This is a genomic window from Halococcus sp. AFM35, assembly GCF_051195015.1.
Classification (GTDB): domain Archaea; phylum Halobacteriota; class Halobacteria; order Halobacteriales; family Halococcaceae; genus Halococcus.
Genome location: NZ_JBNTJU010000024.1, coordinates 1 through 42587, shown reverse-complemented (window position 1 = coordinate 42587; position 42587 = coordinate 1). Strand labels below are relative to the sequence as shown.

The following is a 42587-nucleotide window of genomic DNA, read 5'->3' as shown; positions in this document are numbered from 1 at the left end:
CCGGGATCAACGGCCTCCTCATTAGCCTCCTCGCCGAGCGCCTCGACAAGGCGCTCGGCGAGAATCTCTTCGGCATTCTCCGGTCGAGACGGCGTTTCTGGCCGTGGAATCGCGTACGACATACCGTATACTGTGCGGCAGATACGCCCAACGTGGCCAGGATGGTAGCTGATACCGAATTCGTCTTCGATCAACCGCGTGATTTCACCGGTCGTCCACGGTTGGCCTTCTTCGAGGAGTCGCTGGAGATCGCGCGACTGCTGATGGGAGAGCTTCGGGGGCCTGCCGCCCCCGAAGCGCGGAATCAAGCCACTCGGTCCGGTCTCATTCCAGCGTTCGAGCCACTGACTCCCGATGCTACGACTCGCACCGACCCGTGTAGTGGCTTCTTTGATCGTATCGCCAGCATAGAGATTGTTGACAAAACAGAGTCGGCGGACGACTTTCGGGTCGTCCGCCTTCTTGATTTCCAGTCTCAGTTCTTCGTCTGAGAGGTGTCGTTCAACGACAGCTCGTCGCGCTCCCATTCAGAGAGATACGCGTCCAAAGGTCAAGAACTTGCGCTAGACCCTAACGGCGGACAAGGAGCGGAGTGGGGAGAGGATACAGCGTCCCCAGAACGCTTCGCGTTCTGGTGTGCAAACGAGACGCTTCGCGTCTCGTCAACGCCGTCAGCATCTGTTCTTTGTCTGATTCGCCATGCTTCGGAAGATTCATGCATTAGGGTAGCATACATATGAACGAACCCAATGCCCGACGACCTCGATTCAGATTCACACTCGGTCTATTCTCTCCACTATCACCTGATACTCGTTACGAAGTATCGGCGTGGAGTGCTTACCGAGGACCGAACCAACTTCATCCACGGGGTCATTGGCGGGTTCGCGGACAACTACGGTGTCGAGGTCTCGCACCTCGACGGCGAAGACGACCATATACACGTCCTATTCAAGGCGAAACCCACGACGGATCTCGTGAAGTTCGTCAATACGCTCAAAGGCGCAACCGCGCGGAGGATTCGCAATGAGTTTCCCGAACTCAAGGACGAACAGGGAGATTCGTTCTGGAACGATTCGTACTGTCTCGTCTCGACGGGACAAGTTTCACTCGACGTGCTCACCGAGTACGTCGAGAATCAACGTCAATGAACTGTACCTACCGGTTCCGGCTCAATCCTACGCTCGAACAGAAAGAGCGGTTGGCGTGGACGTTGGATACCTGCCGGCAGGTGCGAAACCACTTCCTGCATCGGATGAATCGGCTGGCAGACACGTCATACACACCCGAACAGAACCAACTTCCGAAGCTCAAACAGTGGTGGACCGACCTTCAGTCGATCCACTCGAAAGTGCTTCAGATGGTCGTTCGCCGCCTCTACAAGGACCGTTCAAACCTCGCGAAGAAGGCGAAGAAGGGCTACAACGTCGGCAAGCTCAAGTGGAAAGGTGTAGGCGACTACTATTCGTTCACGTACAACCAGACCGGCTTCGAACTCAAGAAAACGAGTGGCCGCGACAGGTTGCACCTTTCGAAGATTGGCGACGTTCCCGTGGTTGCTCACCGAGACCTCCCCGACGACGCCACGATAACCGGCGTCGTGGTGAAACGCGAAGCCACCGGACGGTGGTACGCTTCGCTCCAAATCGACACCGACGCCAAAGCACCTCCGAAACCAGACGAACCGAAACGGTGTGTCGGTATCGACGTTGGAATACTCAAATACACCCACGACACCGACGGCCTTGCCGTTGGGTCGTTGGACCTCTCGACGGAGCAGGAACGGTTAGAACACGAACAGCGCGTTCTCTCCCGCAAAGAGCACGGGTCGAACAACTACCGCGAACAACAGCGGAAGGTTGCTCGTCGCCACGCCGACATCAAGCGGAAGCGTCGGGATTTCCTACATAAGCTCTCGACGTGGTACGCCGAGACCTACGATCTCGTGGCGGTCGAAAAGTTGGACGCAAAGAGCATGATGGAACTGCCGTCGAACTCACACAGCCGTGCGAGTGCGGCGTGGGCGACGTTCCGAACGCTTTTGAAATGGAAATGCAAGCGCGAAGGAACCCACTTCGCGGAGGTCGAACCAGCAGGAACGACCAAAGAGTGTGCTCGGTGTGGTGCCGAGACGGACAAGCCGTTGTGGGTCCGCGAACATTCCTGTCCTGCTTGCGGCTTCGAAGCGGACAGGGACACAAACGCCGCGTGGAACATCCTGCAACGCGGATTCGACAAATTAGGCATGGGCTGTGCCGAATCAACGCCCTTGGAGACTGCGGTCCCTACGGACACCTCCTTTCAGCAGGTGTCTGCAAACCGCGTCGTGGAACAGGGAAGCCCCGCCCTCAACGAGCGCGTCAGCGCGAAGTAGGGCGGGGAGCAGTCACTCTACCGGAGGCGAGCGTCCACTACACCGCGCCGTGGGGTGATTTTTTCACCACTCTCGTCGCAAAGCGATAGCCACCTTTCCGCTGACGACGGCTGGCCCGGTGTCGTGACTGTGAGGTGTGGCTCCCTACTGGCCGTCCCGGACGTCGGCGGCCGCCGCACGGATACTTTCGACTTCGTCCTCGCCGTAGCCGATGAGGCGCACGTCGGTCAACGATTCCGGCTCGTACGCCGCGAGTTCCGTACAGATGAGTCGCGCACCCTCTCGAAGGTCGAACCCGGCGACACCACAGCCGAGCGTGGGAAGGACGAGTGACTCACAGCCGAGGTCGTCGGCGCGTGCGAGGCTGTTCTGCGTCGCCGTGCGGATGCTCTCGGCGGTCGCTTGGCCATCCCCATAGTGAGGCATGGCGGCGGCGTGGATCACCCACTCGGCGTCGAGGTCGTAGGCGTCGGTGACCGCCACCGCCCCGAGGTCGATGGGTCCCTGCGAGACGGCCTCGTCGTTGATTCCGCCGCCCGCGCCGCGCCTGAGCGCTCCCGCGACGCCCGAGCCCATCTCCAGACTCGTGCCGGCGGCGTTCACGAGTACATCCGCTTGCTGGGCGGCGATGTCGCCCCGAATCACGGTGAACTCCATGTACGGAACCGCATCGCCAGCGCCAAAACCGCTCCGCCGAATCGTTCAGGTCCCGTCGTGCCATCGATAGGCGGCGTACCCCACCGTTCCGATGGGGAGACCGAAGACGAGGAGGTACGGCCCGAGATACGCGAGCGCGACCACGAGCGCCCGCAGCGCCGTGAGGACGCCGCCGACCGAGGAGAGAAAGGCCCCGAGCACGCCGACGTCGTACCACTGCTCGCTCGGCTGGTCGGCGACGGGTTCTTCGAGGTCCACAGTAATCGTCGAGTAGGCGACCTGTCCTCTGAGCGACTGCAACTGGCCTTCGAGCCGTTCGATTCGTGACTGCACGGCCGACAGTCGTTGCTGGACCGCGAGGGTGGCCTCGGTATCGCTGGCGTTCGCATAGAGGTTCCGAAGACGCTCGCGCTGTGCCCGCGAGTTGTTCAGGCGCGCGCGGAGGTCGACCAACTGCCCGCTGACGTCGGTCGTGTTGGTGTCTTCGTCACGCACCGTCCCGGCGGCCGTGACACGCCCGAAAAGCGCCGAGAAGTTTCTACGTGGGACTCTGAGCACCAGTTGCCCGGTCGTGCGGTTCTCCCCGTCGATGGTCTGCGTGCTCGCGCTCGATGCGCTGACGTAGCCACCCAGCCGCCGCGTGGCCCGCGTCAGGGTTTCGCTGGTACTGGTGACGTTCCCGACCGCCAACCGTGCACGCCCGGTCTTGATGCGTGCCTGTCCCGTTTGGAGCGCCTCCCCACCGCCTACCTGTGCGCTGGCCGCCGGCCCGCCGCCCGTCCCAGCGCCGCCACCGGGGCCGTTCCCGCCGCCCGCGCCGCCACCGCTGGACGCGACTTCGGCCCCACCGCCCGCCCCAGCGCCACCGCCACCATACAGCCGGCGAGCACGACGAGGGACACCAGCGCGAGCGCGGTCACGGTACGGGTATGGGAGAACATACCGCGATGTGTAGCCACCGCCAGCATATGTTTTGTGGGCGACTACTCCAACAGTGCGGCGAAGCGATTGATGTCCGCGTCGGTGCCGACGACGACGAGTTCGTCGCTCGCTCGCACCTCGAAGTCGGGACCCACATCCGTGATGGTCGTACCGTCACGCTCGACCGCGACGACGGTACAGCCGGTGCGTGCACGGACGTCCGCGTCCCGAAGGGTGCGCCCGGCGAGGCGCGGACAGCGTGTCTTGACCACCTCGATCTGTTTGTCGAAGCCCATCACCTCCTCGTCCAAAATCGTGGAGGCGAGCATCCGCCCGCTGACGACCGCGAGCGCAAGCACGTAGTCCGCACCGGCGCGGTAGAGTTTGCGGACGCTCGCGGTCTCCTTCGCGCGTGCGAGCACCTCCACGTCGGGTGCGAGTTCACGGATGACCAGCGTCGCGAAGATCGTCTGCGTGTCGTCCGGGAGCGCGAGAATCACGGCGCTGGCCCCGTCGATGCCCGCCGCCCGCAGGGTCGCCTCGTCGGTAACGTCGCCGACGACGTCGATGTCCGGGCCGTCCTCGATGTCGACGGCGACCGTATCGAGACCGTCGGTCTCGACGACCTCTCTGACCGTCGAGCCGACCTCGCCGAGACCGGCGACGATGACGCGACCGCGCCGGCGTGGCCGCGTCTCCAGCATCGTCATCTCCTTCAGCCGTTCGAGCTGTGACTGCCGACCGGCCACGAGCAGCAGCGAGTGCTCGTCGAGACGGGTGTCCGGTCCCGGAGGGCTGACGAACTCCCCGCGCAGCCACGCGCCGATGACGTTCGCGCCCGTCTGCTCGCCGATGGCGCTGTCGGCGATGGTGGCACCTGCGAGGTCGCTGCCGGGTTGGACCGGGAGTTCGGCGATCTCGAATTCGGGGTCAATCTCGATGACGTCGCCGAGTTCCGCCGAGACCGCCGTCGTGACCTTATCGGCGAGGCTCTCGCCGACGAGCCGGCGCGGCGAGAACACGTCGTCGGCCCCTGCATACCGGTGATAGTCGGCGACCGCGGTGTCCTCGACGAACGTTATCACGCGGGTGTCGCTGTCGGCGGCCGCGAGCGCGATGGAGGCGTTCACCTCGTCGCTGGCGTCGGCGACGAGCGCCCGCGCGGCCGCGAGGTTCACCCGTGCGAGCGCGTCGGGCGATTCCGGGTCGCCGTGCACTACTTGTAGGCCGTCCTCGTGGAGACCGTCGGCGCGGTCGCGGTCGGCTTCGAGGACGACGTAGGGTATCTCTCGACTGTCGAGCTCCTTGATGAGCGTCTCGCCGCGCGGTGTGTACGTACAGATGACCACGTGGGCGGTGAGGTCCGCACTCGTGGGAGCGCTCGTCGAGAAGCTCTCTTCGAGCAGTGGAAAGACGACCACCGGGAGCGCGAGGAAAACGAGCGCCACCCCCGTCAAATCCATTACGATGACGAGGACGTTCATCACCGGACTCGTCCACGGCGCATCGGAGCCAAAGCCCGTCGTGGTGAACGCCTCGACGACGACCTGCAGCGAGTGGAGGAACGTCTCCGGTTCGCCTTCGAAGGCGCTCATGCCGTAGTCGTAGACGACGGCGTAGGCGACCATCAGGGCCGTGAGTACGCCCATCGAGTAGGCCGTCCGACGCTGCCACGTGTTCATCGCGGCCGCTTTGCAGCCGGGCGGTCGGTGCGTGGGCTGCGAACGGTCATTATCGACTTTCGCTCCCGCTCGAACGAGCATGAGCGGTTCGGTTTCGTCGCCCACGCGGCCGCCCTCGGTGGGGAAGGGCAGTCGCCGAAGCTATTTGCTGTCACGGTGTCGTCTATTGAACGTTAATCGATACTTTTTTTTAGGAAGAGACTGCCTAATGCAGTGATGCAACGCAGCGATGGGAACCAGGGGAGTGTGGGGAGTGATACCACTAATCTGTCGGTCGACAGACGGTCGTATCTGAAGCTCGCGGGCGTCGCAGTGGGGTCGGTGCCGATGCTGTCGGGGGCGGCGAGCGCGGCGTTCACGCGGCGCGGTATTCAGTTCGAGCGCTCGGTCGATATGGTCGCGGAGGCTGGCTGTGACCCCACGGGCCAGGAGCCGTGTGACGAGCAGATACGGGACGCGGCCGACAGCTTCACGCTGTTGCGCTTCCCGCCCGGCGAGTACAAGGTCACCGAGAAGAACGTGATTCTCAACGAGACCAACGTCGGCTTCCTCGGCGAGGGCGACGTCCGGTTCGTCGTTCCCGAGCGGTTCAATGAGAAGTTGCTCGTCGTCGACAGCGGAACTGGCGTACTCTTCGAGAACATCGATATCGACCAGCGCGCCGACGGGGCCACGCCGGCACTGCACCTCGGCGGTGACGACGACGTTCAGGTCCACGACGTCGAACTCATCGGTCAGGGTATCCATCCCGATTCTCTTTCCCGCAGCGATCCTGGCTGGTCGCCGGGCGAGGGGGCAAGTAATGGTAACCCTGACGTGATGGACTTCTTCTATCCCATCGTTCGCTCGCCCGATGGCACAGGTCTAGTGAGGAACCTCGCAGCGAACAACCACGGGCTGATGGGGTCGTACAACGCTGGCGACGGTCGCAGTGGCATCTGGGTCGGCATCGAGACCCGCGGGACGGTGACCTTCCGCGACTGCCATATCGAAGAGTTCGGCAGCAATGGGACCTACACAAGCCGCACGAACGGCGTCGTCCAGTTCGAGGGTGGGGTCTATCGCAACAACGACAACAACCAAATCCGCATCGGCAGTTCCGGCAGCTATGTCGACGACGCAATACTCGACGTGGATGCCGACGCGAGCGACGCACCGAACCCATACGAGGCGCTCAACTACCGCGGCGTGCGCGTCGAGATGGGGCGCCAGAGCGACCGGACGGACGTCGACATCCGTAACTGTAACATCGCGATTCGCTCCGCGCCCCATTCCGGCGGTGGCGTCGTCGCCGAGGCGACCGCCAGCGAGTTCAGTGTTCACAACACTCGCATCGGCGTCGACGAAGACGGCGTTCGCGGTGTTCTCGGGAAGGAACCCGACGGCGGCGGGGCCTACGACCCGCCGGCAAAACCGCACGCTGCGACGCTCGAAAACGTGAGTATCACCGGGACTGCCGATGGGAATGCTGGGGTTACGCTGTTCAACCGTCCGGACTCGGTTGTCGATGGCTGCTGTATCCATCAGGAAGGTGCCAGCCGCGACGGCGTAGTGCTGGTCGATTCCGATGGGAGCCAGGTGACCAACAGCACCATCGACGTCACGGGTCGGCAGGTCGTCGAGGACGGCTCGTCGGTCTGGACGAACAACATCGATACGAGCGGCTCCTGTCCGGTGCCGAACTCAAGCGAGGACAGCGATCTCCCCCACGAGCTATCAATCGAAGGCACCAGCGGGCGGTTCTCCTACCAGTTTACCGTCAGCGGTGACATCGAAAAGTCGATTGCGAAGGGGGCAACCATCGACGACAACGACACCGTCTCGGGAAGTACGGCGACCGGTCAGGGCGGTGACGGTGGTGTGGATAGCTATCGCTTTTCGGGCGAACTCATCGCGTTCGGCCTCGACGGGGAGGCAAACGTCACCGTCGACAGTGAGCCGGCACATGTCGGCCAACTCCCCGACCACGTGTTGACAATCGACGGTGCTGGGTCATACACCGAATACTCCTTTTCGGTCTCCGGCGACCTCGACGGAAGGGGTCTCACCGGTGAGGACAGAATTACCGGGTCGAGCGCCACTGGTGCAGTCGGTGGCGGTGCCGACAATTACACGTTCTCCGGAGAACTCATCGCGTTCTCGCTTGAAGGCGAGGCAAACGTCACCGTCGACAGTGAGCCGGCACATGTCGGCCAACTCCCCGACCACGTGTTGACAATCGACGGTGCTGGGTCATACACCGAATACTCCTTTTCGGTCTCCGGCGATCTCGACGGAAGGGGCCTCACCAGCGAAGACAGTATTTCCGGGTCGACCGCCACTGGCGCGGTTGGTGGTGGTGCCGACAGCTACGTGTTTTCGGGCGAGTTGGTGACGTTCGCTCTCGACGGGGAGGCAAACGTGACCGTCGACGGCGAACCGGCACACGTGGGTCGGTTGCCCAACCACGTGTTGACAATCGACGGTGCTGGGTCATACACCGAATACTCCTTTTCGGTCTCCGGCGACCTCGACGGGAGGGGTCTCACCGGTGAGGATACGGTTTCCGGATCGACCGCCACTGGCGCGGTCGGTGGTGGTGTCGACAGCTACGTGTTTTCGGGCGAGTTGGTGACGTTCGCTCTCGACGGGGAGGCAAACGTGACCGTCGACGGCGAACCGGCACACGTGGGTCGGTTGCCCAGTCGCGTCTTGGCCATCGATGGTGCTGGGTCATATACTGGATACTCGTTTTCGGTCTCGGGGGATGTCGATGGGGATGGTCTCACCGGTGAGGATACGGTTTCCGGATCGACCGCCACTGGCGCGGTCGGCGGCGGTACCGACAATTACTCGTTCTCTGGCCTCATCAAACAGCTATCGGTTGACAGCCGAATTCACGTCGAACTCGACCGCTCGGCCGGCCTCATCAGCGTCACGGGGGCCGGCAAGTACGCGAGCTATCGGCTCGCTGTGACGGGTGATCTTGGGCCGACAGGTTCGCTCACAAGCGAGGATTCCATCTCCGGTAGCGAAGCCACGGGGGCTATCTTGTCCGGAACAGATCGATACCGATACACTGGCGAGCTCCGCGAACTGGCTATCGACGGGTACGTCTCCGTCAGTGTTTCGTAGCCGTCCGGAAGGTTGGTATCATCGTATCGGTACCGGCCCGTTAGGATCTGCCATATCTATTCAGATATCTGACTGCGGTTCGTTTGGCTTTCCGTCCGGCTTCGTATCCCGGCTCGCCGAGCGCCGCAGCCAACAGATAGAGGTAGAACTTCGGAACGAATGGCCACCGAATCACCGCCTTCGTCAGCAACTGGCGTGCTTCTTGGTAGTAGCCCTGCGACAGTGCGACGTACCCGAGCGTAAACGAGGAATATGCGGTCGCCTTCCGCTCGACGGCGTAGCCGTAATCGGCAGCGATCGGCCGCGCAGTCTCTAGAAATATCCGGTGGCTCAGGTCACGTCTCGTCTCGAAATCCGGCGTCAAGCTCTCATGGTCATCGTCCCGCCGTGTCGTCAACAGTGGGTCGGGTATCGATTCGAACTCACAGACCTCCGAGAGCCGAAGCATCCACTCGCGGTCCTCGTACACCCGGAGGCGTTCGTCGAACGATCCGGCTTCCTCGATGGCGCTCCGTCGAACGAGCAGGGTGGGTATCGAAACGACCGTATCGTACAGGAGTGCTTTCGTGATGTCGCCGGCGACATCGACGCTTCGGACGTTGATGAGATTGCCGTCCGCATCGACCGACCGGACGCCGGTGTAGACACCCCCGACCGCGGGTCCGGACCGACCTAGTAGCTCAACCTGCCGCGCGATCTTGTCCACGCTCCAGTAGTCGTCGTCGTCCAGAAACGCTATCAGTTGCCCGCTCGCGGTTTCGATTCCGGTGTTTCGTGCTCCGCTCAGCCCTTCGTTTTCGTCGTGACGGACGAAAACCACTGTTTCGAGCCCCTCATGGGGAGCGTTCTCGACGACCTCCCGCTGGGGGACGTTGGAGTGGTCGTCGACAACGATGAGTTCGATGCGGTCGTAGGTCTGTCCGGCGACCGATTCGATGGCTGTCCGGAGCGATGTCGGTCGGTTGTACGTCGGCAGGACAACACTCACGAGCGGAGCGGACGCCGATGTAGTCATCGTCGACGATATTCACTCGGCGGCATAATACAGTATCGGAGGACATGTCCCGTCACGAGAGTCGCCCCATGATGGTTCGCTATCAATTCATTGGCACTCCCGAAGTTCATTGTTAGCGATAGCCGAGCGCTTCAAGGCGCTGCTCGACGACTCGTTCGCTCGGGCCGGCCGTCTCGACCGGCGGTTCAGCGACGACCGACCGGCGGTCGGTTCCCTCAACGACGAGCCACGGGACGGTTCGAAGCGGGGTGGAATTGAGGCCGCGCGGATGGCCGTAACCACGCACTGGCAGTGGGGACGTGCGCTCGCCGAGGAGGTTTCCGTGGTCGGCGCTCACGACGGATTTCCCCGATAGCGATTCCAGCAGTGTCTCGACATGCGGGAGGACGATATTGAGATTTTCTCGGTAGGCGTCGGTGACATCCTCTTTTCGGGCGCGGCCGTGTCTGAGGCTGCCCCAGATGTGGCGTTTGTTGTCGGCGCGCTCGTCTCCGTCCGGCCGTGCGAGACCAGTGTGTTCAAGGCGGTCGCCGGCCGCTCCGATGAATGGATAATGTGGCTGCATGAAATGGATGATGAGTCGCTTGTCCGGGTAGTGTTCGAAGGCTTCCCGAGCCGCAGCGACCACCGTCTCCGGCAACACAGTTCGTTGCTCCGGGTCCCACTCGTCGTCAAGGAGATCAACGACGGCATGAAAAGTCCCCTCAGGAAGCCGCGTCGCGTACGGGTTCGCCGTGACGTAGACGGTGTTATGGAAGGTTCCTCCAGCGAAGTTCTTCTGCAGGAATTCCCAACTATCGCTTCCGAGCGATCGCCGTTGCTGAAGATTGCCTGGAATCGGATTTTGTTCGTCGAACATGTCGAAGCGACATGCATCCAAAATCACGAGATTATCCCAATCCTCCTTCATTACGTGAGTTCCACATCCGGAATCAACCAACCGGTGGTACGCGATATTGAGGTCAATACCGAAGCGGTTGACCTCGCCCAAGAAGATGCGAGGATTGCGAAGTCCAGCGACGAGGTTTTTGAACGTATATCGGCCGAGACTAGCCATTTGGGTGAACGAGATGGCAAGCAATCCTAAGCGTTGTGGATTCATCCGGCACGCCGGTACAATTGGCAAGCTTGTCCTCGGTCAAGAACTGGTCTTAGCTGCGAGATATCCTATGATACCGGCTTGTGGGTCATCAAATTCGATTCAGTAACTGAGCAAAGAAATCCATGTCGTTTTGTTCAAAACCGAGTGCGTAGAGGGCGCTCACGAATGTGAGACTCCCCAGTGAGCTACCGAGTATAAGGAGGGTGATGCTGGCAACGGCCTGTTCTACGGCGAGGAGGATGACGGCTGTCACGAGGCCAGCGAGAAGCGGCTTGTAGTAGCGTGACGAATACGGGGAGAGCCCCTCTAACTGCCGAAGCTCAACCCATCGAACGACGTTTAGGAAGCCTAGAACGCTTGCAGTGGCGAAGGCAGCCCCAATAAAGCCAAATTCAACGAGGAATACGTAGTTAAGCGCGACGTTCGCCACACCGAACACCCAATGATTGAGAAATGAAAGCCGCTCGTGATCGGTCATCATTAGAAGGTAATTTGCAGGGCCAACGGCGGCGTTCAAGAGCTGTCCGAGAGCGAACAGTTGGAGGACAGGCGCGCCACGAACGACGCTCGGACCGAACAGCATGAGGATTTCGTGTGCGTAAATGATAGCGATAAGCGCTGCCAGCAATGAGATGGTCAACGACCACCGGGTGACAGTCGCATAGAGCGCTTCCAGTTCGTCGTGTTCGTCGGCGTCGAACAATCTGGAGGCAATCGGAGTGAATATCTGGCTGAACCCGGTCAGTGGAAGCGTGACGATGCTAGAGACGAGAAACCCAATGTTATAGAACCCAACAGCCTCCGACGAGAGGAAAAACCCGACCATGAAGACATCGATGCGGTTGTAGAGTACCGTCCCCGCTTGTGAGAGCATTAAAGGTACTGAGTACTCGAAAAAATCGTAGGCTTCGGCGACTGAACGGGGCGCTGTGGGGCGAAGGGTCGTACGATAGATCAAGACGATACCGCCAAGGATGAAGACGCCGACGCTCGCAATCACGAGTACGCCGATCGTACCAAGTATGGATAGACCGATGAAGAGAGCCACTGCGATGGCTGTGAGTCGAAGGAGTGGGCGGAGGATTTTTGTGACGAATACCTGGTACTTTGGCAGTTCGAGACCTCGGAATGTCCCACTAATAATTTTTGCGAGCGTATCAAAGGGGAGAGCGAGCGCGAATACCCGAAGCACGTCCGTAAACACGGCTTGATCGAGCGTAAATTGATTGATTAACGGTGCGAGGGCGAACAAAACAGTGGCGATGAGGATGCTTCCGACGAACGAAGCGGCCGACGCCACACCTAGAATTTGGTTTTGTTGTGCTTTGTCCGATTCATATGCTGGAAGGAACCGTAATACCGCGATATCTGAACCGAGGGTCGAGACGGTATTCGAGAGATCAATGAACGATTTCGCGTAGGCGTAGACACCATACAGCTCTGGTCCAAGCCCGCGTACCAACAATGCATTGATCACAAAACCGGTGAGTTTGACGAACAACTGTCCGAAAACGTATACTGAAGCACCGCCGAAGATAGACTGTAGTGACTCAAAATACGTGTTTGAAGCAGACTCCTCCCTCATGTAGCAGATGTAGTTTGCGTGTGCTGCCCTACACGCTCGCTCGCCTCCCTCGCGCCGACCATTGCTCCGGCAAGCAACCAGAACGTCATGAAAGTGGGATCAGCCATGTGGCCCGATGTCCAGAAACCATATGCATAAAATCCGAATATTCCACAAGCAAGTAGTCCCCAGCGCAGTTGAGAACGACCTGCTTGCGTGGCTTCGACAACTGCAGCCAGCAGTACTGCGACAAGTGTAGCGACGAGCAGCAATGCACCAGGAATCCCGATGGCGGCGAGATAGAAGAAATAGAGGTTGTGTATTGAAACAGCAAATGGCATCCCATATGACTCCGCGACGAACAGGAAGTTACGGCCACCGAGACCAAATAGGGGGTAGGTGAGGCCGATCTCGATTGCCGCTGCATACTGCTTGAATCTTATCGATAGGTTTGCGGTATCGACAAGTGGGATTGCGCCCAGTATGTCGGCAGCGCGTTCTGATATCGACTGAGTCTCCGGTCGATTTGCAGCGGTGTTTCCTCCCGTTGCTCCGCCGGTCACATCGCCTTCGCCCCCTCCGTTGTTGCGCCCAGATTCGCGTTCGCGTGCAGCGATTCCACGGCCCGAATACAACACGAACGTGAGCAAGCCTACACCGATCGTACAGGCGTACGCATAGATATATCCTATTCGATTGGAGGCTGTAGTGATGGCGTCCGTCGTGAGAACAAGATATGTGAGAACGGCGACGATAGCGATAACGACGAGTAAGAACGCCCCCAGACTTGCATCAGATCCCGACGCCCGTATGATGAAGACAGCTCCGACGGCGTAGATGGCGGCAAGCAGTCGCTGCACGACTGACCCACGGACGATACGCTCTATAAGGAGTGGCAACAGGAGGATGATAAGCATCGTCAGTCCTCTCGAATTACCGACGAAGCCGCCAGCATACATTGAGGAGGCAAATGAAAACGGACCGATGAGAAAGTGGTCTATTGTGATGCCGGCTGCATCGCCGAGATAGCTAAGTCCGAACGAGCCACCGTTGAGCACTTCCGCAATAGCGTACGCGATGTGGCCGCCGAGAACGATGAGTAGAGAATTAATCACCGTCCGGAAGCCGATATAACGGATGATGGCGACACCGACGCTGAACAAGAGGAGATATCGGATGTGAGTGGTGACGAACACCATTGCCCCGAATTGTGAAGGGCCGTTGCTGACAACCGCCGAAAGGAGTGACCAGACAAGGACGCCAACGAGTCCGTAGCCGACAACCATATTGAGTTGGCGGTCGAAGGAAATTCGAATTCCGCCGTTCCAGACTATCAATAGTGCTGCAAGCGGGGCAGCGACAAAATCGACCAACAGTAGGTTTAATTGGATCGACGCACCCGCCATGGGTTGTTGGGCCGCCAGCGGGAGGTTCCCCGCAAAGGTACACAGCACCAAAACAGCTGCACATAGCCCTTCAAAAACAGAATTGGTGTAAATCAACCCAGCGCCATAGATACCGCCGGCAGCTATGACTACTACAAGAAGTGGGAGGCTGCTTACGAACGTGATAACGGGGACACTCACCACCAGCAACACTGTCAGCGCGAGTGCTGAGTAAACTACTATCCGCTGATCAACAGTCGTCGGCGGCGAACGGAGAGTAGTCAATGATTTGGTGATGGTTGAAACGTCTGTCACAGTCCTATCTTCCACAGGTAGAGTCGGTTATTTAGGTGTTATGGACCTGTCTTTACGATGGATATTGCTACGCTTACTCGACATATCCCAATTCTCGGAGCCGGTCTTTCACGACCTCTTCATCCGTTTCTGAACCAGCCGTCGCCGCTTCCGCTTCGATGGATCGCCGTGGACCGTTCTCGGCGACCAACCACGGCACGCGGACCAGTTGTTCAGTGTAGATTCCCCGTGGATGGCCCCATTCGGTGATCGGAATCGGAAACGACCGTTCACCGAGCATATTGCCGTGGTCGGCCGTAACGACCGTTCGACCTTCAATGGTCTCCAGCAGTTCTCGGATGTGCGGTAGGGTTCGTTCGAGGTTTGCCACGTACAACGGCCAAATATCTTCTGGAGAGGCATCAAGCGCTCCTGTCAGTAGCTGTCCCCAGATGTTTTCGCCAGTCTCAGTGGCGTCCGCTGCGAGATGATGCTTGTCGAAGTTAGTTCCGGAGCCGATGAACGGATAGTGTGGCTGAACGTAGTGGATGATCAGACGCTTGTGGGAGTAGTCGTTGGCGGCTTGCAGCGCGTATTCGGTCAGTGTTTCGGGAAGAACGGTCCCGTAGTCGTCGTCCCAGCCGTCCTCGCGCCAGAGGTCGACGATGCTGTGCAAGTGAGTATCGATTGCCTCCCGGTTGCGATAGAGCTGCGGGTTGGCGGTCACATAAACTGTATCCCGAAGGTCACGTCCACTGAAGTTGGCGTGAAGAAACTCTGTGGTGGCTGACCCACGCGAGATGCGCGATTCGAGACGTCCGGGCAGCTCGGCGTGACGCTCGAACATGTCGTATCGGCACGCGTCGAGGATAACGAGCGTATCCCAATCCTCGGCAAAGATATCGACCCCGTCGTGGTTATACTGCCGTCGGTTCAACCGCCGATAGTAGAGCCGGTTCGCTTGCCGGGCGAAAAGAACAGGGTTGCGAACAGCCCGGGCCAGCCGCGCGAACGTGTTCATAGCGACCGTTCTCCGATGAGCATCTAAAATCGTCCGATTTGTTACCGAGAGCCTCGTCATCACTGTCGGTAGTTCCCAACTGAAATCTCAACATCTCCTCTGAACCGGTGAGCTGTCGAGATAAACATCGCAGTGGATCGGTTGGCTGGAGGTCAGAAGCGCCGCTGCGTACTCAACGCTTCCCAGCACCGACTCCTCACGAACCCAGCCAACAGCTGGAGCTCACGAAGGGCACCCCCGAGGCCGCGGGCTGGCCTCAGCCCGCGGCCGCGGTGTACGCGTCCGGCACGTCGACACCATTCATCTCGATCTTCCACCGCCGCTCCAACTCTTCTTCCAACGCGTGTCGAATCCAATCACAGAACACCGAGAACGTGAACTTCTCAGGAAGGTCGCGCCCGCCCGACGTGGGCGGGCGACGACCGCCCATCGCAGCACCAGCCACAGGTTCTCCAACAGGAAGCTCACCACCACGAACGCAAACCGCACGATCGGATCTTGCGTCGACGTTACCGCTCGTGCGCTCCGAAACAGCCGATAGCTGGATTCGATCGCCGATCGCTTGCGGTAGCAGTGTTCGACCTGTGTAGGCGTGCGCTCACCCAGATCGCACGCCGCGTAACCCCCGGACCACTTCACCGTGCTTGCCACGATCGCCGTTTTGATACGAGACTGAAACCGCGAGCGGGAAACCAGTTCCCGCTCGCTGTCCTTGTACATCCGGTAGGTCGTCATGTACGATTTGTGCGTCTCGAGTTTCTCTTCGAGCCGGTCGCCTTTCTCGGCGACCGGCACGACTGTCGCAGCGATCTCTCGTGAGCGGCGGATGACGCGCTCGTTGTAGAAGCCGGAATCAGCCAGCAACAGCTCGATCTCGAAAGGATAGGCCTCGACGCGGTCGAGGACGCGCTCGACCGCGTCGGCTTGCTTCTCGTCGCTGCGGACGTAGGTCATCGCAAGCGTGATCGGTTTGCCGTTCGAGACGAGGTAGGCGGTGCAGTAGCGGTGACAGGTAGTGGTGCCGTCTTTGGGCTCATTCGACAGAGTTCGCCTTCCTCGTCGAGATGAACGCCGTGATAGGGGTTGTCGACAAAATCGATGGAGACGATCCTCGACCGCTCGGGGTCGAGGATCGTCATGGCCAACTGCATGAACAGGAGGTTAGCGGCGAACTCGAGCCAGCCTCGATCAAGGGTATGGAGCCAGTCGAAGACGGTATCGTCGCAGGGAGCCTCGTGATTCTCGGCGCAGACCTCTCGAACGGAGCTCTGATTGGTGCTGGCAAGGATAACGACGGACCAGATGTCGCCAGGATCGAGGGGCGAGCCCTCGATCCCTGGCAGGGGAAGCTCTCCGATCACATCTGCCGCCACTCCTTTGACATTCCACGCCGAAAGGAAGCCGTCTGGTTGAGGGAGCTCTAACACATTCACCCAACCAGACATCTTCTGCAATCAGACCGGCGCTTTAGCTCCGCTTCTCAACTCAATTGGGAACCACCGACTGTCACTATCCTGACCCTCGCTGCCATCGCCTGAGTGGTCAGCGTTCGCTGTCACCTCAACCGAGTAGTTGCCTCAATGTCGTGGTCGAGTGGTCGGAACTTGTATCGGATTTGACGGTCGTTCCGCCGTATGTCACCTCGTGGTCGTAGGAATTGTCGTCCTCGCCAGGTTCTTGTGGGAGTTATGGTGGAATCTGCGTCCTCTCCCGGGATAATCGTTGTCTGGAGGAAAGTTGCTTCAAGTTGTTCCCCTGCTCGTAGTTGGGTCGCGAGTGGTCGTCCCAGCTCGCGGCCAACCAGTAGGTTTTCCACAGCTGGTGGCCGAGACTTATTAACGAGCAATGCACGTCTGTTTTCTCATCAACCAGCTCGCTCCGGGTGGCGCGCCGACGCTGTTACTCGATATCGTCCAGCAGACGGATGCTGACGATATCGACTATACTGTCTGCTTCATCGAAGGTGACGACGATCTCGTGCCCGACTTCAGGCATGCCGGCGCGCGCGTTGTAGACTTTGGTGCGGCGTTCAAGTTCGACCCGCGTGCGCTCGCACGAATGGCTCGGTTTTTCGCTCAAGAGGAGTTCGATATTCTCCATACTAATCTTCCTTATGCACAGACACTCGGGCGCGTTTTCGGGCGGCTCGGCGGCCAGACGGTCATAAGCACCCAACACAGCGTTGCCGAACATTACCATCCGATAACTGGTCTACTCGAACGGCTCACCCGGCCACTCGACGCACGGACTGTCGCCATCTCCGCGGGCGTCGAGCGCTCTTTCACTGGCGCGGCGCACGGCTACGAGCCGGGCATGGACGGTAAGTGGTGTACCATCTATAATGGCATTGACGTGAGTGGGTTTAACGAACGGGTTCGCAACGCCGACATCACGGCACTCACAGCAAACTACGGCATCGACGACGGTCCGGTGTTCGTGAGTGTCGGGCGCTACGTGCCGGCGAAATCCCAGTACGACCTCATCATGGCGATGGAGTCCGTCCTCACCACCTATCCCGACGCACAACTGCTGCTTGTCGGTTGGGGCAAGTGTGAGGACGACCTCCGGGCAGCCGTTCACGAGCGCGGACTCGCCGCAAACGTCACACTCACCGGGCGCGTCCCGCCCGCCGACATCCACTGCCACTATGCCCTCGCCGACGCCTTCGTCATCGCCTCGCAGATGGAGGGGCTTGGCATCGCTGGGCTGGAGGCAATGGCGGCCGAACTCCCCGTTGTTGCCACCACAGTACCCGGTCTCCGTGAAATCGTCGGCGACGGTGAAACCGGGCTGTTGGTTCCACCGAATGATCCCGATGCGCTGGCCGACGCGATGGTCGCGGTCCTGCAGGCTGACGGGTACGGCCGACGTGGCTACGAGCGCGCCGCCGAAATCTTCGATATCCGTACGACTGCGGCCGCATATCGCAGCCTCTACAGTGAACTGACTGACTACCACGACTGAAAACGTATTTACGCCGGCGCGTTCGCCGTTCGATATTCGATGACAGCCTACCCGAACGTCGTGGTGGTCGTGATGGACACCGCCCGCGCCCGCGAGACCGTCGGCGAGCGTCACGATTTCCTCCCTGCACTCGACCGCCTCGCTACAGAGGGCACCGAATACACTGGGACTATCGCTAGCGCGCCATGGACGCTCCCCTCCCACGCCTCGCTGTTCACCGGCACCTATCCCTCGAAACACGGCGCACACGCGGACCACAAGCATCTCGACGAGAGACTCCCAACCCTCGCCGAAGCCTTCCAAGAGAGCGGGTACGAGACAGTCGCGGTCTCGAACAACACGTGGATTTCTGAAGAGTTCGGCTTCGCACGCGGGTTCGACACCCTCTACAAGACGTGGCAGTACGTCCAAACCGACACCGACCTCGGTGAGATCGCCCGCACGAAACAGGGAATAGAGATGATGCGCGCACTCGCCGCGCGCCTTACAGAGGGCAACCCAGCGGTCAACGTCGCCAACGCCGTCTACGGCCAGTTCTTCCGCAAGCGAACCGACGACGGAGCCAAGCGGACCAACGAGTGGGTTCGGGAGTGGCTCACCGAACGCGAGTGCGACGACCCGTTTTTCTGCTTCGTCAATTACCTCGAACCTCATCTCGAATACCGCCCGCCGAAAGCCGTTGCCGAGCGCTTCCTCCCGGATGGCGTCACCTACGAGGAGGCGATGGATGTACCACAGGACGCATGGGGATACATTGCTGGCGATGTCGACCTCACCGACCGAGAGTTCGACATCCTTCGTGCACTCTACCGGGCAGAGCTCGCCTACCTCGACCGCCGCATCGGCGAGCTCAGAAAGCACCTCGAAGCCGCCGGTGAGTTCGAGAACACCGTGTTCGTCGTAACGGGCGACCACGGCGAGAACATCGGTGACCACGGACTGATGGACCACCAGTACTGTCTCTACGACAGCCTGCTCCACGTACCGCTCGTCGTCCACGGACCAGGGTTCGAAACTGGACAGGTCGATGATCTCGTGCAGCTCACCGACCTCGCGCCGACGCTGCTCGACGCGGCCGACATCGACGCCCCCGAACTACGCGACGCCTCTCAGGGCCGGTCGTTCCATCCCGAAGTGGAGACTGCTCCTCGCGAGTACGCCATTGCCGAGTACATGGCCCCACAGCCGTCGATGGAGGCGCTCCGCGAACGGGTCGGGACGCTTACGGACGACGTCGAACGGTTCGACCGCTCGCTGCGGGCTATCCGCACCGACAACGAGAAACTGATTCGAGGCTCGGACGGCACGCGTGAGTTCTATGAGCTGGGAGAGGGCCCCGAGGAAGCAGCGGATCTCGCGACCGAACGTTCCGAACGGGTCGACGCGCTCGAAGCTGAACTCGACAGGTGGCTCGATACGTTCGACCACGCCGACACATCCGGAGCGGTCTCGATGACTGACGAGACGGAAGCCCGACTCGAAGACCTCGGCTACCTTCAGTAACGTCTGACTATCCGTTCGGCAACGCTTCCAAGCGAGGTAGGAACGCTTATGATTCGACCGTGGTGCTCAACGGGCAGGTGAGTGAAATGGGACTGTTTGAGGCGGCCAGACGAGCGGTAGGGGGGCATGACTATACCTTTGAGGACGTTCGGCGTGCCATCGCGGCCCCTCGGCGAGCGCTCTCAGAGTGCAACAAATTGTATACTCATGCCCGAGTCGGCATGGGATACAACCCGGCCGGCATCGACGTTTTCGCCGAAGACTGGGATGCGTTAGTGATTCTCGATGCCTGCCGGTACGACGAGTTCGTGCAGCGTTCGACGTTGCCCGGCCGGACTGAACACCGAATTTCGCGTGGCTCGACCAGCTCGGAGTTCATCCGCGGCAACTTCGCCGGCAAGACCCTTCACGACGTAGTGTATGTTTCAGCCAACGGCTGGTACGCGAAACTCGAAGACGATATTGGCGCGGCGGTCCATGCCTTCGAGTTCGTCGAACGCGATACGGCCGGCGGGCTGACTTCCCGTCCCGAAACTGTCGCCGCCGCTGCGCGCGAGGCCGCCGAGCGCTATCCGAACAAGCGCCTTGTCGTCCATTTCATGCAACCGCACCAGCCCTATCTCGGACCGCTCGGCAGCCGGTTCGATTTTAGCGGTGACATGATCGATACCATCCGCCACAGTAATGTAGGTCATGAAGAGGTCCTTCAAGCCTACCGCGAGAACCTCGACCTCGTGCTCAATGACGTCGAACCGTTGCTCGACGACCTCGCTGGCAAGATCGTCGTGACCGCCGACCATGGCGAACTTCTCGGCGAGCGCGAGCGTCCACTGCCGATACGGTCCTACGGCCATCCTGAGGGTGTTTACGTCAAGGAGCTGGTCTCGGTTCCGTGGCACATCTATCACAACGGTGACCGCCAAGAAATCGTCGCCGAGCAGCCGGTCCAGGGGACCGAAAAAATTGATTTCGAGCGGGTCGAACAGAACCTCCGCGACCTCGGCTACCGGACGTAGACCTGTGACTCTCTTGCAGCACACTGATTCATCGATCCGCTGATGTCCTGAATGCACCAGAAGATCACGTTTTGTGCCCGTTTGAGGGGAGCTATCTATCAAACACTCAACGTGCAAAGCGGAGTATACAGGGTGTAGAGTGTCATAGAACGGTTGGCATAGTTTCGGCTGTCGGTTGAGAAGTCTGCTGTCACCATCTCTAAATGGCAGCGATATTGACTGCTTCTTAGACACCGTTTCTCAGGGTGCTACTGGGGTGTGTGAAAAGTTCTATGACACCTTGAGAGCGGCTTGGCAGCTTACTGCCTGAAAATATAATGGGGCACGAGACTACCTCTACTCATACGACAGAGGTCATTTGACGTTACTGACTCCGCAGAGTTCCAACACTATCGATGAGCACGTCAGCAGAGCCGTCAAGATCGAATCGAGAGATACCACCAGTATAGGTGTAGCTATCGGCACCCGTTCCAACTTCCCCTCTCGCTCTGGTACCCGAGATGGTGTCGTTGGCGTTGATGTTAGCGCCATAAGCGGTCGTTTTTGCGAGGTTCCCGTCGACGGTGAAGTCGTACTGTGCTGGCTCGCCCGTGCCGCGGAAGGTGATGACGTGGTCAGGCCGTCGGCCGACATGAGCTGGGGCACCGTTGAGGAGAACCCGCATTACTCCACGAATATCGAATGCGTGAAGGGCACCGTCGAACGTGTAGGCGTCCGCTGCCGCGCCAACTTCCCCTCGCCCGCGCTGGTTTTCGATCTCGTCATTGGCATTGATGTTAGCGACGTGTCCGGTACTCTTTTCGAGATTGTCTTCGACGGCGAACGAATACCTCGCACGCTCGCCCGTACCTTGAATTTCGAGGAAATAGTCCGGACGACGGCCGACATGCGCTGCCTCGCCGTCAAGGAGCACGTTTGCTTCGCCGTCGAGCTTGAACGCAAGCAGGTCGCCGTCGAACGTGTAGGCGTCCGCCGCCCTGCCGACCTCCCCGCTCGCCCCGTTCTCAGAAATGATATCGTTACTATTGATGTTCGCGCCACCGCCACTGGTTTTCTCAAGATTACCATCAACGGCGAACGAATAGCCCGCTCGCTCGCCCATGCCTTGGATTTCAAGGAGGTGTTCACCCGGGTCGGCACTCGCAACACCCCCCATAGTGGCGACCGAGGCCGTACTGGCAAGACCTACTGCTCCTGTCGTTGCGAGAAATCGCCGTCGTGTCACCATAGAAAGCTCGGAGGAGCTTTCGTTTTCACTCAGCGAACGCTGCTCAGATTCCGCCTTCTGGTTTGGATTGTTGAATTTCATCAACAATGGTGATATTGCGGGCTTTACAATAAATCTTTGGGTATATTTCACACACTCATGAGTTACCGAGAGATTTCCATAATGAGCGTACCCGGCACTTGCGGGTGATCTGCCGACTCATCACATAGTAGTGGGTAGTCAACGAATACCCTGCAGTTCAGCTACTAACACTACGGACTGGAAAACATGATACAGTTGAATCCCCGTACGGTATTATATACTTATTCTAACTAATCTACCACCGGTCAGTGGTTTGTCCTACGTGCCGTGTCTTATAGTATCACTACTCCTCGGCGGTAATTTTATTAGGAGAGGGGGTATTGGGAGTGGTAGTGGAGGAAGGAGTGTGCTGCCAGTCCATCAATCGAGCCGCCAGAGAAATCCCATCCATCGGCGGATGGGTGGTGGTCGACAGTGGGTCGATGGCAGTGCTACCCCACTAAACAACATCAGATGACAAACACAAACGATATCGGACGGACGTATCGCACACGAACAACAGGAGCGCTCCTATGAGCGGACATGAGAAATCCCGCGCGGTCGTACTGACCGCGCTGATGGTGGTGTCGGTCTTCGCGACCGGCATCGCCTTTACGGCCGGGACCGTGGCCGCAGACGAGCGAACGGACGACCTCAACATCGATGTCCAGCCGGATACGGTCGTACCGGGAAGCAACACGGATACCGTCATCGTCGAGGTCACTAACGGTGACGCGGCCAACGAAACCTACCAGTACACGGTGACTGGTCCTGGTTCCAACGTGGTCACCAGCGGGAGCAGCGCGGATGACACGTTCTCGTTCAGCATCAATCCGCAGGCTGAGGGTGACTACACGGTTGAGGTGACGGCAACCGGACCTAACACTGAAAGTGACGACGGTGCCAGTGACACGGACACGGCAACCGTCACCTCGGCCTACGACCTGAGCATCCAGCCGTCGGAAGTGCCGGCCGGCGACGACACAGTGGTCATCAACGGCCAACTCACGAACGATCAGGGTGAGGGAATCCAGGGTCAAACCCTCGCGCTCCGTGACACTGAGGCTGGCGAAGATGACGACGATGATTCCAACAACGCGATACTGGACGCGAGCACCTCCGACGCGAACGGACAGGTCAGCTTCCAGTTCACGCCGGACCAGAGTGGTCGGTACCCGATCACAAACGCTGACGGTACCATCACCTACGAGAACGTCACGGCCACGCCGAACGAGCTCATGGTGACGGCCAACCGGACTCAGTTGTTGGTGTCGAAGACCGACACGACCGACTTCACCGTCTCCGCGAACGGCGAACAGCTGAACGGGTCGGAGCTGTCGAACCTCGACCCCAGCATCACCCAGAACGGTAGCGATGTGACCCCCAGCGACGGCGAGTACGTCGACACCAACGACGATGACAATGTCGACACGTACCGCGTGGACATTCAGCCCACTGCCAGTGCAAATGCGCCGGTGAACGCTACGTTCAGCAACAGCACCTTCACGGGTACCACGCAAATCGAGGTCGTGACGCCGAACGTGCAGGTGAACAAGACGAGTCCCTTCACGAAGGGCGTTCGGACGTCCGTCGAACTCAGTGCCACTGACCCGCGCGATGGGAGCACCATCAACGAGAGCAGTCAGTTCGGCATCGACATCGACGGCGGGACGTTCGAGGCCCGCAGTGACGAGGTGACCGTGGACGACACCAACGGCACCACGTCGGGCAACAACCTCGAACTCGGCGACGACGAGTTCGCTATTATTAGCGAACGGACCGGTGCTGACGACGACGATGTCGTGAACATCAACGCGACGGTGTTCGCGTATAACCAGAGCGCCGGTACCAGTGAAGGCACTGGTGACAGCACCGAAGAGAGGCGAGACGCGTTCAACCAGTCGGTCGTCACGCACATCGTGGCGGTCGCCGGGGACAGCGCCCAACCGCAACAGTCATCTGCAGCGGCTGCTACGCAGCCTGCGGAAACCGAGAGCCTGTTCAACTACGCTGGCCTCAACCCGACCGATTACACCTTCGAACCGCTCAACGCTGACGCGAGTCCCGACACGATTCCACTGAGCGGCGAGTCGGAGGTCACTGTCAGCACGTCGAACGCTCAGGACGACCCATTGCCGCGCGTGGTCGACTTGCACACCGAGAACTACCGATCTGGTAACACCGGTGAGGACGGGCAGATCACGTTCAGCGTGAACCCCGACCAGACCGGGACGATTACCCAGAACACGTTCTACGACGACGAATTCGTTGGCTCAGAGGCACCGTACGAAGTGCAGACCGACACCATCGAGGTCACCCGTGGCGGCGACGATGGCGGCGAGGGCGGCAACATCGAAGCACAGTCGAACCAAGACTTCGGCGACGTCACCGTCGGCGAGTCCTCGACCGAAACCGTGACCGTCGAAAACGAGGGCAACGGCCCCGTGACGGTCAACGAGACCTCGATCAGCGGCGCTGATGCCGACGAGTTCGAAGTCGTCGGCGGCGGTGCTGACTTCACGCTCCAGCCGCAGGAGACCCAGCAGATCGAAGTGCAGTTCACACCCGACTCGGCTGGTGAGAAGAGCGGCGACCTCACCATCGACACCGAGAACGACGGTACCGAGACGGTCTCGCTCTCGGGCAACGGTGTCGAAGAAGAACCCGGCAGCATCACCGCGCCTGACAGTCAGGCCTTCGGTGACGTCACTGTCGGCGAGAGTAGCGACGAGACCGTCACCGTCACCAACGATGGTGGCTCGCCCGTGACGGTCAGCGGCTTCGGCATCAACGTCAATCAGGGCAGTGCGTCCGAGTTCTCCGTCGTGAGCAGCCCGGGCGACGACCGGAGCTTCACGCTCGCACCCGGCGAGAGTGCGGACCTCGGCGTGCGCTTCACGCCCGACTCGACCGGTCCGAAGAGCGCGAACCTCTACGTCAACACCGAAAACGACGGTAGTACGACCACTTCCCTCACCGGCAGCGGCGTCGCCGAGACCAACACCCTCCGCGTCGAGGGTGGCGGCGAGTACGCGTTCTACTCGTTCCGTACCTCCGGCGACATTCAGGCTGACGACCCCAACCGTGAGGACCGCGTCCGCGGCATCACCGCCTCCGGTGCAGTCGGCGGCTCGGGCGAGGACACCTACACGTTCGAGGGCGACCTGCGCAACCTCTACGTCTTCGAGAGCGCAACCGTCTACGTCAACGGCGAAGAGGTCGACCCCAGCAACTACGAGTCGGTCGTCACCGTCCGCGGCAACGGCAACTACAGCTCGTACAACTTCGAGCTGCGCAACGGTGCGATCCAGAGCTCGTCCGGCCTCTCCAGTGAGGACGAGGTCAGCGACAACAACCAGAAGGCCTCCGGTGCGGTCGGCGGCACGGGCTTCGACCGCTACCGCTTCAACGGTGTGTTCGAGGGTCTCGACCGCGATGGTGACGCCCTGATCGTGCTGAACGGTCAGCCGGTCGACCCGTCGCTGTTCTACAACACCGTGCAGTTCTCCGGTGACGGGAGCTACTCGTTCACCACGAGCGGCGAAGTCAAAGACACCCGAGGTGTCACCCAGGAGGATTCGGTCGGTGTCAACACCGCCTCCGGTGCAGTCGGCGGTGGCTCGGACACCTACCGCTACTCCGGGTTCATCAATGACATCTCGACCGACGACGGTGTCACCGCCGACGGTACCGAAGAAGACTACGAATAGACAACCGGTCTACACTCCTTCCTCCGTTTATTTGTGGCCGATAGCCAGTGGCACGTCCGCCATCGAAGCGGGGAATGCAGGCTTCGAGCAGTCCGGCCGCTGGACGTGGACTCAGGCCGGCAATCAGTCTTCGGTTCGTCGGCACTGTCCGCGGCGGAGGTGTCCATGCACGGTCGTACGCGCTATCAGATAGCGTCGATTGGCCGCTGCGTACGCTTTCGATACGGCGACGCCATCTCGCTCGACTCGAAAATCTCGACGGCGGTCAGGCGGACGCCCGACCCGGCAAGCAGGCGGTCATCCACGAGATGAAGGGCGACTGGTATCCGGGGTCGCCGACGGTCGACGGCTTCACACCGGGAAGCTACGTCGGGACGTGGCGACACGTTCACGACCAATTCGAGCAGCGTGGTCTCGGCTAGGACGACCTCCAGTGGATGTGGTGTGTGAACCGAGGCGTCGGTCACGATTCTTGCCAATACCGGCTCGGTGTCCTATATATACCATCGTTCTATCACTGATTCAGAAATAAAAAACTTTATTGTGTATTGGTAGTGGTTTGAAACATGCCAAAGACATCTTCTTTCAGCAGGCGAGAATTCTTGAAGGTCGCCGGGACCATCGGCATCCTCTCCGGGGCGGCAGACACCGCGGTCGCTCAACAGTCAGATAGAAGGCGAAACGAACTGCTCGTCGGGGTTGATCCATCGACGAACGCTCGCCGAACCGCCCAGCGGGCGCTGCCATCCGAAGCACGCATTGTCAGCGAGAACGACACGCTCGGGTACGTCAGGGCCGAGTTACCCGAGCGTATCTCGACAAGCGCAACGGCTAGCGTCACCAGCACCGTCGCCTCCCGTCGAGGGGTCGAGTACGCCGAACCAAACGCCGTCTATGAGACGCTTGCCGTCCCGAACGACCCGCACTTCGGGGACCAGTACGCCCCAGAGATGGTGAACGCGCCGGCTGCGTGGAACACCACCTACGGGGATGGCGAGGTGACGATTGCGGTCGTCGATCAAGGTGTCAAATACGACCATCCCGACCTCGAAGCCAACGTTGCAAGCGACCGCGGACGGAATCTCGTCGATGACGACGATGATCCCTACCCCAACTCGCTCGCGGACGAACACCACGGCACGCACGTCGCCGGCATCGCCTCTGCTGGGACTGACAACGACACCGGCATTGCGGGCATCAGCAATGCGACGCTACTCGGCGTTCGCGCGCTCAACGAGAGCGGGTCGGGGACCACCGCCGACATCGCCGATGGCATCCAGTGGGCCGCAGACAACGGTGCGGACATCATCAACCTCTCGTTCGGTGGCGGTGGATTCACCGAAACGCTACAGAAGGCAGTCTCATATGCCCACGAAGAGGGTGTATTGCTCGTCGCTGCCGCGGGAAACAGTGGTGGTTCGGTCAGTTACCCAGCAGCTTACGACGAATGTGTGGCCGTCTCAGCGCTCGACCCCGACGGCGGTCTCGCCTCCTACTCAAGCAGGGGTCCCGAAATCGAACTCACCGCACCAGGAACGAACGTGCTCTCGACGTGGACCGACGACGGCTACAACCTGCTTTCGGGCACCTCGATGGCAGCGCCAGTGGTTTCGGGCGTCGCGGCGCTCGTTCTTTCACAGAAAAATCTCACGAAGGGAGAGTTACGTTCCCGCCTGAAAAACGCCGCTATCGATGTCGGTCTTTCGAGCGAAGAGCAGGGCAGTGGTCGTATCGACGCTGCTGTTGCAATGAACGACGACACATCGACGCTCAGGATCGACGGTACGGGGTCGCGCACCGATTATTCCTTTTCGGTTTCCGGTGATCTCGAAGGGGTAAGTCTCACCGGTGAAGATGACATCTCCGGTTCGACAGCTACCGGTGCGGTCGGCTCCGGTCGGGACAGCTACCGATTCACAGGCGAACTCATAGCGTTCTCGCTCGATGGGAAGGCAAACGTCACCCTCGACGGTGAGCCGGCTCTCATTGACCAGTACCCCGACCACGCACTCGTCATCGACGGTGCTGGATCGCGTACCGACTACTCGTTTACGGTGAGCGGTGATCTCGAAGGGGCAAGTCTCACCGGCGAAGATTCGATTACCGGATCGAGCGCCACCGGTGCGGTCGGTGGCGGTCATGATAGCTACGGGTTTTCGGGCGAGCTCATTGCGTTCGATTTGGACGGCGAGGCAAACGTCACGGTCGATGGAAGGCCGGCCCGCGTCGGCCAGCGTTCCGACCACGCACTCGTCATCGACGGTGCTGGATCACGCACCGAATACTCCTTTTCGGTCTCCGGCGATCTTGAAGGGGCAAGTCTCACCAAGGAGGACGACATCTCCGGTTCGACGGCCACCGGTGCTGTCGGCGGCGGTCAGGATAGCTACGGATTCACAGGTGACCTGCGTACCCTCAACCTTGACGGCAATGCCACAGTACGACTCGACGGTGCAGTAATCGATCTAGCGCAGTACGAAAAGATCCTCACTATCGAAAGCTCCGGATCGTACGTCAGCTATGACGTAACAGTAAGTGGCACCCTCAGAGCCGACGCCGGGATTACCGGCGAGGACGATATTTCCGGATCCTCAGCTACTGGCGCGGTTAGCGGTGGCCGCGACACCTACGCCTTTTCGGGGGCCGTTACCAGCCTCAGTATCGATAGCGAGAGGACAGCTCCTACAGACAGTCTTCCGTACACGCTCACCATTGCGGGGACTGGATCGCATGCTACCTATGATCTCACTGTGAGCGGCGACCTCGAGCCTCACACCGGGATTACCGGCGAGGACGATATTTCCGGATCCTCAGCTACTGGCGCGGTCAGCGGTGGCCATGACACCTACGCCTTCTCCGGTAACGTGTCTGAGATGACGTTTACTGGCGATGTAGCAGTGCACATTACTGAATTCTCACCGCCGACAATCGGCATTCATAACGGCCTTAGTGATTCAAATTTCGACACTATCAACCGGATGGAAGAATGGCAGAACACCGACTACGCCGTCCAGAACCTGTTCGTTCCCTGGAACCCCGATGAAGGCCACATGAACTGGCTGTTCGACCAGATTCTCCCGCAAATCTGGAATAGTGGTCGAACACCGTTGATCACGTGGGAGCCGTACACGCCCGGCGCACGGACTGCCTCGGTCGATACCCAGTCCCTCGTTGAGCGCAACGAGTACGATGCCTATCTCGAAAGCCTTGCCGACACCACGCCGGACGATATTGAGGTCCGAATTCAGAATGGCGAGTACGACGGCTACATCGACCGCTGGGCAAACCGACTACAAAACGCCCTCGCCGGGTCCAGCGACCGACAGGCGTATCTCCGACTTGCCCACGAGATGAACGGCGATTGGTATCCATGGTCGCCGACGGTTGGTGACTCCACACCGGGGAGCTATATCGAGATGTGGCGACACGTTCACAATCGGTTCGACCGGCAGGGACTCGGCGGGGATGATCTCCAGTGGATGTGGTGCGTGAACGCAGAGGACGTCGGCTCCTACAGGGCCGAACAGCTGTATCCGGGCAACAGGTACGTCGACTGGCTGAGTCTCGACGGCTACCAGTGGGGCCGAAGCCAGAGCTGGTCGAGCTGGCAATCGCCGGACAGCATCTACGGCGAGATGCTCGACAGGCTCGCCGGTCTCGGCGACAAGCCAGTCTGTGTCGCGGAGTTCGCCTCCTCTTCGAAGGTGAGTGTCGGCTACGACCCACAGCGCAAGGATGCCTGGATTCGGGACGCGCTCGCGTACTTCGAAAATCGGGGCGTCGACATGTGGTGTTGGTTCAACGAGGACAAGGAAACCGACTGGGCAGTCTTCAACGGTGTGCGCGGGACCGAGACAGTCGCTCATGACGGAACCCAGGTCAACGCGTACAGCGCCTACCGGGAGACGGTCGATACGTATGGGTCCACTGCGAACACGACGGCGACGGAATCAGTGTCTTCCGGGCAGACCATGAGCGACGACTAGATCGCCTCGAAGCAACTACCGGCATTTTCAGATATCCGGACGGTAGAACGTTACTAGCGGTCGTTTTCGGATAGTGCCTCTAACTGGGATGTCGTCCGCACGACCGTATCGTTCCAGTCGTATTCGGCAGTCACTAGCTCCCGTCCGCGCTCGCCGAGTGTTACGCGCTGGTCCGGAGCCGACGCCAGTTCGTTGAGCACACTGGCAAATCCAGCAACATCCCCGACAGGAACGGTGCGTCCCACGCCCTCGACTACCGAACGCAGCTGTGAGAGGTTGCTTGTCACCACAGGCGTACCCGTCGCAAGCGCCTCCAACACCGTCCGCGGCAGTCCCTCGGCGCGGCTGGGGAGGACGAAGAGGTCGGCGGCGCGATACACCGTCGGCATCTCCTCGTGAGAGACCTCGCCGAGGAACTCGACCGTTCCGCCGAGTCCGCGTTCCGTGACGTGCCGTTCGAGGTCGTCCCGGAGCGGACCGGTTCCGACGAACGACAGCTTGACATCGGGATGTGCATCGCGGACGCGCTCGATTGCTGCGAGTGCATCGCCCGGTCGCTTGCCCTCGACCAGCCGCCCGACGAACAGCACCGCCGGATCGCCCGCAACTCGGTCGCTCTCGGGGCCGTTGGGCGAGAAGCGGTCGGTGTCGATGCCGTTCGCAACTACGTGGATGTCACTCCCGACGCCGAACTCCCGGAGCCGCGACGCATCCGCGTCGGTATAACAGAACACCGCATCGGCGCTGTCGAAGGTCGCGCGCCCGAGCGTACGGAGGTACCAGCGAAAGACCCACTCGGGGGCCGACTGCGAGTAGAGGCCGTGGTTCGTAATCGCCAGCGGCGTCGAGCCGAGCCGCCGCTTGAGCGCTGCGAGATTGGTCGAGAAGTAGAGGTGTGAATGCGCATGGATGACGTCGTAGTCGTCGGCTTGCCGGAGAAAGCGCGCAACACCGGTCGAGAGGCTGTTGCCGAGCACCTCGGCGGTCGCTGGCCGACGAACCACGGTGTAGCCGGCGCGCTCCTCGCGTCGCGGGCCGTCGCCGATAGTGAGGACAGTGACATCGTGACCCATCGCCGCCTGGTCGCGACTCATCGCGTGGACGTGGTAGGTCCCGCCGCCGACGACCTCCGGGTACGTCTTCTGGGCGATTCGCAGAATTCGCATTGTCGGGTGGTGCTCATAGACGACTCAAAAGCGATTCGATGGCCGACTGGACCACCAGTGGATTTCGGTACGCTTTACCCGACCGTCCGACTCCTTCGAGCAAATGATACTCGTCACCGGCGGCGCGGGCTTCATCGGCGGCCATCTCGCCGCGTCGTTCGTTCACGCTGGCCACGACGTCGTCGTGCTCGACAACCTCGACCCGTTCTACGACATCGACATCAAGCGCCGTACCATCGATGTCGCACGCAATTCGGCTGAAAACGGCGACGGGACCTACGAACTCGTCGAAGGCGACGTCCGGGACGCCGACCTCGTGGCCGACCTCGTGGCCGACGCACAGTTCGTCTTCCATCAGGCTGCACAAGCTGGCGTCCGCACCAGCGTCCAGAGCCCCCGTCGGGTCGATGACATCAACGTTGAGGGGACGCTCAACGTGCTTGATGCTGCGCGCGATTCGTCAGTTGAGCGCGTCGTCTTCGCGAGTTCGTCCTCGGTCTACGGCAAACCCTCCTATCTTCCCTACGACGAGGAACATCCGACGACGCCGGTGAGTCCCTACGGCGTCTCGAAACTCGCTGCCGAGAACTACGTTCGAGTCTACGGCGACCTCTATGACATCCCGACGGTGGCGCTTCGGTATTTCACTGTCTATGGCCCACGGATGCGGCCAAACATGGCCATCTCGAATTTCGTCTCGCGGTGTATGAACGGCGAGCCACCTGTGGTCTACGGCGATGGTTCGCAGACACGCGACTTCACTTACATCGATGACATCGTTCGCGCGAACGCGAAACTGCTTGAAACCGACGCTGCCGACGGCGAGATTATGAATATCGGTAGTACCGACAATGTCGATATCAAAACGCTTGCGGAGGTCATCCGCGATGAGATTGCCCCCGACCTCGAAATCGAACATGGCGAGCGACAGGCCGGCGACGCCGAACACACTCACGCCGACGTGAGCAAGGCCGGCGACGTGCTCGGTTACGAACCGACCGAGGATATCCGCAGCGGTGTAGGGAAGTTCATCGAGTGGTATCGCGAGAACCGCGAGTGGTACGAACCGCTCGTTCGCTCCTCTTGATGTCTTTCCTATCTTCTTTCAGCGAGAGAATCCCGTCCTGAGGCGAAGTCGAAGGGCGGACGTGAATCGCGTAAGCTGTGTCGCGGGCTTTCACTTCCAGGCCGCATACCGCCCGCTTATGCGCCCTGTCGCCCAAAACGGGATTGTTGGAGGCGGCACGTCTGCCCACAATCGGACAGTATCTGACAGCCCACAGGTGCGATGAATGATCTTCGTCGTATCGTGGGGGGAGGACGTCGGCGGAGTGGTCTGCGTAAGAACTGAATGTTGGTCAGCGAGAGATCCAGTGAACGGCCTACCGTCGTTCGGTTTTTCGCTTGCTCAAGCACCGACGCTCCCTCAACATTCAAACGTTGTGCCGATCACTCATGCCGACGTCCGACAACGCTACGCCTGAATCTGGGCTGAAACAGCGCCTCAATAGGGCTTAACGGGGGCGTGGCACTCCCAGTGGCTGTCCGCAGTCACGAACCGCCAAAAGAACCAACGAACCCGCTTGCGGTGCGGGGCGGTGGGAAGTCCCGTCGTTCACTATGGGGAGGTGTCACCTCCCGCCGATAGCCTCGGTGTATAGACTGTCGTAAAAATATAAAATATGCTTCACAGCTGTTCCACACTCAACTGCACCGCCTGAGAGACAGTCATAGGGAGTTTGGTTTCTTCTAGATCCATACCGGTTTCTTCACAACCGGTGTTTTCACCCGGAGGAAGCGTTCTGACGCCTAATCCAGGACGATTGTGAACGACAGTGACCAGGGACGAAAGGGCGGACCGAGAGGAACACTCAACATGGAAACCGGCTCACAACGGCGTGAAGCGCCTGAAATTCGTACAGAGGTGATTACTTGCGTTATCGATATCGCCGCTACCCGAGTCTCATTCTTGGTCACGCACAATCTTCACACACGGTTGCAGTCTGGCGATTATGGGTATCGATTTCACCCACAAATTTCGTCTTTTTCATACTGAAATATAGAGAACGTACGGGACGAGCAGCGTTTTCTTCACTCTCGTTCCTGGAAACACCGAATATCCGGGTCCACACAGACCATACAGACTCCGATAATCGCATGACGCAAACCGTGTGTGAATCAGGTGTAAGTCATAGTGAAGCTGAGGCCGTGCGTGGCACCCGGCGAATCGTGATGGTCGCAGGAAGTTAGTCATAGTGAAGCTGAGGCCCAAGAACGTCAGCGATCGGTATGCTGTCGTGGACAACCCGCTCTCACTCTCGCAGCTTTGGCGTTTCTTTTTCTGATTCGCGGATAGCGCCGCGTCACTGAGGTGATTTCGTATCGCTCACGAGCCAAGTCTCCAAGCGCAGAATCCCGGAATGTGTGTCGCCAAAGGAGATAACTTTCACACACAGACCAGCCACGCAGCCCCACTTGGTCTATTCCGGGGATTCGAACCGATTGTGAACGGCCATTCAAACGCTTAGAAGGGGAGATAGCGGCTCAGAAGCCAGAACAGTACGTAATTCCGAGTGTGGACATTCTTCCTGTTCCCCCGCATACAGACTATATTGATTCTGGGAGAAGGGTTCTCTCCGGTGTGTCGCTGGTCCCTTCAAGTGCGGATTGGAACCAAAGGATTTGACGCGCCGAAGCCGAAACACAATGGTCGGATTCCCTCTCACTCACCGGGTGGAGGGACTACTATCGGACAGAATCTCATCGAAGAGACAGTTCGAATATCCACCTGCTGTCTGGCGATCTCGCCGCATCCGATATTCACGTGCTTCTGTTTGACAGTATTAATCAGAGACCGATTCGCGCAGAAGCTCGACCGGATAGATAGACGTCAGACCCGGCGTGTCGATGCGGAACTGCTGTGGCGGTGTATTCTGACTGTACGTCTTCTCGATCCGCGGTTCGTCATCGGGTGGATCGTTCAGTACCGCGAGTACCTGATGGCCGCCATCACGGGTCATCACTACCCAGATCGCTTCTTCTGGGTCACAGGCGGCCATCTTGTCGTAGTCAGCGGGAACGGCTTCGTGGACATCGTGATTGATTCGCTCGATCTCTACCGTGACGACGACCTCATCATCGGCATCGAGACCGGCGAGATCGAGTCGGCGGTTCTCATCGATATCGTAGTAGGGATGGACGTCGATGACAGGTGAGTCAGCGTTGTGAGCGTACTCCGATTCGAGGTACTGACGAGCGACTTCAACGGCAAAGACGTGCTGACTCGATTCCTCGAGGTCACCCTTTCCGTGTCCGTAATCGACGCCCTGCCGATAGCTTTCACCGAGCGTTTTCCGCCCGGCTGCAGTCACCGTATACAGGCGATGCGGGTGGTCGGTGTCGTGTCGCAAGAGGTCGGTATCGAGGAGTTCGTCGACCGCTGCGCTCTCGATGCCGACGTACTCCTGGAGACGGAGCATACTGTCCCACACCAGGTCATACTCGAACGCGGCATCATAGCGCAGTTGCTGGGCATTGTATACCGCCTGAAGGAAGCAGAGCTGTCGGTCGGTCCACCCCGTAGCGGCCCGTTCCTCAGGGGTGAGTTTGAGGTTGAGGTCACAGATCGGTATGTCGTTGCGGTCGACGGTACTCAGGTCGTGACAGCAATCGACCGCTCGCTTCAGTCCGGTTGCACTCGGATCGTATCGGTTGTCGCAGTCAGCGCAGCGGAGGGCATGAATCGCGGCGTCGTACACGACGCTTGCCGGCAGGCGCTTCGTATGCGGCAGTGCGCTGTCGACGCGCATCAGCCGTTCATCGGCCTCCTCTATCGGCTCCCCATCGCGATCCACTGCGACAGACTCGGAGCCGGACTCGCTTGCGGTCTGATCGGCCGCATGTGGCATATCGAAGCCGAGCCCGTATGCCGAACGCGTCCGTGCCTGCATGTCGATCCTCGCGTCTGCAAACGCCCACTCCTCGCGACGATCCATCGACTGAGCGCTGGCCGGATGGCCAGCCGGTGGCGTGGCGGAGCCGGCAAGGAACGGGCGTGGCTCCGGTTCGTCGAAGGGTGCGGGCAGCCGTACCAGCCACTGTCCGCGGCGCAGTGCACGAAGCCGATTGCCGACCGTCTCGGGATCCATATCGTCGGTTGCCAAACGCCGGGCGAGCCGACGGTCCACGGGGACGTTCCCGGTGACGAACGTCGAGATATTGTTGAGCAGTTCGTCGTATGCGCGCTCGTCGGCACGGCGGAGCTGCGCCGGAAACTGCATTGACAGCGTCACCGAGCAGTCAAAGCCACGGGATTGGGCGAGCAAGTCCCCGAGGAGGTCGGAGACGGCAACGCTTGCGGCCTCTTCGAGATAGAGATTCACCAGCGGGTGCTCGGCATCGTTCGATCCACGCCGACTGCGACGCCTGAGCGCCGTCCACAGGTTCGAGAGAACGACCAGCGTCAGGACGCGCTGGGCTTCCGAGCGGAGTTCACCCATATCGAGGATGACGACGACGTCCTCGTCGAGGAGGTCAGCGAGGTCGAAGACCGGATCGTCACGTTCGGAGTCCGGAACGTGATTGAAGACGCTCGCGAGGCGTCGATCGACCGGGATCTTCTCGAGACGGTTGGCGACGCCCTGCATGATCTCGTCGAACGACCGCTGGTGGTTCGCAACGACGCCACCGAGCATCCGCTCGAGGTCGGGGTCGCTCACCGCAGGCGCTGTCTGCCGTTCGTGCATGCGGCGAGCCGCTTCGTGGAGCTGGCGGTGAGAGAGCGCGTCACTCCCGTGGACGGGGTCGAACTGCGCTTTGAGGAGGTATCGAATCACGTCCGGCGACCGGACGGCCTGCTCGAAGCGCTCTCGACCCATGACCTGCATGAGAATCTCGATATAGTGGTCGACGACGTCCTCGACGGCCGTGGTTCGCGAGACGCCAGCCTCGAGCTCGGCGCGGATATCGAAAAACGAGAACGCCGGCAAAACGCTTCCACAGTCGAAATAATAGACGTTATCGAGCGTCCCGAAGCGTGCGTAGTGTGACCGCAGATACTCGATGGCCATGCCGTCACCCTTGGGATCGATGAGGAGGTCCGCTCCCGCCGTGGCGGTGTGATTGTCGAGGATGGCGGTGGTCACGCTCGTGGACTTCCCCGAACCGGTCTTGCCGAACCAGCCAACGTGTAAGCGCTGGAGTGATGGCGGAAGGACGATGTTGTCGTCCGAAGTCCGGTCGTCCTGTGTCTGTGCGTGGCCGAGCGTCAATCCTGCCCCTCGATACGCGTCGAGTTGTTCGTCGGGCGGACGCGGCAGGGCGGTTCGCTCGCCCGGTGTCGTGGCAACGGCGCGGGTACCGGTCGCAGTCAATGCCGGCCCGCCGAGCAGGCAGAAGTTCGGCGCTTCACTCGCATCGGCCACGATCCCCTGGCTGGTGTTTGCTGTCCAGGGAAGCTGTGTGATGGAGCGTTCGTAGTTCGGCGGGCGAAACGTCCGCTGTCGGATTGCCCTGAGGACGCGACTGCCAGGCGGGCAGGTCCCTGTATGAAGTTCATCGTCAGTCCGAACAACGCCCTCGAGTTCGTAGCTAGTGCGCCCGACGGCACTGAACGCCGTGACGAGATCGTCGACCGCGTGCTTGGCGGCCGCCGGCTGTTCGCGGGTCAGGGCAGCCACACGGGCGTTGATAGCGAACGAACGACGCGTTCCCTTCCCATCGAGTTCCTCGAGACGCCGCTGCTCGCTCCGAACGGGCGACGTTTCGTCGGTTGATCGTTCCTCGTCGTAGGCCGTCGGGAAGAGTACTTGCACGAGTGCCTCGCCGAATCGCGCCGCGCGCGTGTCGCGACCCTCCTCCAATCGGCGACGGCGAAGCCTGGCCGCAGCAGTCCAGTCGGGCTTCGGTCTGAGAAGCACCTGATAGACCAGCGAGACCGGCATGTCGGCCATCGTCTGGACGATCGCCGTGAGAGGAACGTGGCTCTCGCCCTCGGCGTGAAACGTCCTGAAGGGCGTCAGCTGCGTCTGCCAGTCGTTGCGGCGCTCAGTCGCTCCTTGGTACTCGACGCCAGCGACGAACCACTCATCGTCGTCTCCGACCGTCTCAGCGGACGTCTCGACGGCAGCATCGATACTCGTTGTCAGATCGAGCGTAGTCCGTTCGAGTTCGTAGCTATCGGGAAACAGGCCGCGCAACGCCCGCTCGAGGACATCCAGTTCGTGACCGTCGTCGATGCCGAAATAGTAGTCGACGGCGGATGCGCTGGCGGCCGAAATCAAGAGGCACTCGATAGTCGGTGGCGCTGGCGCGCTCGCGAAAAGACGCCGAACCCATGAACTCGTGGCGCTCGCCGACCGCAGTCGATGGAGGCGCTCGAAGGGGCCTCGTATCGACTCGATCGACAACGGGTCGTCGCTCGGTCGAACCGCGATGTACGTTCGTTTCCCTAGTTCGGTGGGAGTCGACTCCTGGATGGGTGCGGGTTCGTCCTCTCTCCCCGCCATTCATGAAGAAGGTTGATTGGGTAGCTTTAATCTTGTGTCAACGATTGGCGTGGTGAAGCACGACCGATTTCAGGCGTGCAGCGTCCGACCTTCGAATCGGCTCTCGATCAACCTTCGACAGCGCGGAGTCCCCTTCCTCAACGAGCGCGGACGTTCCGCCGACGGCGGAACGAAGCGCGAAGTAGGGAGGGGAGGAGCGAGTACGCATCCGCCGAAACCGGAAGACTTAGGCTCTCTGTACCCCAAGCGGAAGGGACTGCTGTCCCGGCAAACGTCCGGGTCAGTAGGAGCCAGAGTAATGAGGCTCCTGTGGTGCGAGGCCAGACGGCCTCGCATCCCTGAATCCGGGCGCGTCCGCCATTGCGGACAACCACCGGAAATTAAATCGGCGGGACAATCCTCGCTTGTGGCGACCAGAGGTCCAAAAAGCCTCACCACAATCGAGGACGGTAAAAGGAAGCCGAGCCTTCGCCCATGCACGGGGACCGGGGTACAATGTCGGTGCGGCAAAAGCCCCGCCCTCAAGGAGTGCGCGACCGCCGCAAGGCGGGCGCAAGCGAGTAGGGCGGGGTACGTTACTCCTTCTCAGGCTGGAATCGCCGCAAGCATCTCTCGGACTACACTCGGCAACTCCTCGGGATCGGCCTCACGCAGGCGCTCGTCACCCAGTAGTAAGCGCAACCGTGGTCGTCCAACGTCGATCGGCACTTTCTCCGTGTCGAGCAGTCCTTGCTCTTCGAGGTTGGTCTTCGCACGGGAGAACGTCGCCTTGCTCGCGACACCTGTGTCCTCACCCCATTTCGAGAGATCGTATAGCATCTTCTCGTGTCTCGCTGCGACGAGCAGGCTCACTCCCACCTCGTCCAGAACCGTCTCGTCGCGGGTGCTCCCGAGAGCATCCAGTACTGTATCGAAGTCCGATGCTACCGCCGACTCGAACTCCTCGCCGAGCGATTCCAGCACTCGCGAGTACGCTGGCGTCCGGAGGTCGAACGTCTCGCTCTCCTCCCAAACACTACTCCAGCGCTCGCGCACTGCTTCGACGAACTCCTCGTCGTCGGTCACCAGCGCCGCGCTGTAGTCGTCATCCGGCGTAAGCAGCGAGATGACCGTCTCCTCAGTTACCACCAGCGTGTTCTCCAAGGACTCGGTGGCTGCCCGCGCTGCGAGCGTCTCGGCTTCGATCAACTCGGCTGCTTCGCTCGCCAGCCCGAAGTCATCTCGGAGCCATTTCAGCACGTCCTCCTTCGTGAGCAAGCGAACGCTCGGTGGTGTCTCCAAGTCGGAGAGCACCTCGACGAGCACGCTGGTTGCTCGTTCGTCGAAATTGACTGCCAACACCTCTCCAGCCGCTTCATCGAGAACCGGGCGGAGACTCGCCTTAACCGACGGTTCTATCCTGTGTGATTGGATAGCCATGTGATAACAATAGGCGCTGGAGCTATATCTCCATTGCGATATTATATTATTCGTTCACCGCAGAATTAATGTGGTAGAGGGTTACAATTGCTGACTTTCGAAAATCACTTGCCGACAGCGGCTTCGACAGTACGCAGGCTGATGGTATCAGTACAGCACTCGCCACGAGCGACCTTTCCGATGATGTGATCACTGTGATCACCGACGCGCTTGCCGGTGACGACCTGATCGACTAACAGCGCCGGGCGGTCGCCGGTGCCGTTGCGGGCGGCACTCTCACCGACCACCAGTTCCGATCACTCGCTCATACAGTCGGAGGGCGTGCTTTACAAGCCCGAGTTCCGTATTGATCGCCTCCCACGTAGCGATCACATTGCGACGTTCACGAAGCTCCTCAGCCGAGAGTTCTTCGTCAGCGAGCTGGTCGCGGAACTCGTCAAGTGAATCGACGTTGTACTCCGTCGTCAGCTCTTCCTGTTCTTCCTTCAGTTCTGTGAGCTGGCTCTCCAGTTCGTCACGCGAGTGGGCCTCGATCAGGTCCCTTAGCTCGTCGAAGAGTATCCGGAGGGGGTTCAAGTCGTAGGCTTTCGTCCCGTCGACGGTCGTTTCAGTGACCCAGTCGTCACTCTGCAGTCGCTGAAGTTCATCGTCAGCTGTCGCGTGTGAGACGTCTGCCCAGTCCGCGATCTCCTGCATCGGCATTGGTTCGTCCAGTAGCTCCACGACGTGTTGGACGCGCTCGCGCCCGCTCATACTCTCTGTCCACGACTCCGGATCCGGCTCAGCCATCGTACTGGTTCTTGCACCGCGCGGTGCAAACAACTTGTTTCATGAGCTACCGACTGGTTTCGAGCTGTGGCAGCATCTCCTCGATACGTTCGACGTCGACATCAAGCCACGCTGGGACTTTGAGCTCCTCGCCGTACTCTTCGGGATCTTGGTCGATCTCGAATCCAGGACCCATGGTCGCGTACTCGAAGATTGCTCCACCCGGTTCGGTGATGTACCGCGACTGGAAGTAGTCCCGGTCCTTCCGGGATGTCGTGATGTAGCCGTTCTCCCGGAGAGTGTTGCTCACCTCGTCTTGCTCCCACTCGTTTTCGACCCCGAAAGCGACATGGAGATACGTCCCGACACCCATGACACCGTCAGGAGCGTTGGGACGGATGAGGACATCCACTTTGTTGGCGTGCAGGGCACCGTCCGGAGCTGTGTACCGTATGCGGTCGCCCGCCTGTGGATGAGTCGCCTCGCCGACGCGGTCCCATCCCATGACGTCCAGTACGTCCATCGTACCGGCGGGATCCGAGGAGTGGAGCGTCACGTTGTACATCCCCCGGACGCCGTGTTCCTCGGGAACGTCGCTACTCCCAGTCCACGGTTCGATGTCGGACTCGCCGGTCACGAGTTCGAACGGCAGTCCGTCGGGGTCGATGAACTCGATGGCAGTTTCGCCGAACCGTTCTTCGGTGGTATATTCGACGTCGTGGTTCTCGAAGCGGTCCTGCCAGTACTCAACCGAGCCGTCTGGGATGGTCAGACCGACCGACTTCATCATTCCCTTTCCGACTAGTCCTTCATCCATCGGCATATTGGTCATCGGGAAGTACGTGACAATCGTTCCCGGAGTCCCCGTCTCGTCCCCATAGTAGAGGTGGTAGATTTTCTCCGGGACATCGAATCGAACGGTACGCTTGACGAAGCGCATCCCGAGTACGTCGGTGAAGAAGTCGTAGTTCTCCTGTGGGTCGTCACAGAAGGCCGTCACGTGATGAATTCCGTCAATCGTTGGCATGGTGAAATCCGTTGTACAATTACGCTTCCGGTACATAATGCTTTTCGGGTGTTGGCACACCACACGTGCTTCGAGATGGCAAGCCCACCTCTCCCACGGGCGATGAGGAAGGAGGCTCCGCGCTTGACCGCCACGCTAACTATTCTGGACTCGAATCGAAGGCCATGCAGTCACATACCATCGCACGCTCCGAGAGCCCAAATCTGCACGTCGTGGAGACGGGACCCAAGGACGCACAGTCGCTTCTCTTCATCCACGGCTACTCCCAAAGCCATCTCTCGTGGCGCAAGCAGTTGCGTTCACCGCTCGCGGACGACTTTCATTTGGTGGCGATGGATCTGCGTGGCCATGGGGACTCGGAGAAGCCACGCGAGGGATACGGAAATGGCGAAAGTTGGGCGGGTGACGTCCAGGCCGTCGTCGAGGCACTCGATTTGGGGTCGTTCGTCCTCATCGGGTGGTCGTACGGCTCCCTCGTCGCGCTTGACTACTTGGCGACCGTCGCAACCGATGGCGTAGCCGGTGTAAACCTGATCAGTACAGTCGCCGGGATCGGAACCGAGCGCACGAACGGCTGGCTCCAGCCGGAGTATGTAGAGCTATTCCCAGATATAGTCTCGGCCGACGCCGAAACGAGCGTATCGTCGCTTGAACGGTTCGTGAAGTTGTGTTTCGAAGCGGAACTCTCGACCGAGGAACGGTACCTCTTGCTCGGGATGAACACCTCTGTCCCACCATACGTCCGCGACGGTATGCGCAATCGAACCATCTCCCATATCGAATTCTTCGAGGAACTCTCTATCCCGGTCCTGCTCACCCATGGTCTTCAAGACGATGTCGTTTCGATCGACGCTTCGCGCGAGGCCCACCGTCGGTTGACGGAGTCTACCCTCTCGGAGTTCCCCGACAGCGGTCATACGCCACTCTGGGAATCCTCTGAGCGGTACAACCGGGAATTGCGGGAGTTCGTGACTGGGCTTCCCGAGTCGACTGCTGCGTCCGAGCGGTAGTCCTTCCGAGAGACAGAAAATGTATTGATGTTGAAGAGTGCCGAACGAAAGCGTTTCCATCGGGCTGCCACGGCAACGGCTCGATCGAGTGCTCGGGTGGTAATGTACCCCGCCCTACTCGCTCGCTCCTCCCTTGCGGGAGTCGCTCACTCCTTGAGGACGGGGCTTTTGCCGCACCGCAGTTGTACCCCGGACCTCGTGCATGGACGCGGTTCGGTTGCATGTCGTCCTCCACGGTGGCGGTCGGTGTGTGCCGACACTGCCTCAAGCCGTGGACCGCGACGATTTCACGCCGATTTAATTGCCGGTGTCCCGAACGACCCGACTTCAGGATGCGACGGCTTCGCCGTCGCACCGCAGGGGCCGCATTACGGGCGGCCCGTCCTACCACACACGTTTGGCGTGGCAAGAGCAACCGAAGATTGGGGCACAGAGGGTCTAAGTCTTTCGGTTTCGGCGGATGCGAAGATTCACGACAAAGCTCACGCGCTCCTCCCCTCCCCACGTCGCGCTTCGTTCCGACCGTAGGGTCTAGCGCAAGTTCTTGACCTTTGGACGCGTATCTCTCTGAATGGGAGCGCGACGAGCTGTCGTTGAACGACACCTCTCAGACGAAGAACTGAGACTGGAAATCAAGAAGGCGGACGACCCGAAAGTCGTCCGCCGACTCTGTTTTGTCAACAATCTCTATGCTGGCGATACGATCAAAGAAGCCACTACACGGGTCGGTGCGAGTCGTAGCATCGGGAGTCAGTGGCTCGAACGCTGGAATGAGACCGGACCGAGTGGCTTGATTCCGCGCTTCGGGGGCGGCAGGCCCCCGAAGCTCTCCCATCAGCAGTCGCGCGATCTCCAGCGACTCCTCGAAGAAGGCCAACCGTGGACGACCGGTGAAATCACGCGGTTGATCGAAGACGAATTCGGTATCAGCTACCATCCTGGCCACGTTGGGCGTATCTGCCGCACAGTATACGGTATGTCGTACGCGATTCCACGGCCAGAAACGCCGTCTCGACCGGAGAATGCCGAAGAGATTCTCGCCGAGCGCCTTGTCGAGGCGCTCGGCGAGGAGGCTAATGAGGAGGCCGTTGATCCCGG

General features: G+C 60.1%; 30 protein-coding genes. 13 read left to right on the top strand and 17 right to left on the bottom strand.

Annotated features, from left to right (window positions below; translation table 11 throughout):
- The coding region (locus ACQUQO_RS14705; protein WP_435078852.1) for an IS630 family transposase at positions 1-527 on the bottom strand (527 nt) is incomplete at its 3' end.
- Positions 528-749: 222 nt separating this feature from the next.
- On the opposite strand from ACQUQO_RS14705, the gene tnpA reads away from it, so the two are divergent.
- Complete coding sequence (gene tnpA / locus ACQUQO_RS14700; protein ID WP_435078896.1) at positions 750-1148, top strand: IS200/IS605 family transposase; 399 nt, start codon at positions 750-752, stop codon at positions 1146-1148.
- A complete protein-coding gene (locus ACQUQO_RS14695) occupies positions 1145-2371 on the top strand; it encodes an RNA-guided endonuclease InsQ/TnpB family protein (protein WP_435078895.1) in 1227 nt (408 codons plus the stop codon). Before tnpA ends, ACQUQO_RS14695 begins: the two co-directional genes overlap by 4 nt.
- Positions 2372-2515: 144 nt before the next feature.
- Here ACQUQO_RS14695 and ACQUQO_RS14690 read toward each other — a convergent pair whose 3' ends face one another.
- From ACQUQO_RS14690 to ACQUQO_RS14680, 3 genes are all read right to left on the bottom strand, one after another.
- Positions 2516-3028: a macro domain-containing protein gene (locus tag ACQUQO_RS14690; protein WP_435078893.1), complete on the bottom strand. Its 513-nt coding sequence runs from the start codon at positions 3026-3028 to the stop codon at positions 2516-2518.
- A 45-nt stretch (positions 3029-3073) separates the two neighbouring features.
- Positions 3074-3718: a DUF4349 domain-containing protein gene (locus ACQUQO_RS14685; RefSeq protein ID WP_435078891.1), complete on the bottom strand. Its 645-nt coding sequence runs from the start codon at positions 3716-3718 to the stop codon at positions 3074-3076.
- Positions 3719-4011: 293 nt separating this feature from the next.
- Positions 4012-5631, bottom strand: a complete 1620-nt coding sequence (locus ACQUQO_RS14680; protein WP_435078900.1) for a potassium channel family protein — start codon at positions 5629-5631, stop codon at positions 4012-4014.
- 216 nt (positions 5632-5847) lie between these two features.
- Between ACQUQO_RS14680 and ACQUQO_RS14675 the strand changes: the two genes are divergently transcribed.
- On the top strand, positions 5848-8745 hold the full coding sequence (locus ACQUQO_RS14675) for a hypothetical protein (RefSeq protein WP_435078889.1): 2898 nt from the start codon (positions 5848-5850) through the stop codon (positions 8743-8745).
- Between the two features lie 40 nt (positions 8746-8785).
- Here ACQUQO_RS14675 and ACQUQO_RS14670 read toward each other — a convergent pair whose 3' ends face one another.
- The 6 genes from ACQUQO_RS14670 to ACQUQO_RS14645 all read right to left on the bottom strand — a co-directional run bounded on the left by ACQUQO_RS14670 (position 8786) and on the right by ACQUQO_RS14645 (position 16170).
- Positions 8786-9760, bottom strand: a complete 975-nt coding sequence (locus ACQUQO_RS14670; RefSeq protein WP_435078888.1) for a glycosyltransferase — start codon at positions 9758-9760, stop codon at positions 8786-8788.
- A gap of 112 nt (positions 9761-9872) precedes the next feature.
- Positions 9873-10670: a hypothetical protein gene (locus ACQUQO_RS14665; RefSeq protein WP_435078886.1), complete on the bottom strand. Its 798-nt coding sequence runs from the start codon at positions 10668-10670 to the stop codon at positions 9873-9875.
- Positions 10671-10950: 280 nt separating this feature from the next.
- Positions 10951-12447, bottom strand: a complete 1497-nt coding sequence (locus tag ACQUQO_RS14660; RefSeq protein ID WP_435078884.1) for a flippase — start codon at positions 12445-12447, stop codon at positions 10951-10953.
- Entirely contained in the window at positions 12444-14126 is a 1683-nt protein-coding gene (locus ACQUQO_RS14655) for a hypothetical protein (RefSeq protein WP_435078882.1), read from the bottom strand. The genes ACQUQO_RS14660 and ACQUQO_RS14655 overlap by 4 nt, the downstream gene beginning before the upstream one ends.
- 73 nt (positions 14127-14199) lie before the next feature.
- A complete protein-coding gene (locus tag ACQUQO_RS14650) occupies positions 14200-15126 on the bottom strand; it encodes a hypothetical protein (RefSeq protein ID WP_435078880.1) in 927 nt (308 codons plus the stop codon).
- A gap of 300 nt (positions 15127-15426) precedes the next feature.
- Positions 15427-16170, bottom strand: a complete 744-nt coding sequence (locus ACQUQO_RS14645) for an ISH3 family transposase (protein WP_435078898.1) — start codon at positions 16168-16170, stop codon at positions 15427-15429.
- A gap of 20 nt (positions 16171-16190) precedes the next feature.
- Between ACQUQO_RS14645 and ACQUQO_RS14640 the strand changes: the two genes are divergently transcribed.
- The 4 genes from ACQUQO_RS14640 to ACQUQO_RS14625 all read left to right on the top strand — a co-directional run bounded on the left by ACQUQO_RS14640 (position 16191) and on the right by ACQUQO_RS14625 (position 20609).
- The gene (locus ACQUQO_RS14640) at positions 16191-16550 is read left to right on the top strand and encodes a hypothetical protein (RefSeq protein WP_435078878.1); all 360 of its coding nucleotides are present in this window, start codon (positions 16191-16193) and stop codon (positions 16548-16550) included.
- A gap of 421 nt (positions 16551-16971) precedes the next feature.
- Positions 16972-18090: a glycosyltransferase gene (locus tag ACQUQO_RS14635; RefSeq protein WP_435078876.1), complete on the top strand. Its 1119-nt coding sequence runs from the start codon at positions 16972-16974 to the stop codon at positions 18088-18090.
- A gap of 39 nt (positions 18091-18129) precedes the next feature.
- On the top strand, positions 18130-19593 hold the full coding sequence (locus ACQUQO_RS14630) for a sulfatase (RefSeq protein ID WP_435078875.1): 1464 nt from the start codon (positions 18130-18132) through the stop codon (positions 19591-19593).
- 221 nt (positions 19594-19814) lie between these two features.
- On the top strand, positions 19815-20609 hold the full coding sequence (locus ACQUQO_RS14625; protein ID WP_435078873.1) for a hypothetical protein: 795 nt from the start codon (positions 19815-19817) through the stop codon (positions 20607-20609).
- A gap of 364 nt (positions 20610-20973) precedes the next feature.
- On the opposite strand, the gene ACQUQO_RS14620 is transcribed toward ACQUQO_RS14625, so the two are convergent.
- Positions 20974-21837: a pre-peptidase gene (locus tag ACQUQO_RS14620; protein WP_435078872.1), complete on the bottom strand. Its 864-nt coding sequence runs from the start codon at positions 21835-21837 to the stop codon at positions 20974-20976.
- A 593-nt stretch (positions 21838-22430) separates the two neighbouring features.
- Here ACQUQO_RS14620 and ACQUQO_RS14615 point away from each other — a divergent pair.
- The 3 genes from ACQUQO_RS14615 (at position 22431) to ACQUQO_RS14605 (ending at position 29593) form a co-directional block, all read left to right on the top strand.
- Positions 22431-25607 carry a choice-of-anchor D domain-containing protein gene (locus ACQUQO_RS14615; RefSeq protein ID WP_435078870.1) on the top strand — a complete coding sequence of 1059 codons (3177 nt, stop codon included), beginning with the start codon at positions 22431-22433 and terminating at the stop codon, positions 25605-25607.
- A 47-nt stretch (positions 25608-25654) separates the two neighbouring features.
- A complete protein-coding gene (locus ACQUQO_RS14610) occupies positions 25655-26029 on the top strand; it encodes a hypothetical protein (RefSeq protein ID WP_435078868.1) in 375 nt (124 codons plus the stop codon).
- A 144-nt stretch (positions 26030-26173) separates the two neighbouring features.
- Complete coding sequence (locus ACQUQO_RS14605) at positions 26174-29593, top strand: S8 family serine peptidase (protein ID WP_435078867.1); 3420 nt, start codon at positions 26174-26176, stop codon at positions 29591-29593.
- A 53-nt stretch (positions 29594-29646) separates the two neighbouring features.
- Here the strand turns inward: ACQUQO_RS14605 and ACQUQO_RS14600 are convergent, their stop codons facing one another.
- Positions 29647-30759: a glycosyltransferase family 4 protein gene (locus tag ACQUQO_RS14600; RefSeq protein ID WP_435078865.1), complete on the bottom strand. Its 1113-nt coding sequence runs from the start codon at positions 30757-30759 to the stop codon at positions 29647-29649.
- A gap of 103 nt (positions 30760-30862) precedes the next feature.
- On the opposite strand from ACQUQO_RS14600, the gene ACQUQO_RS14595 reads away from it, so the two are divergent.
- Positions 30863-31846: an NAD-dependent epimerase/dehydratase family protein gene (locus ACQUQO_RS14595; protein WP_435078863.1), complete on the top strand. Its 984-nt coding sequence runs from the start codon at positions 30863-30865 to the stop codon at positions 31844-31846.
- Between the two features lie 1756 nt (positions 31847-33602).
- Here ACQUQO_RS14595 and ACQUQO_RS14590 read toward each other — a convergent pair.
- The 5 genes from ACQUQO_RS14590 to ACQUQO_RS14570 all read right to left on the bottom strand — a co-directional run bounded on the left by ACQUQO_RS14590 (position 33603) and on the right by ACQUQO_RS14570 (position 40479).
- Positions 33603-37265 (bottom strand): ATP-binding protein, encoded by a 3663-nt coding sequence (locus tag ACQUQO_RS14590; protein ID WP_435078862.1) that lies wholly within the window; start codon positions 37263-37265, stop codon positions 33603-33605.
- 585 nt (positions 37266-37850) lie between these two features.
- The gene (tbsP, locus tag ACQUQO_RS14585) at positions 37851-38684 is read right to left on the bottom strand and encodes a transcriptional regulator TbsP (protein ID WP_435078860.1); all 834 of its coding nucleotides are present in this window, start codon (positions 38682-38684) and stop codon (positions 37851-37853) included.
- A gap of 104 nt (positions 38685-38788) precedes the next feature.
- Positions 38789-38971 carry a hypothetical protein gene (locus ACQUQO_RS14580; protein ID WP_435078858.1) on the bottom strand — a complete coding sequence of 61 codons (183 nt, stop codon included), beginning with the start codon at positions 38969-38971 and terminating at the stop codon, positions 38789-38791.
- Positions 38961-39437, bottom strand: coding sequence for a DUF7342 family protein (locus ACQUQO_RS14575; protein ID WP_435078857.1), 477 nt, complete (start codon positions 39435-39437; stop codon positions 38961-38963). Before ACQUQO_RS14575 ends, ACQUQO_RS14580 begins: the two co-directional genes overlap by 11 nt.
- 82 nt (positions 39438-39519) lie before the next feature.
- Positions 39520-40479, bottom strand: a complete 960-nt coding sequence (locus ACQUQO_RS14570) for a VOC family protein (protein ID WP_435078855.1) — start codon at positions 40477-40479, stop codon at positions 39520-39522.
- A 164-nt stretch (positions 40480-40643) separates the two neighbouring features.
- On the opposite strand from ACQUQO_RS14570, the gene ACQUQO_RS14565 reads away from it, so the two are divergent.
- On the top strand, positions 40644-41489 hold the full coding sequence (locus ACQUQO_RS14565) for an alpha/beta fold hydrolase (protein ID WP_435078854.1): 846 nt from the start codon (positions 40644-40646) through the stop codon (positions 41487-41489).
- Positions 41490-42060: 571 nt separating this feature from the next.
- A partial coding sequence (locus ACQUQO_RS14560) for an IS630 family transposase (protein WP_435078852.1) occupies positions 42061-42587 on the top strand: 527 nt, incomplete at its 3' end.

Bases quoted from the DNA above. Each gene is read 5' to 3' on its own strand.
- tnpA (WP_435078896.1), top strand. From the start codon at position 750: ATGCCCGACGACCTCGATTCAGATTCACACTCGGTCTATTCTCTCCAC.
- ACQUQO_RS14695 (WP_435078895.1), top strand. From the start codon at position 1,145: ATGAACTGTACCTACCGGTTCCGGCTCAATCCTACGCTCGAACAGAAA.
- ACQUQO_RS14690 (WP_435078893.1), bottom strand. From the start codon at position 3,028: ATGGAGTTCACCGTGATTCGGGGCGACATCGCCGCCCAGCAAGCGGAT.
- ACQUQO_RS14680 (WP_435078900.1), bottom strand. From the start codon at position 5,631: ATGAACACGTGGCAGCGTCGGACGGCCTACTCGATGGGCGTACTCACG.
- ACQUQO_RS14675 (WP_435078889.1), top strand. From the start codon at position 5,848: ATGCAACGCAGCGATGGGAACCAGGGGAGTGTGGGGAGTGATACCACT.
- ACQUQO_RS14670 (WP_435078888.1), bottom strand. From the start codon at position 9,760: ATGACTACATCGGCGTCCGCTCCGCTCGTGAGTGTTGTCCTGCCGACG.
- ACQUQO_RS14665 (WP_435078886.1), bottom strand. From the start codon at position 10,670: ATGAAGGAGGATTGGGATAATCTCGTGATTTTGGATGCATGTCGCTTC.
- ACQUQO_RS14660 (WP_435078884.1), bottom strand. From the start codon at position 12,447: ATGAGGGAGGAGTCTGCTTCAAACACGTATTTTGAGTCACTACAGTCT.
- ACQUQO_RS14650 (WP_435078880.1), bottom strand. From the start codon at position 15,126: ATGAACACGTTCGCGCGGCTGGCCCGGGCTGTTCGCAACCCTGTTCTT.
- ACQUQO_RS14640 (WP_435078878.1), top strand. From the start codon at position 16,191: ATGAACGCCGTGATAGGGGTTGTCGACAAAATCGATGGAGACGATCCT.
- ACQUQO_RS14635 (WP_435078876.1), top strand. From the start codon at position 16,972: ATGCACGTCTGTTTTCTCATCAACCAGCTCGCTCCGGGTGGCGCGCCG.
- ACQUQO_RS14630 (WP_435078875.1), top strand. From the start codon at position 18,130: ATGACAGCCTACCCGAACGTCGTGGTGGTCGTGATGGACACCGCCCGC.
- ACQUQO_RS14625 (WP_435078873.1), top strand. From the start codon at position 19,815: ATGGGATACAACCCGGCCGGCATCGACGTTTTCGCCGAAGACTGGGAT.
- ACQUQO_RS14620 (WP_435078872.1), bottom strand. From the start codon at position 21,837: ATGGTGACACGACGGCGATTTCTCGCAACGACAGGAGCAGTAGGTCTT.
- ACQUQO_RS14615 (WP_435078870.1), top strand. From the start codon at position 22,431: ATGAGCGGACATGAGAAATCCCGCGCGGTCGTACTGACCGCGCTGATG.
- ACQUQO_RS14605 (WP_435078867.1), top strand. From the start codon at position 26,174: ATGCCAAAGACATCTTCTTTCAGCAGGCGAGAATTCTTGAAGGTCGCC.
- ACQUQO_RS14600 (WP_435078865.1), bottom strand. From the start codon at position 30,759: ATGCGAATTCTGCGAATCGCCCAGAAGACGTACCCGGAGGTCGTCGGC.
- ACQUQO_RS14595 (WP_435078863.1), top strand. From the start codon at position 30,863: ATGATACTCGTCACCGGCGGCGCGGGCTTCATCGGCGGCCATCTCGCC.
- ACQUQO_RS14590 (WP_435078862.1), bottom strand. From the start codon at position 37,265: ATGGCGGGGAGAGAGGACGAACCCGCACCCATCCAGGAGTCGACTCCC.
- tbsP (WP_435078860.1), bottom strand. From the start codon at position 38,684: ATGGCTATCCAATCACACAGGATAGAACCGTCGGTTAAGGCGAGTCTC.
- ACQUQO_RS14575 (WP_435078857.1), bottom strand. From the start codon at position 39,437: ATGAGCGGGCGCGAGCGCGTCCAACACGTCGTGGAGCTACTGGACGAA.
- ACQUQO_RS14570 (WP_435078855.1), bottom strand. From the start codon at position 40,479: ATGCCAACGATTGACGGAATTCATCACGTGACGGCCTTCTGTGACGAC.
- ACQUQO_RS14565 (WP_435078854.1), top strand. From the start codon at position 40,644: ATGCAGTCACATACCATCGCACGCTCCGAGAGCCCAAATCTGCACGTC.